The organism is Methylovirgula ligni (assembly GCF_004135935.1).
Taxonomy (GTDB): Bacteria; Pseudomonadota; Alphaproteobacteria; order Rhizobiales; family Beijerinckiaceae; genus Methylovirgula; species Methylovirgula ligni.
This window is the reverse complement of sequence record NZ_CP025086.1, coordinates 1,945,292-2,000,553: the sequence shown is the minus strand read 5'-3', so window position 1 is coordinate 2,000,553 and position 55,262 is coordinate 1,945,292. Positions and strand designations below refer to the sequence as shown.

Below are 55,262 nucleotides of genomic sequence, written 5' to 3'. Positions count from 1 at the left end.
CGCCATGAGCGTGCCGCATGCCGCCGGCGCAATTTATTCGACGCTCGACGATCTGCTCGCCTGGCAGCGCGCGCTTGTCGCCGCAAAGCCGTTCAGCCCGGCCTCGGCCGCGCTGATGTTCAAGGATCACGGCCACGGCTACGGCCTCGGCTGGGGAATCCAGACGCAATTCGGACGCCGGCAATTCGTCCACGCCGGCGGCATCAACGGTTTCAGCATCGTCGTCAGTCTTTATCCGGACGATGATCTTTTCATCGCCGTGCTCGCCAATATCCAGGCGGCGCCGGTGCAAAAGATCGCCAGCGATCTCGCGGCGCTCTATTTCGACGTTGGGGTAGAGAAGCCCGCGCTCGTGCTCGACGCGGCATTGCTCGCCGATTACGTCGGCAGCTACCGGCTTGCGTCCGGCCGCGTGCTGCGCATCACCCAAGACGGGCCGCGGCTTTTCGCCGAGACCGGCGACCACGCCCGGCAGGAATTGCGCGCGGTGGATGACCAGACCTTCGTCGGATGTCTGATCGATTGGGAATTGCGCTTTGCGGCCGACGGCGTCGAGCAGGCCGCGAGCGTGGTCTTCATCCGCGATGGCGCAGAGTCGCGCGGGATGCGCGAGGATTGAACGTGTCAGGCAAGGCCCGCGGTCATTGCGAGGAGCCTTAGCGACGAAGCAATCCAGAAGTGAAGACTGGATTGCTTCGCTCCGCCGCAATGACGCGCGGAGACTAATGTTCGCGCAGTTCTTCTTCGACCTCGACGGTGTCGGTCTGCTCTTCGCTCTGGCGGCCGCGGCGGCTGGCACCGTTCAAAGGCCGCAGCTCGCGCGGCAGCGGGAAGAAGACGCTCTCGTCCGCCGTCGAGACGATCTCGATATCAAGCTCGAAACGCGCCGCGAAGGCATCCATGATTTCCTCGACCAGCACTTCCGGCGCCGAGGCGCCGGCGGTGATGCCGACCGATTTCACGTTCTTGAACGAATCCCAATCGACATCGTCGGCGCGCAGCACGAGCCGCGCGAGCTTGCAGCCGGAGCGCTCCGCCACTTCCCGCAGACGCTGCGAATTCGACGAATTGGACGAGCCCACGACGATCATCGCATCGACGGTCGGCGCAATGCGCTTCACCGCCTCCTGGCGATTGGTCGTCGCGTAGCAAATGTCTTCCTTGTAGGGACCGATGATCTTCGGGAAACGCCGCGTCAGCGCATCGACCATCTGACGCGTATCGTCGATCGAAAGCGTCGTCTGCGTAACATAGGCGAGATTGCTCTCATCGACGCCAGTCAGATTTTCGACATCTTCCGGCGTCTGCACCAGGATGATGGAGCCCTTGGGCAATTGGCCGAGCGTGCCGACGACTTCGGGATGACCGGCATGGCCGACGAGGATCACCTGATGGCCCCGCCGGAAATGCGCTTCCGCCTCGCGATGCACCTTGGTCACCAGCGGGCAGGTCGCGTCCAGTGCGAAAATCTTGCGGGTATCGGCGTCGGCATGGACCGACTTCGGCACGCCATGCGCGGAAAAGATGACCGGCTGTTTCGTGTCCGGGATTTCGTCGAGCTCCTCGACGAAAATGGCGCCCTTCGCCTTCAGCCCCTCGACGACATATTTGTTGTGCACGATCTCGTGGCGGACATAGACCGGCGCGCCATAGATGCGCAGCGCCTGCTCAACCGCGTCGATGGCGCGGACGACGCCGGCGCAGAAGCCGCGCGGCGCGCAGAGGAAAATCTGCAGCTTGGGCTTGCTCGTCACCTCAAGATCGGCGGACAAGGTCTCGGGCATCGGTGATTTCCATCAAGTGATTGGGATTGCTAATCAATCCTCGCCGCACAAGGCAGGCAGGCCGCATCACGGGCTTCCACCCCAGCTTGTGGGCTGGGCGAGGCGCCCTGTCAAGAGATAGGCCGCGCGGCGCATTATCCCAAGCCCGTCAGCGCCGTTCGGCGAAAAAACCGCGCAGCAGGGCCGCGGCCTCGCCCTCGCGGATGTTCCCGTAACATTCCGGCGCGTGATGGCAGGTCGGCTGGGCGAAGAAGCGCGGCCCGTGCTCGACCGCGCCGCCCTTCGGGTCCGGCGCCCCCCAATACAGCCGGCGCAGGCGGGCGAAGGAGATCGCCGCCGCGCACATGGCGCAGGGCTCCAGCGTCACATAGAGGTCACAGCCGATAAGCCGCTCCGAGCCGAGGGCCTGGCTGGCGGCGCGAATCGCCAGAATCTCGGCATGGGCCGTCGGGTCCTTCAGCTCCAGAGTGCGGTTGCCCGCCCGGGCGAGAATCTGGCCGTCGCGCACGATCACCGCACCGACCGGCACTTCGCCGCGCGCGGCCGCCGCGCGGGCTTCGTCCAAAGCCGCGGCCATAGCATCGGGGCGGGTAACGATCTCTACCATCGCGAACCTTACTGACGAACCTTTCCCTTCCTTCTGGTTCTGCTATCAAGCGCCATGCGTCAAGAACACGGCCGGCCCGACAAACCCAAGCTTCATAAACCCAGGCGCGCCGTTCCGCGCGCGGCGGCGCCGTCCGAAAAGACCGGCGATCGTATCGCCAAGGTCATCGCCCGCGTCGGCCTTTGCTCACGCCGCGATGCCGAAGCCTGGATCGCGGAGGGCCGCGTCGCCGTCAATGGCGCGGTGCTGACCTCGCCCGCGCTCAATGTCGGCCCGGACGACAAGGTCGAGGTCGACGGCAAGCCGCTGGCGCAGCGCCAGCGCACCCGCCTGTTTCTGTTCCACAAGCCGCGTGGCCTCGTCACCACCAACAAGGACCCGGAAGGCCGGTCGACGATCTTCGATTATCTTGCCGAGCATCACGCGCAGGCACCCCGGCTCGTCAGCATCGGCCGGCTCGACATCAATACCGAGGGGCTGCTGCTGTTGACCAACGACGGTGGCCTCGCGCGCTTGCTCGAACTGCCTTCGACCGGCTGGCTGCGCCGCTATCGCGTCCGCGCCAATGGCACGACCGATCAGGCGCAGCTCGATACATTGAGACAGGGTTTGACGCTCGACGGCATCCATTATGCCGGGATCGAAGCCACGCTCGATCGCGAGCAAGGCGCCAACGTCTGGCTCACGATGAGCCTGCGCGAGGGCAAGAACCGCGAAATCAAGCGCGTGCTCGAACATCTCGGCCTGTTCGTCAATCGCCTTATCCGGCTCTCCTATGGGCCTTTCCAGCTTGGCGATCTTGCAGACGGCGCGCTCGAGGAAGTCCGCGGCCGCGTGCTGCGCGACCAATTGGGCGAGGCGCTGCTGAAGGAATCCGGCGCCGATCTCGACGCGCCGATCGATGCCGAACCCGTGCGGGAGGAGAAGCGGCCGCCGCCGCGAGGCGTGCCAGCACCTGCGGCGCGAGGCGCGTCTGCGGCACGCGGTCCGGCACCCCGCGGAAAAATCCGCGCCCACCGGCCCCCGGTCGAAGCTGAACCGGACAAGCCGCGCCATCGTCCCCTGCCCGGCCCGCGCAAACATGTCTCCGCTCTGCGCGCGCAGCAGGACGAAGGCCGGCGCGGCAAGCGCCAGCGCATCGAACGCGCGACGACGGAGGACCGCAAGGGCCGCGCCGTCGCGGTCGAGCGCCACGTCGCCGCCGTCCCCGCAAAGAAGCCGCGCAACAAGACGCCGCGCCCCGATTCACGGCCAAATGCACGGCCTGAAGTGGCCTCAAACGCACGTCCCAATACGCGCGCAGATGCACGTCCGGACAAACGCCGAGATGCACGCCCGGATACGCGCGCAGGTACGCGCCCGGATACACGTCCGAATAAACGCCAAGACGCACGCCCGGATAAACGTGCAGATGGACGCCCGGAAAAACGTCCGAGCGCGCGACCCGACGGCCGCCCCAGCTTTCGACCAGGTGGCGCGAAACGGCCCCAGAAACCCGGGCGTCCCAGCGGCGGCCCGCGGCGGCCGGGCGCACGCTAAGCCGTGCGGATCGTCGCTGGCAGACTCGGCGGCCGCGCTATCCTTGGCCCCTCGGATAGTGCCATCCGGCCGACATCGGACCGGCTGCGCGAGACCGTGTTCAATATCCTCATCCACGCCTATGACGATCCGGTCACGGATGCTGCCGTCATCGATCTTTTCGCCGGCACCGGCGCGATGGGGCTAGAGGCTCTCTCGCGCGGCGCGCGCAAGGTGCTGTTCGTCGAAGAAGCGGCCAAGGCCCGTGCTCTCATCCGCGCCAATGTCGATGCGCTCGGCGTCGGCGGCGAAACGCGGATCTTCCGCCGCGACGCACGCAAGCTCGGCGATGCGCCGCCCGGCGAGACATTTGGCCTTGCCTTTCTCGATCCGCCCTATGATCAGCATCTCGCCGAACAGACTTTGATCGCGCTGCGTGAAGGCCAATGGCTGACGCCGGAGGCGCTTGTCGTGATCGAGGAAAGCCTCGACGCGGATGTGGAGATCCCGGCGGGTTTCCGGCTGCTAGAAACGCGCGGCTACGGTACGACGAAAATCATTTTCGCGCAGGCGCACGGCGCGCACTGAGATATCTATAACCACTGTCATTGCGAGCGAAGCGAAGCAATCCAGGGCAGGTTCTGGATTGCTTCGTCGCTTGCGCTCCTCGCAATGACGTCAGGAGCCGAATATTGGATATCGGTTCCGGTCTAGTTTTCGACGAAAGATTTGAGACGCGACAACGCTTCGTCCCATTGCGCCGAGACGTGCTCGAGATAGGATTGCAAATCCTTGAGCGGCTCGGACCGCAGTTCGAAAAGGTTCTCGCGGCCGATACGCACGCTGCGTGCGACACCGGCGTTTTCCAGCACACGCAGATGTTTTGTGATCGCCTGCCGCGTCAGCGTGGAGCCCTCGGCGAGCCGCGCAATCGACTGCGGCAGGCCGCCGGCAAGCTTGCCCATCAACGTGAGGCGTGTCTCATCGCCCAACGCCGCAAACGCAAGCGCATGCTGTTCAAGCTCGGAGCGCTTCGCTGTGGCTCGTGACATAGGTTTCGATATTGCCCAATTGTGCGGCCCAGCCGACTTCATGCATGCGGAAGGCTTCATCCCGGCGATGGGCTGGTATGGCATCAAAGCCTGATTCTCGCACAGAAAGAAGCGTACCGCCGGCTTTCGGTGCGAGCCGGAACTCGACCAGGGTCGATGGCTCCTTGCTGTAATCGACGTCCGTCCGCACCGCGTAAGGATGCCACGTATAGGAAAAGAAGGATTCCGCTTCGATCTTTCGGACCGAGAATTCCATGATCATCTTCTCGTTGCCGCAGGAGCTGTTGCGGCCACGCGTGGTCTTGCCCTCGATAAAAGGGCCTACCAGTTCGACGCGGAACCACGCACCGAATTGGCGATAATCCGTCAGCGCCTGCCAGACCCGCGATTGCGGCGCTTTCAGCTCGATCTGCTTTTCGATGAAATCGGACATAGGCAACCTCCTGGTTGCTTTTTAATACGACAGGACGCGACAATACGCAACCATTTTATTGCATAATTTTCGAAAGGCAGATTATTTCCCCTTCAACGCCCGCCAGCCGATGTCGCGGCGGCAGAAGCCGCCCGGCCAATCGATCGCATCGACGGCGGCGTAGGCGCGCGCCTGAGCCTCTGCCAGCGTGGCGCCAAGGCCGGTGACGTTGAGCACCCTTCCGCCATCGGCCAACAGCCGCGCCCCGTCCCGCTTCGTCCCCGCATGGGTGACGATGACGCCGGGCAGCGCCGCGGCCTTGTCGAGCCCGCGGATTTCCGTGCCCCTTTTCGGCGTGCCGGGATAGCCCTCGGCCGCGAGCACGATTGTCAGCGCGTGTTGCGCCGAGAAGGCAAAATCCTGTTTGGCGAGCCGCCCTTCGGCGCAAGCCAGCATCAGCGCCAGCAGATCGCCTTCAAGCCGGGGCAGGATCGCCTGTGTCTCCGGGTCGCCGAAGCGCACGTTGAACTCGATCAGTTTCGGCCCATCGCGTGTCAATATAAGCCCGGCGAAGAGGACGCCCTTGAATGGCATCCCCATCGCCGCCATGCCATGCAGCGCCGGGCGGACAATCTCCGCCATGACGCGCTCGCTCAGCGCCGCATCCATAACGGGCGCCGGCGAAAAGGCGCCCATGCCGCCGGTATTCGGCCCCGTGTCGCCCTCGCCGACGCGCTTATGGTCCTGCGCCGAGGCGAAGGCCCGCGCCGTCCTGCCGTCGCAAAGCGCGAAGAAGGAGACTTCCTCCCCCTCCAGAAACTCCTCGATGACGAGCGACTGGCCGGCCGCGCCGAACAGGCCGCCCAGCATCTGATCGACGGCGGCCTCGGCCTCCGCGACGGTTTGCGCGACGACGACGCCCTTGCCGGCGGCGAGTCCATCGGCCTTGACGACGATGGGCGCCCCTTGCGTGCGGATATAATCCTTCGCCGTATCGGCATCGCCGAATTGCGCCGCCGCCGCGGTGGGAATCGCATAGGCGGTACAGAGATCCTTGGTGAAGCCCTTCGAGCCTTCAAGCTGCGCCGCAGCGCGGCTCGGTCCGAAGGCTTTGATGCCGGCCTCGGCCAGAGCATCGACCAGCCCGGCGACAAGCGGCACTTCCGGACCGATGACGACGAAGCCGACGTCCATCACCCGGCAGAAATCGATCACCGCCTGCGCGTCCGCCGGATCGAGCGCGACGCACTGCGCGACCGCGCCGATGCCGGGATTGCCGGGCGCAGCGAAAAGCTGGCCCAGCAGCGGGCTCTTGGCGATCTGATTGGCCAGCGCATGTTCGCGCCCGCCGGAGCCGATGAGAAGGACGTTCACGGCCGTTCCTTAGCCGCGACGCGCGCGAATGGCTAGCGCCTATCGCCGCCCGAAGAGCCGCTCGATATCCGCCAGCTTCAATTCGACATAGGTGGGCCGGCCGTGGTTGCACTGGCCCGAACCCGGCGTGCGCTCCATCTCGCGCAGCAGCGCGTTCATCTCTTCCGGCAGAAGCCGCCGCCCGGCACGGACGGAGTTATGGCAGGCGAGCGTCGCCAGCACGTGATCGAGCTTGCGTTCAAGCGGCGTGGCAACGCCTTCATCCTCCGCGAGAACATCGGCGAGATCGCGTAACAGCGCGTCGGCGTTGAGGTTTTTCAGAAGACTGGGATGCTCCCTCAGCAGCAGAGCACCGGGGCCGAAGGGCTCGACCACCAGGCCGAAATCCGCCAGCAGCGGCGCCGCATCGGCGAGACGGCGCACCGCCGCCGCCTCCATTTCGACCACAGCCGGAATCAGCAGAACCTGCCGCTCGATCCCGCCCTTCTCGCGCGCGGTCTTCATCTTCTCGTAGACGAGCCGCTCATGCGCCGCATGCTGATCGACAACGACAACGCCGTCGCGCGTCTGGGCGATAATATAGGTTTCGTGGATCTGTGCCCGCGCCGCGCCGAGCGGAGCTTCCAGGGCATCGGGCCCTTGGGGGAATGCTTCGACGGATGCACGCGCATCGGCACCCGGCGCAAGGCCCGTAAAGCTCGCCTGCGGCTCGGCGACGCCGGGATAAGCGACGGATGTCTCCGGCGCCCAATGGGCCGGCTGCGGACGCTGCCAGCCGGCAAAGCCGTTGCCCCTCGGGCGCGACAGCATATCGAGCGCCGCCGCGCCATTGCTCGGCGTTGCGCGGTGCAACGCGCCTTCCAGGGTTTGTTTCACCGCGCCGACGACAAGGCCGCGCACGAGGCCCGGATCGCGGAACCGCACTTCCGCTTTCGCCGGGTGCACATTGACGTCCACCTCGCGCGGATCGCAGGCGAGGAAGAGGACGAGCGCCGGATAGCGGCCGGCCGGTAGATAATCGACATAGGCGCCGCGCGCCGCCCCGGCGAAAAGCTTGTCGCGTACCGGGCGGCCGTTGACGAAGAAATATTGCCCATTGGCATTGGCGCGATGCCAGGTCGGCAGGCCGGCAAAGCCCCAAAGCCTGATGCCTTCGCGCTCCGCCTCAAGCGGCAGGGCATTGGGCTGAAAATCCTTGCCGAGGATTTGCGTCAGCCGCCGCAGCAGGCCATCGCCATCCGGCGCACAGGGCGCGTAATCGAAGCCGGAGATTTCGGGACCGGACAAAGCGAAACGCACCTGCGGATGCGCCATCGCCAGCCGCTGCACGACATCGACGACCGCCTGCGATTCGCTGCGGTCGCTCTTCAGGAATTTGAGCCGCGCCGGCGTGGCGGCAAACAACTCGCGCACCTCGACCCGCGTGCCCTGCGGTTGGGCGGCGGGGACGAGCTTGCGCTTCAGGCCCTGATCGACGCGGATATGGCCACCCTCGCGCGCCGCCTCGGTGCGCGAGAAAATATCGAGGGTCGCGACCGAACCGATCGAGGGCAAGGCCTCGCCGCGAAAGCCGAGCGTGCCGATGTGCGAGAGATCGCCGTCCGGCAATTTCGATGTGGCATGGCGCTCGACGGCGAGATCAAGATCGGCGGCGCTCATGCCGGCACCATTGTCGATGACGCGGATGAGTTGACGCCCGCCGGATTCGATCGCCACTTCGATCCGCGTCGCCCCCGCATCGAGGGCGTTCTCGACCAGCTCCTTCACGGCGGCGGCCGGGCGCTCGATCACCTCGCCAGCGGCGATGCGATCGACAAGCACGGGATCGAGACGGCGGACGGGCATGGCGCAAACTTCTGTTCTTGACAGATGATACTATACCGTCTCCGCGTCATTGCGAGCGAAGCGAAGCAATCCATGAGCATATGCTGGATTGCTTCGTCGCCTCCGGCTCCTCGCAATGACGACTTTCAATAGCTTATTATAGCCCCACTGGCCTCCCCGCGACGGCGACGAGCAGCGAGCCATCGCCGAAGAGGCGTTTGGCGGCGCGCTTGGCGTCCTCCAGCGTCACCGCCTCGATCAGGCCGTTACGCGCGTCGAGATAATCGACCCCGTGACCCTCGGCCTGCAGGCGCACGAGATGCGCGGCGATCTTGGTCGAGGAATCGAAGCGCAGCGCGTAGGAGCCGACGAGATATTTCTTCGCCTTGTCGAGTTCCTCGGCGCTCGGGCCGGCCTCGGCGAGACTGCGGATTTCGCCTTGAATCACCTGCAGCGATTCCGCCGCGCGCTCGTTCTTGGTCGAGGTGCCGCCGAAAAGCATCGCCGCATGGTCCTGCGCCGAGAGCTGCGAATAGACCGAATAGGCAAGCCCGCGTTTTTCGCGCACCTCGCGGAAGAGCCGCGCCGAGAAGACGCCGCCGCCGAGCACATGATTGACCACGGTCGCGGGGATGAAATCCTTGTCATCGCGCGCGATGCCCTGACGGCCGAAGCGGATGGTCGATTGCGGCAGATCGATATCGACGATCTCCTGTGTCCCGGCCCCGGCGAAGGCGACGTCGGGCACCGGAAGCAGCGCGGCATTTTCCGGCAATCTGCCGAAAACATCGTCGAGATAGGTACCAAGCGCCTGCGCGTCGATCGCGCCGACGACCGCGATCTTCAGATTGTCGCGGGCGAGATTGGCGGCACGCAAATCAACGACATGCGTGCGCGACAGCGAGCCGATGGTCGCAAGATCGCCGCGCACCGGCGCGCTATAGGGATGGCCAGCATAGGCGATGCGGCGGAAGGCGCGGCTGGCGACCGAATCGGGATCGTTGATCTCGCGCTTGAGGCCGGCGGCGATCTGGCTCTTCACCCGCTCCAGCGGCTCGAGATCGAGCCGCGCCTCGGCGACCGCGAGGGCGAGTAGCTCGAACGCCTTGGCCTTGTTGCGCGCCAGCGTCTGCATGCGTCCGACGAGGAGATCGCGCTCGGCCGAGAAGCCGATCTCGATGGCATGTTCTTCAAGCACGCGGTGGAAGGCTTCGGAATCGTAAGGCCCCGCGCCTTCGTCCAGCAGGCCGGCAAGCAGCGTCGCGACGCCGGGCGCTGCCGACGGGTCTTGCGCCGCGCCGCCGTGGAAGGCGAATTCGACCGCCACCAGCGGCACGGTATAGTCCTCGACCAGCCACGCCGCGATGCCGCCGGGCGAGACGATCTGCTGCACGCGCGCGGCGCGGGCGCCCGCGGGTTTCGGCTCGGTCTTCAAAGTGTCGGTCATCGGTAATCCTGGTTATTAGGCGGCGCGGCCAGAGGGCAGCAGAAAGCCGGTGACGCCGCGCTGCCGGTCGAGCCAGCGTGCCGCCTTGACGACATCGGCCGCGCTGACAGCCTCGATCCGCTCCGGCCAGTTCTGAATCTCGTCGAGCGACAGGCCGGTGGCGAGCGAGGCGCCATACCATTGCGCCATCGTGGCCTGATTGTCCTGGGCATAGATCGTGTCGGCGACTAGGCGCGAGCGGGCGCGCGCGACATCGGCCTCGTCGGCGCCCTTTTCAGCAAGGCTGGCGAGGATGGACGCGATCTCTTCGTCGAGCGTCTCAAGCGAAACGCCGGGCGCCGGCATGCCGTAGATATAGAAGCGGGTCTCGTCGAGCGCCGTGCCGCCGTAATAGGCGCCGACCGAGACAGCGAGCTTCTTTTCGACAACCAGCCGCTTGAACAGCAGGCTCGCCTGACCACCGCCGAGATAATGCGCAAGCACTTCCAGAGCCTCCGCCTCCCGCGGCGCGGTCTTGTAGGACGGCACCAGGAAGCAGGTTTGATAAGAGGGCTGTTCCACTTTCTCGTCGGCAAGGGTCACGAGCCGATGCGCATGTGGCTGCGGCTCGCGCACGCGCCAGCGCTTCGGCGCCTCGCCGCGCGCGGGGATCGTGCCGTAGACCTCGCCCGCGAGCGCGATGACCTCCTGCGGCTCCACATCGCCGGCGACGATCAGGATGGCATTTTCCGGCGTGTAGAAGCGCTGGTAATAGGCGAGCGCGTCGGTGCGGCCGAGACCAGCGATATCATCCGCCCAGCCGATGACCGGCAGGCCATAAGGATGGCGCGTGAACAGCGCCGACTGGACCGCCTCGCTCAGAAGATCCGACGGGTCGGAATCGGTATGCATCCGGCGCTCTTCCAGCACCACGTCCCGCTCCGGCGCCACCACCTCGTCGGTCAGGACGAGGTTCTGCATCCGGTCCGCCTCATAATCCATGCAGGTGCGCAGATGCTCTTTCGGCACGCGCTGAAAATAGGCGGTGTAATCGTTCGATGTGAACGCATTCTCCTGGCCGCCGACGTCGGCGATGAGTTCGGAGAATTCGCCCACCGGGTGATCTTTGGTACCCTTGAACATCAGATGTTCGAGAAAATGGGCGATGCCGGATTTGCCCGCCGGATCGTCGGCCGAGCCGTTGCGGTACCAGACCATATGCGTGACGACCGGCGCGCGATGGTCGGGAATCACCACGATTTCGAGGCCATTGGCGAGTTTCGCGCTGGTCACCCTGGGACCTGCGGGCTGGGCGGGCGCGGTCGGACTTGGCGTAAGCGGGGCAATAGCGGATTCGGGCATGTCTCGTTCCGGAAGGTCTGGAGATGCGGGACGGCGGCGCGGCCGAGGCCATCCCGCCGGCTAGGCTAGACCGGGTGATATATAGGATGCAATTGCGCCAAACGGCAGGGGCGCGCCATTCGGCCTGACCACGTGTCGTCGGAAACCGGGCCCCAAGGCGGCGTGACGAATCAGCCGTCGCGATAGACCTTTTCGCGGCGCTCGTGGCGTTCCTGCGCCTCGATCGAGAAGGTCGCGATAGGCCGCGCATCGAGGCGCTTGAGCGAGATCGGCTCGCCTGTCTCCTCGCAATAACCGTAGCTTCCATCCTCGATACGCCCGAGCGCCGCATCGATCTTGGAGATCAGCTTGCGCTGCCGGTCGCGGGCGCGAAGTTCGATGGAACGGTCCGTCTCGGAAGAGGCGCGATCGGCGAGATCGGGAAGATTCTCGTTATCATTCTGCAGGACGACGAGAGTCTCGCGGCTTTCCCGCAATATGTCTTCCTTCCAGGCGAGCAATTTGCGGCGAAAATATTCGCGCTGCCTCTCATTCATGAAAGGCTCGTCTTCCGAGGGCCGGTAATCGATATCGATTGCATCACTCGGCACGTCCAGAATCTCCGCACCTCAAACGAAATCGATGGCCTTATAACGAGATACGCCGTGCGAGACAATAAGCTCGTTATATTCATTCCCCGTTTTCAACGGCGAAGCTGCGGGGCTGGCGAGACGGCTATCACGCCGCCGCCGGCGTTTCGAGCGCTTTGTGCAGATTCTCGCTGATCTTATCGAGGAAACCCGTGGTCGAGAGCCATTTCTGGTCGGCGCCGACGAGCAGCGCCAGATCCTTGGTCATGAACCCGGATTCGACCGTATCAACGCAGACCCTTTCTAAAGTGGCGGCGAAACGGGCGAGGTCCGCGTCGTCGTCGAGCTTGGCCCGATGGCTCAGCGCGCGCGTCCAAGCGAAAATCGAGGCGATCGAATTGGTCGAGGTCTCGCGGCCCCTCTGATGTTCGCGATAGTGCCGCGTCACGGTGCCGTGCGCCGCTTCGGCCTCGACCGTCTGCCCGTCCGGCGTCAACAGCACCGACGTCATCAGGCCGAGCGAGCCGAAGCCCTGCGCCACCGTGTCCGACTGCACGTCACCATCGTAGTTTTTGCAGGCCCAGACATAGCCGCCCGACCATTTGAGCGCCGAGGCGACCATGTCGTCGATGAGCCGATGCTCGTAGGTGAGCCGGGCCGCCTGATATTGCGGCCTGAACTCGTTCTCGTAGACTTCCTGAAAAATGTCCTTGAAGCGGCCGTCGTACGCCTTGAGAATCGTGTTCTTGGTCGAAAGATAGACCGGGAACTTGCGCAACAGACCATAGTTCAGCGAGGCGCGCGCGAAATCGCGGATCGAATCGTCAAGATTGTACATCGCCATCGCGACGCCGGAGCTGGGGAAGTTGAACACTTCCTTCTCGATGACGGTACCGTCGTCGCCCTCGAATTTGACGGTGAGCCGGCCCTTGCCGGGCACTTTGAAATCGGTGGCGCGGTACTGATCGCCGAAGGCGTGGCGGCCGACGACGATCGGCGCCGTCCAGCCGGGCACGAGGCGCGGGACGTTCTTGCAAATGATCGGCTCGCGGAAAATGACGCCGCCCAGGATGTTGCGGATCGTGCCGTTTGGCGACTTCCACATTTCCTTCAAATTGAATTCTTTGACGCGCGCCTCGTCCGGCGTGATCGTCGCGCATTTGACGCCGACGCCATATTTCTTGATCGCATTGGCGGCATCGACCGTGACCTGATCGTTGGTCGCGTCGCGGTTCTCCATCGAGAGATCGAAATAATCGAGCCGGATGTCGAGATAGGGATGGATCAGCTTGTCGCGGATGAGATGCCAGATGATCCGGGTCATCTCGTCTCCATCGAGCTCAACGACGGGATTTGCGACCTTGATCTTGTTCATGGCAAAACCTTCAGTATTGCGTAGGGGCTGACGCCCCTATAGCACCGGCATCTGGGGTCGAAAAGCGGTGCAGACATGGACTTTGCGCCGATTTCGGCCTGCGGAAATTTCGGCTCTCGAGATGAAACTTCGCCTGTAGAGCGATGACTGGCGCTGGCACAAATCATACCATTCCGAGCCTCACTGGCGGCCCTGCCGTGATTCTGGTGCGGCCGCAGCTCGCCGTGAATATTGGCATGTGCGCGCGGGCCATGGCGAATTTCGGCTTGAGCGACCTGCGTCTCGTCAATCCGCGCGAGGGCTGGCCGCGCACCGGCGCGCTGCGCAAGGGCGCCTATGCCGCCGCCGCGGGCGCTGTGCATCTGCTCGAAGCAGCGAAGCTTTTTTCGAGCCTCGAAGAGGCGGTCGCCGATCTCAACGCCGTTTATGCGACGACGGCGCGGGAGCGTGGCCAGTTGAAGCCCGTGCTGGCGCCCGATGCCGCGATGAGCGAGGCGGCGGCGCGCGTCTTGGCGGGCGAAAAGCTCGGGATTCTCTTCGGCCCGGAGCGCACCGGCCTCGACAATGAGGAAATCGCGCTGGCCGACAAGATCATCAGCTTTCCGGTCAATCCGGCCTATGCCTCGCTCAATCTCGCTCAGGCCGTGCTTCTCGTCGGCTACGAATGGATGAAGGCGGCGCACGGCAGCGCACCGCCGTTTCAGCCGCCGGAGCGTTCGCCCGGGGCGCCGCGCGAGATGATTCTCTCCTTTTTCGCCTATCTTGAAGGCGAACTGGAGCGCGTCGGCTTCTTCCGTCCGCTGGCGAAGCGGCCGGTGATGCAGAACAATCTGCGCAACATATTTCACCGCATGAACTTGTCCGAGCAGGATGTCAGCAGCTTGCGCGGCATGGTCGTGCGGCTCGTTGAAGGACCGCGCGCGGGGAAGACCCGGAGAAAACCTCAACCGCCGTCCGACGATAAGGGCTGAGCCACGGATTCGAGCGACTTGCCTTCGGCGGCGACGCCGAAGAAGGCTTGTACCACCCCTGCCCCGATCATCAGCGCGGCACCGATAAGATAGCCGATCAGCACGAGGCCCCGCTTTTCCGTTTCGATCAGCGCGCCGAAAAGGACCGGCGCGGCGATACCGCCGACGCCCGTGCCCACGGCATAAAAAGTGGCAATGGCCAGAGCCCGGATCTCGACGGGGAAAATCTCGCTCACCGTCAGATAGGCGGCGCTCGCCGCGGCGGAGGCGAAGAAGAAAACGATCATCCAGGCAATCGTCTGCGTTCGCGCATCCAGTACCCCGGCGGCAAACAGAGCCGCCGACAGGGCGAGCAGCGCGCCGGCGATGACATAGGTCGCGGCGACCATCGGCTTGCGCCCGATCTTGTCGAAAAGCGGCCCGAGCAGCAAAGGCCCCAGGAAATTGCCGGCTGCGAAGGGGAAGATGTAAAGCCCGACACTCTGCTGCGACACATGATAAAAAGTCATCAGCACCAGAGCATACGTGAAGAAGATAGCGTTATAGAAAAAGCTCTGCGCCGCCATCAGCGTAAGGCCGACGAGGGTGCGCTGGCGGAATGTCACGAACAATGCACGGAAGACTTCGCTCAGATGCGTGGCGTGGCGCGGCTTGATGCGCAGCGGCTTCAGCGTTTCCGGCGCGCTGAGCGCGATGCCGCGCGTTGCGAACTCCGCTTCAATCGCGTCGACGATCGCCTCGGCTTTTTTCTCCTGCCCGTGGATGACAAGCCAGCGCGGGCTTTCGGGGATGAACCTCCGCAAAGCGAGGATGCCGAGCGCCAGCACCGCGCCGATGAAAAAGGCCAACCGCCAGCCGAAATCCGGGGCGAAATACAACGGGTTCAATAGCAAAATGGAAGCACCTGCGCCCATCGCGCCGCCGATCCAGAACGAACCGTTGATCGCCATATCGATGCGCCCGCGCAGCCGCGCCGGAGTGAATTCCTGGATGGTCGAATTGATCGCGCTGTATTCGCCGCCGATTCCCGCGCCAGTCAGAAAATGAAACAGGCAGAAGCTCACGAGGCCGAAGCTGAAGGCCGTCGCCGCCGTCGCCGCGGCATAGAGCCCAAGCGTGATGAAAAAGAGCTTTTTGCGGCCGAACCGATCCGTCAGCCAGCCGAAGACGAGCGCGCCAACCACCGCACCGGCGAGGTAGAAACCCGAAACAAGACCGATATCCCGGTCGGAGAAGTGCAGCACCGGACTCGCTCTGAGCGCGCCGGCGAGCGAGCCCGTGAGCGTCACCTCGAGCCCATCCAAAATCCAGGTGATACCGAGTGCGATAATGACGCGCATGTGGAAACGGCCGAACGGCAGCCGATCGAGTCGCGCGGGAACGCGCGTCGCGATGATCGGCTCGTCATGCGTAGCTGCTTCTTGCGAGGCTTTTTCCTGCATGGATTCTCCCCGTGCTAAACGCGCACCGCAGGAAAAAGCCTCAATTGGGCCGCGAGCCTTTGCGAACTGTGACTTTCCTGCTTCGGCCGAGAGGTGAAATGGGTCGATCTTGGCGCCGGAACGCGCTAAGGATCGCCGCAGCCCGAGTGGGCAATTCAACGCAGTTCAATCCAAGGCCCCGTCCAAGCCCTTATGCCGAAACCGCCGCATGTTGTCGTCTTTGATTCCGGGCTGGGTGGCCTCACCGTCCTTACGGAAGTGATGCGCCAGCGGCCGGATGCGCAATGCCTCTATGTTGCCGACGACGCGGGCTTTCCCTATGGCCGGCTCAGCGAACCGGACCTAATAAAGCGCGTCGGCACGGTCGTGGCGCGGCTCGTCGGCGATTATGCGCCCGATGCCATCGTCATCGCCTGCAACACTGCCTCGACCCTGGTGCTGCCGCATCTGCGCGCCGCCTATCCCGGCCTGCCCTTCATCGGCACCGTGCCTGCGATCAAGCCGGCGGCGACGCGATCGGCCTCGAAGCTGATTTCCATTCTGGCAACGCCGGGCACCGTCGCGCGCGACTATACGCACGATCTCGTGCGCACCTATGCCGCCCATTGCGATGTGACGCTCGTCGGCTCGACCAAGCTCGCCAGCCTCGCCGAAGCCTTCATGAAAGGCGAACCGGTTTCCGACGTTTCGCTCACAGATGAAATCGCGCCGAGTTTTGTCGAAAAAGACGGATTGCGAACCGATTGCATCGTGCTGGCCTGCACGCATTATCCGCTGCTGCTGGCGCAATTCGAGCGGCTCGCGCCCTGGCCCGTCGTCTGGATCGATCCGGCCGAGGCCATCGCCCGGCGGCTCGACCATGTCTTGCGCGAGGACCTCGGCCGGGCACCCGCGGCGCAGGCCGCCGCCGGCCATACCGCGCTCTTCACCAGCGGCGCAGCACCGAGCCCCGCGCTCGCCGCTGCCCTGGCCGAGCGCGGCATCGTCGAGATTGCGGAAAATCCAATCCCGATGCAAAGCGTGTGACGGCTTAATCTGCCAGCAACGCGCGGGCTTTCGCCGCATCGTCGTTGATCTGCGCGACGAGCGCCTCGACAGACTCGAATTTCAATTCGTCGCGCAGGAAATGCACGAAGGCGACTTCGATCATCTTGCCGTAAAGATCGCCGGAGAAATCGAAGATATAGACTTCGAGCAGCGGCGCGCCATTGTCGAATGTCGGGCGCGTGCCGAAGCTGGCAACACCGCCGTACCAGGTCTCGCCGATCCGCACGCGCACGGCGTAGATGCCGTGCCGCAGCCGCACCGAGTGATGCAGCCGCAGATTGGCGGTGGGAAACCCGAGATCACGGCCGCGCTTCTCGCCGTGAATGACTTCGGCGATGACGAAATAGGGATGGCCGAGCAAGGTCTGCGCGCGCTCGACATCGCCAGCTTCAAGCGCCTTGCGCGTCTCGGTCGAGGACGCCGGCACGATCGAGCCGCTGGAATCGGCGGCGATCCGCTCGACAATCTCGACCGCGAAACCATAGCGCTGCCCGGCTTCGGCCAGAAAGGCAGGCGTTCCCAGCCGGCCCTTGCCAAAGTGAAAATCATAACCGGCGACGACACCGCCGATCTTCAGCCGCCGGACAAGAATCTCGCGGACGAAATCCTCCGCCGGCATCGCGGCGAGCGCGGCGTCGAACGTCAGCACGATCATCCCCTCAACGCCCGCCCGCGCCAGCGCGACCGCCTTGGTCTCCTGCGGGGTGAGCCGAAAGATCGTATCCGTTCTAAAGAAGAAATCCGCCGGATGCGGCTCGAAAGTGAGCACGATGCAGGGTCGGCCGAGCTGGCGGGCGACGGCCTCGGCGCGCTTGAGCACCGCGACATGGCCGCGGTGGACGCCGTCAAAATTGCCGATGGCGGCGACCGCGCCCTCGAAGCCTGGCGGCGGCACCTCGGGATCGACGGCAACGACGAAACGAGGCGAGGAAGGCGCAGCGAGGGATTGAACCATAGGAACCGCAAGAGGCGGCGCCTGCCGCCGAACGGGCGCGACCCTGCCGCGCGCCGCCGCGCGCGTCAAGCGCGGGGAACAAGCCGCCGCAATGAGGCAAAAATTTGTTTTGCTTTTTGTCGTGAGGCGTTGCGCGCCCTGATCGCGTTTCCGGCGTTTTAAATTAACGGAATTGCAAGTGCCGCTACGTTTAATTGCGTGGGGCCAACGGAGGCTTTTCTCCGGGCACTGCGCGATAGCTTATTTTTAACCGACCGTCGCGTCCGGCCGGAGGACTTAATGATTATTGAACCCTCACTCCCGATCCTCGTCGTGGACGATTACATGACGATGGTCAGAATTATTCGCAATCTGCTGACGCAGATTGGCTTCACCAACATCGACGAGGCGTCGAGCGGCGCCGAAGCGTTGGAAAAGATTCAGCAAAAGTCCTACGGGCTGATCATCTCGGACTGGAATATGGAGCCAATGACCGGCTTCCAGCTCCTCCAGAAGGTCCGCGAACACAAGGATCTCACTGAGGTCCCCTTCATCATGGTCACGGCGGAATCCAAAACCGAGAACGTGATTGCCGCCCGCAAGGCAGGCGTCAACCATTATATCGTCAAGCCTTTCAACGCCACGACGCTGAAAGCCAAAATCGATTCGATCTTTACCACCGCTGCGGTCGCCTAGCGCCTTACCAGGCCAATTCGGTGGCCACCGCGGTCGGCTTGAAGCCGAGATTCTCGACAAACTGGTGAAATGCCGCGGCGTTGAGCGGGCCGTTACCGGCCTCCTCATGCAGCTCCGCCCGGTGGATGCCACTGGTCACGAACAGCGTCGCCAGGCCCTGCGCCTGCGCGCCCTTGATGTCGGTATGCGCCGAATCGCCGATGGCCAAAACCCGGCTGGAGTCGGTCGCCGCGCCCCGGGCGCTCGCGGCAAGCGCCAGCGCCCGGCGATAAATCTCCGCATGCGGCTTGCCCGCCTGGACAACGCGCCCGCCCAGCGCCTCGTAGGCTTCGGCCAAAGCCCCGGCGCAATAGACGAGCCGGTCGCCATGCTCGACGACGATGTCCGGGTTGGCGCAGATGAATTCGGCGTCATGGCGACGCAGCAGCCGCAGCCGCGTCTCATAATCGGCCGGGGTTTCGCGCTCCGCCGCTTCGAGGCCGACGCAGACGACATAGGCAGCCTGTTCGATGCCGACGAATTTGAGCTTGTGGCCGAGCTGCGTCTCCGCCTCGCTGAATATCTCCATATCGCCTTGAGGGCCGATATAGGCGAGCGGCAGGTCGCCGCGCTCGCGAATCAATGAAACCGTCACGTCACCGGAACTGACGGCGCCGTCGTAGGTGTCATGTGACACTTTCAATCTATCGAGCATCGCGACGACGCGCCAGCGCGGACGCGGTGCGTTGGTGATGAGGACGACGCTGCCGCCCTTTTCGCGGAATCGCCGCAAGGCGTCGGTAGCTTTTTCATATTGGATAACGCCATTGTGAACGACGCCCCAGACATCGCAGAGGATCACGTCGTAATCGTCGGCAAGCTCGCGCAGGCCGCCGATGAAGCGCGGCGGACGGATCGTTTCAAGCGAAGGATGGGGGGGCATCGAAAGAATTCTCACTTGCAAATGACGGACATATAATCATCGACGATGGCGCGGCGCGCGAAATTCGCGTCTCGCTTTGCCGTCGGCGAGCTGCAGCGCCTTGCGATATTCGTCACGCTTGGCGTGGATCGAGGCGATGACGAGGCCCATCGGGATGCCCAGATCCACAAGCGCAGCCTCCGACAATTGCAGACTGGCCTCGACCGTCTCGGGAACCGCGTCGGTCACACCAAGTTCGTAAAGCGTGCGCGCATGCTCCGCATCCCGAGCGCGCGCGACGATCGTCAAATCCGCATTGAGCGGCCGCGCCGCCGCGACGATCTCCTCGGAGGCCTGCGAGCCGCCGACCGTTACGATCAGGGCGCGTGCGTTGGCAATGCCGCAGCGCGCGAGAAACTCGGGCCGGCTCGCATCGCCCCAATAGATTTCCAGCCCCTGCTGACGCAATTGCTTGACGAGGGTGGCGCCGGTCTCGATCGCGATGAAATCGATCGCGTGCGCTTTCAACATTTCGCCGACCAATTGGCCGACGCGGCCGTAGCCGACGATAATCGCCTTGCTCGCGGCGCCCTCTTCCTGCGGGGACGGAAGCTGAGCCAGTTCGGCGTCCGTCTCTGCTTTTGGCCGCGGCAGCCGGCTGACGAGAATTCCCATCAAGGGCACAACGAACATTGAGAGCGTCACCGCGACGAGGGCGTCGCCGCCGATCTGCGCGCCCAGGGCACGGCTGGCGATCGCGCTCGCAATCACGACCAGCGCGAATTCGCCGCCCGGCGCAAGCATCAATGCCGTTTCGAGCGTCACGGCCGGGCTGAAACGGAACAGGCGCCCTGCGGCATAGGTCGCAATTGCCTTGATCGCGATGAATCCGGCAGCGAGGCCGAGGGTGCGCAGCGGCGAGGAGAAGATGAGCGAAAGATCGAGGCCGGCGCCGACAGAGAGAAAGAACAGGCCGAGCAACAGCCCCTGGAACGGCTCGATCGTTACCTCGATCTGGCGGCGATATTCGGTCTCGGCGAGGAGCAGACCGGCGATCAGCGCGCCGAGCCCCATCGACAGCCCGCTGACGGCGGAAACGACGCTGGTGCCGATGACGACAAAAAGACAGGCGGCCATGAAGGATTCGGGCAAGCCGGCCGCGGCAACGAGGTGAAACAAGGGCCGCAGGACCAGACGGCCGATGAGCGCCACCGCGCCGATGCCGAGGCACGCTGGCAAGACGGTGTAGAGCAGCACCGCGTCGAACCGATCGTGGTGGGCGCCGAGGATGGTCACCAGGAACAACAGCGGCGCGACCATCAGGTCCTGAAACAGCAGCACCGAAAAGATCGTCCGGCCCGTCGTCGTGCCAAGGCGCTTGCGGTCGGCGAGCACGGGAATGACGATCGCTGTCGACGACATCGCCAGGGCGAGGCCGAGAATGAGTGCCGAAGCCGGCGAATGATGCAGCGCCAGCGCAAGGCCGCCGAGCACCAGCGCCGAGCTGAACACCTGCGCCGCACCGAAGCCGAAGACGAGGCGGCGCAGGTGCAGGAGACGCTCGAAGCTCAATTCGAGCCCGATCATGAACAGAAGAAAGGCGACGCCGAAATCGGCAAGCGGCGTGATCTCGTCGAGATTATCGAGCGTGATGCGCGAGAGCCATGCGGGGGCGGCGCCGCTGGTGACGAGCGCGCCGAGGCCGTAAGGCCCGAAGCAGAAGCCGGCGACGAGAAAGCCGAAGATCGGGCTGACCTTCAGCCGCCGGAACAGCGGCGCAACGACGGCGGCCGTGCCAAGAAACAGCAGAATACTTTTGTAATGATCGGGCGAAGACGTCATGCAAAATCCTCGTCCGTTTGCCTATTGCCTGCGCGCCGCCGCGACTAGCCCCACCAATGCCGCAGGCAGAAGAACCGAGGCCAGGCCGAAACGATGCGTGGCGAACGCCGAAACCGCGCAGCCGCCCGCGAAAAAGATGATCCGCGCGCCGATTCCGTCGGCCTTGACCATCGGCACGTCCTCGGGCGCCGCCAGCACCTTGCGCCACAAAGCGACAAAAAGTTTGGCCGAATTGGTCGTCATCACGGCGCTTGTCGGGCCGAGCGTGGCATCCAGTTGGTGGGCGGCATTCTGGAAGGCCATCGCGAGCACCAGCGCCATCGCCAGCCACGCGATATGCGGCTGCACCTGCGGGAAAAGCGCGAGCAGGCCGACGCCGCCGAGCAAAACCAGCTCGCAGATGAGAACCGTGCCGATGCGCGCCGCGGTGCGGTCGTAGAGAAAAGTCGCCAGCGGCACGCCGATGAAAAATACCGGCAATGCGATCAATTTGAGCCAATCGACCCCACGCACGCCATGCACGAGCGCGATGGCGAAAACGACGAAGTTGCCGGTGATATGGGCCGAGAAGAGTTCCGAAACGCCCAGAAAGGTCGCTGTATCGATATAGCCGGCGACAAAGGCGAGCAGAACGCCGCTGCAAAGACGGATCGAGTTTTGCATGGCCGCGGCCCTCGTTTTACCTGCCGGGCATGAAGCAGCGGGCGCGGAACGTCAAGGTTACCAGCGCCTTGCTGCGGAGACGCGGGGCGAACACCCTTTTCTTTCGCGCCCGGAGCCGCCATCTTTGCGCAATGGCCAAGCCGACCACAAACAAGCCGATCACCAACGCGCCCGAATTCACCGTCGGCGAACTTGCCGGGGCGTTGAAACGCACGATCGAGGAAAGCTTCGGCTTCGTGCGCCTGCGCGGCGAGATTTCGAATTATCGCGGGCCGCATTCGTCCGGCCATGCCTATTTCAGCCTGAAGGACGAGACGGCACGGATCGATGCCGTGATCTGGAAGGGCACGCTGGCGCGGCTGAAGGTGAAGCCGGAGGAAGGGCTCGAAGTCATCGCCTCGGGCAAGGTGACGACTTATCCCGGCAAATCGTCCTATCAGATCGTCGTCGAAAGTCTCGAGCCCGCAGGACTCGGCGCGCTCATGGCGCTGCTCGAAGAGCGCCGCCGCAAGCTCGCGGCCGAGGGCCTCTTCGACGAAGCGCGCAAGCAGATCATTCCATTTTTGCCGGCGATGATCGGCGTCGTCACGTCGCCGACCGGCGCGGTGATTCGCGACATTCTCCACCGCATCGCCGACCGCTTTCCGCGCAATGTCCTCGTCTGGCCGGTGCGCGTGCAGGGCGAGACCAGCGCCGCCGAAGTCGCCGCCGCGATTACCGGTTTTAACGCTATGCCCGAGCCGCGCCCGGATGTCCTCATCGTCGCGCGCGGCGGCGGCTCGCTCGAAGACCTCTGGAGCTTCAACGAAGAGATCGTCGTGCGGGCGGCCGCGGCCAGCCTCATCCCGCTGATCTCCGCCATCGGCCACGAAACCGACTGGACGCTGCTCGATCACGCCGCCGACCTGCGCGCCCCGACGCCGACGGGCGCCGCCGAAAAGGCCGTGCCGGTGCGCAGCGAATTGCTGACCGCACTCGCCGATCTCTCGCGCCGGCAGGGTAACGCGGCCTTGCGCTTTCTCGCCCAACGCCGCGCCGACTGGCGCGCCCTCGCCCGCGCCCTGCCGCGCGGCGACGCCCTCCTCGCGATTCCGCGTCAGGACTTTGACCAGACGAGCACGCGGCTCGCCAATGTCATGGCCGGCGTAATCGACCGGCGGCATATCGCTCTGGCGCGCCTCGCGCACAGGCTCACCAGCCAATCGCCGCAAGCGAAAATGGGCCGCGCTGCGCAAAAGCTCGATGCTCTCGAGCATCGTCTGCGTCGCGCGGCCGCCCAAACGGCCGAGCGCGGTCGCCAGCGGCTTACTCAGGCGCATTTGCGCCTCGGTACGGCGCTGGCGGGACGGGCGCGGCTTGAAGCCCAGAAGGTCACGACGGCACGCCAGCGCCTCACGGGATTGGATGCGCGTTTGCGCCGCGCCGCCGCCGCCGGGCTGGAGCGGCAGGGTCAGGTGATCGAGTCGCAAGCGGATCGACTTCATCAGGCACTTGTCGCGTTTGTTGGAGAGCGCCGGCAGCATTTTGTCCAGGCGCATTTGCGCCTCGGCACGGCGCTGGCGGGACGGGCGCGGCTTGAAGCCCAGAAGGTTACGACGGCACGCCAGCGGCTCACGGGATTGGATGCGCGTTTGCGCCGCGCCGCCGCCTCCGGGCTGGAGCGGCGCGGCCAAAGGCTGGCGGCCCAGACCCAACTTCTCGGCACGCTCGGTTACCGGCAAGTGCTCGCGCGCGGCTTCGCTCTGGTCCGCGACGCCGACGGAATGCCCTTGCACCGCGCCGCCGATGTCGCGGACGGCGCCCGGCTCGACATCGAATTCGCCGACGGTCATCGCAGCGCGACCGCGGGCGAGGCGACGAAAGCCGCCCCGGCCAAGGCCGTGCGCGCCCGTGCCAAGCCGACGCAAGGCTCGCTGTTTTGAGCCTGCTGGCGCTCCTGGCGGACGTCCACGGGAATCGCGAGGCGCTCGACGCCTGTCTGGCGGATGCGAAGGCTCGAGGGGCGACACAATTCGTCTTTCTCGGCGACCTTGTCGGCTATGGCGCCGACCCGGCCTATGTCGTCGATCTCGCCATGCGAAGGCAAAGCGACGGCGCGATCCTCGTCCGTGGCAACCATGATGCTGCGATCATGGATGGCGGATACGAAATGAATGACGACGCACGCGCCGCGATCGACTGGACACGCGAAAATCTCGACAAAGAGCAGCGGACTTTTCTCGCGAATCTACCGCTGACTGCCGAACTGAATGATATTCTCTTCGTCCATGCCGATGCGTCAGCTCCGGCGCGCTGGATCTATGTTACCGGCGCCTTTGGCGCGCAGTCTTCGATGCGCGCCACGCCGAAGCGCCTCACGTTCTGCGGCCATGTCCATCGCCAGCAACTCTACCGTTCGAGCGTGTTTGGACCGCCGGGCGCCAAAACCCCCGAAGCAGACATTCCGATCAAGATCGATGGGTCGCGCAAATGGCTCGCCGTTCTGGGCGCGGTCGGCCAGCCGCGCGACAACAACCCGGCCGCCGCCTACGCGCTCTATGACACAGCCGCCTCTCGGCTGATTTTCCGGCGCATCCCCTACGACATCCCTGCGGCCGCACGGAAAATCCGCGCCGCCGGTCTGCCGGAAACCCTCGCGAAGCGGCTTTTCACCGGCCGGTAGCGCGTTTTTACGCGCCAGGTCTCGGTTCGGGTGGAAATTCCGGTACGGCTAGCCTATTATCGCTTGAGTGTCCTTGCGAAACCGCATCCGAGAATGAACCGCTACGAACGCCAACCCCTTTCCGCCGGCGAAGCCGAAATCGAATATCTCGACGGCGATATTCGCGTCTTAAGGCCCGGAGCTTTTGTGCGCTGCGCCGCGACCGGTGTCCCGATCCCGCTGGAAGACCTGCGCTATTGGAATGTCGATCTGCAGGAGCCTTACGCCAGCTATCAAGCCAAATTGCAGCGCATGGGCATCAAGCTCGGCAAATAGCTTCGGCGAGAAGCGTCTGCCGCGTGCTCTGCGTTAATGCTGCCATTGCCGGCTTTCGAAAGAAAGCTGAGCAAGATGCGGCTCGATCGCGCTCATGATCCGCTCGCAGGCGCCTCCGAGTTCCTTGACCGTCTCGCTGGCCGCACGTGCCATCAAGCGCGATTTGCCGGCATCAGCGAGCAGAATGGCGACGACGCGGGCCATCGTGTCCGCATCGGCAACGGTGACGGCGCCCCGCGCCTCGTCGAGCACCTGATAGACTTCGCCAAAATTCGCAACATGCGGCCCATGCAGGATCGCGCAGCCGAGCTTGGCCGGCTCGACCGGGTTTTGGCCGCCGTTCGTCGCCGGCAGCAGCGATTTGCCCAGGAAGGCGATGCCCGCGACGCGATAAAACAAGCCGAGCTCGCCGGTCGTGTCGGCGACGTAGATTTCCGGCAAGGCCCCGTTTTCAGAAACCTCCGTCGAGCGCTGCGCGACCGCCAGGCCGCGCGCATGGGCGAGGCCGGCGATTTCGCCGCCACGCTTGGCGTGACGCGGCACGATGATGGTCAGCAGACCGGGTACGGATTGCGCCGCGATCTGATGCGCGGCGAGAATAATTTCCTCCTCGCCGCGATGGGTCGAGGCGGCAACCCAAACCGGCCGCGCCCCGATCCGCACCGCGAGCGCGGCCAACGCCTGACGATCCGCCGGCGGCGCGCTGACGTCGTATTTGAGATTGCCGGCGATTTTGACATGGCGCGCCCCAAGCAAGGCGAAGCGCTCCGCATCCACCTCGCTCTGCGCCAGGCACAGATCGACCGCGCCAAGCAGCGTCCCGATGAAGCCGGGAAGCCAGCGCCAGCGCTGAAACGAGGCTTCCGATATCCGCGCATTGACGAGAAGGAGCGGAATGTTGTGGCGCCTGACGGCGAGAAACAGATTGGGCCAGATCTCGGATTCGGCGATGAGCGCCAGATTTGGCCGCCAATAGGCGAGAAAGCGGGTCAGGAATTGCGGCACGTCCAGCGGCAGGAACTGATGCAGCGCGCCGGCCGGCAACCGCGGCGCGATCACCGCCGCGGCCGAGCTTGTTCCGGTCGAAACCAGGATCGTGAAGCCACGCGCGGAGAGCCGCTCGACCAACGGCAGAAGCGCCAGACTCTCGCCGACGCTAGCGCCATGCAGCCAGGCCAGAGGTCCCTCGGGCCGCGGCTGGGTCGGGCGGCCGAGCCTCTCGCCATCGCGGTCCGGTTCGTCGCGCCGCCATTTGCGCCGCACGTAGAGTACGACCGGGCTGAGCGGCGCGAGGGCCGCGCTGGCAGCCTGATAAATGGGCAGAATGGGAAGGGCTTTGAGCAAGTTATGAGACGCTGTGGGAGGGGCACAAGCGACGAGGCCAGCCGAAAATAGTCAATAACCAGACGGCGGCGCAATCAAGCGCCTGAAGGTTGTACGGAACGCATTTGAAGGAAGTTTGGCCAAAGCCGGTCGCGACGGGCTTTGGCGTACAATTTGTTCAAAAAAACAAATATCTGATGCCAATTCGGCGCCGCCTCAACTCTTTGGCGGCTCCGCCGGATCGAGCAGGCGGTGCAGATGCGCTACGAAATAGCGCATATGGGCATTATCGACCGTCGCTTGCGCCCGCGTCCGCCAGGCTTTGTAGGCCGATTGATAATCCGGGAATATCCCGACGATGTCGATAGCATCGAGATCGCGGAATTCGGTACCGTCGAGGTCGACGAGTTCGCCGCCGAAGACGAGATGAAGACGCTGTTTGTGTTCGTCCGCCGCCATAAAATACCTGTTGGATTGGGAACGTGGATGGCGAAGGACGTTTAGCAAAAAACGGGCAAGAACTAAAGCTCGGGCGCCGTGGCGTGGCCGTCCGCGGCGGCAAGTTGCGCCAGCAACACCTCGGGCCCCGCCACCAATTCGCCGTGCATCGTGTGGACGCGGTTATAGAGCGGCTGGCGGCCGCGCAGGCTCCGCAACGTGCCCCCGGCCTCGGTAACGATCAGATCGCAGGCGGCAATATCCCAATCATGCGCATTGGCGGAAATGAGCGCGGCATCGAGCGCCCCCGCCGCCACTTTCGAGACGCGGACCGCGAGCGAGGGAATTTTCGGCAGCAGCTCGAATTCAAGTCCGGCACTGCGTAGCCGCTGCGCGAAGCCGAAGGGGCCGCCAACCATCGCCTCGGCATCGAAACTCCGACGGCGCGAGACCTCGATCGCCCGGCCGTTGAGCCGTGCGCCGGCGTCCTTGACCCCGACATAGGTTTCCGCGAGGGCCGGCGCGTGAACGATGCCGATGACCGGGCGATGACGATCGACGAGCGCGACCGAAACCGCCCAGACCGGATTGCCCGTCGCAAAGGCGCGCGTTCCGTCGATCGGATCGACGACCAATACAAGCTCGCCGTCCCGCCGCTCCGGCGCGTCGGCGGATTCCTCGGACAGCCAACCGGCCGCCGGCAAAAGCCCGCGCAGGCGCTGCTCGAGAAAGCGATTGACGGCAAGATCAGCCTCGGTGACCGGCGAGCCGTCCTCCTTGCGGTGGATCGGTGCCGAAGTCTTTTCCCCCGGACGGAAATATTCCTGCGCGAGCGCTCCCGCGGCCCTGGTGACATCGGTCAACGCGGCGACAAGCGCATGATCATGCGACAATGGCTCCACGTCCGAATTCCGCCTTTCAGGCGCGAGGCCCGCCGCGCTACGCGGCTCACCCTCGACAGGCCGGTTTGGAAGCGGCGCATTCATGCTTGCCGGGCCTTGGTTTGGAGCGGAGCGCGCCGAAGCGCCAAAGACGCGCCCGTCGAATTGCGATGATTGCGCGCCTTTGATCAATGTCCGCCAATTTCCATCTGAAACGGAGCAAAATTCAGGCCGCATCGCCATGTTGGCGGACCGATCTCCCATGATCCGTAAATAGGACGCGGAGATGAGTTTTTCATTAAAATTGCGCCGTTTCCGCCAACCTCCGAGCAAGCATCAAGTCAAAAATCTGTATTTAAATCAATTGCTTAATAGTCATTTCGCGGATCTTGCAGCAGGCTATCCTCCTTCATCAAGCCCAGCGGAGAACGCCATGCCGAAACTCGACCGCAACCCCGAAGGCCTTGCCTATTGCGAGCGCGACCAGCGCGCCGACGGCGGCACGCGGACCGTCCGGTTGAACCCGCGGGACGTGCGCATCGAGCGCGCGCTCGCCGGGGTCAAGATGCGGCTCGCCATCCCGATCCAGGCTTATCGCGGCGTTGTCCTCAGCCGCGAGGACAAGCTCGAACGGCAATTCTATCGCCTCAGCCTGGCCCACAGCGATACCGATCTTTCGGTGACGCTGGCGCGCGCCAACGACATCGCTGCCCTCGTCGACCAATGGAGCACCTGGGCGCGGTTCTTCGCCATGCCGGCGCTGCTCGACGAGACTATCGGCACACCACCTGCGCGGCGCGCGACCCGCCGCCCGAGCCGGCGCCGGGTACTCATCCGCGCCAGGCGCCCACGCGCCCGCACGCGCAATCGCCCCGCGGGCCTCGCCGGTGCGCCGAAAATCATCTCGCCGGAGGGCGAATTGTTCTCGCGCGAATAAACTCAGATCTGCCGATAGCTGCGGTGCAGGTAGAGCAGAGCTTCGCTCCTCGGAGCGACCTGCACCGCCTCCACCTGTCCGATCAGGATCAGATGCGTCGAGATTTCCCGGCTCTCGATCAGCCGGCAATCGAACACGGCCAGCGCCGAGGTCAGCACGGGCGCCCCGGTCGTCAGCGTCCGCCATGTCGCGGCGGCAAAGCGCTCTTCGAGGCTATGCTCCGTCCGGCCGGCGAAAATATCGGACAGTTCCTGATCCGCGCTCGCCAGCGTATTGACGCAGAAGACGCCGTTTTCCAGCAGCAGCGGCGCGGCGCGCGATGACTTGTTGAGACAAAACAGCATTGTCGGCGGCTCGGCGGTTACCGACGTGACGGCATTGGCGGTCACGCCAGCCGCGCCCGCAGGTCCGCCCGTCGTCACGATATGAACCGCAGAGCCCACCCGGCTCATCGCCTCGCGGAAATGTTCCGGCTCAACCGAAAACCTGTCATGAATAACCGCGTCCATAAGCTTGCTTCCGCGCCTCCGAGGCCAGACCGCCCCGTCCGGGCGGCGTTTCAGTCAGATAGATAACTACACCAAATCAATAAACAAAGGCCAAGGCCGCATGAGGGGAAACATTCAGGGAAAGCTGGCGAAAGCCCTTGTCTATGGCCTTTTGACGGGCCTTTTCACCCTGCTTCTGCTCTCACCGCCCTCTTTCGCGGAGGTCCGCATCGGGCTTGCGGCGCCCTTGAGCGGACCGGATGCCGTCTTCGGCATCGAATTGCGCAACGGCGCGGAGCAGGCGGCGGCCGACATCAACGCAACGGGCGGCGTGCGCGGGCAGAAGCTCGTCATTGTCGCCGCCGACGATCGCGGCGAGTTGAAACAGGCGCTCAATGTCGCCAACCGCTTCGTCGCCGAGAAAATCTCCCTTGTGATCGGCCATTTCCAATCGAGCCTGACATTGGCCGCCTCGGAAATCTACGCCAACCATTCGATCCTCGACATCACGGCCTCGGCAACCAATCCGCAGATCACCGAGCGGGGCCTCGATCTGATGTTCCGCACCTGCGGACGCGACGATCAGCAGAGCGCCGTCGCCGCCACATTCCTGGAAGCGCGGACAGAAAAACGGATCGCGATCGTCTACGACAACACCGCCTCCGGGAAAAAGCGCGCCGACGATCTGCGCGCCCGTCTGGCAAAAGCCGGGATCGCGGATGTGCTCTATGCCGGCATCGACAAGGACGGCGACGACGGCGGGCTCGTCGGCCGGATCAAGGCCGCGGCAGCCGACGTTGTCTATTGGAGCGGCGATGGCAACGATGCGGGCCAACTCGTCAAGGAGATGCGCGCGGAAGGGGTGCGGGCGCTGTTCGTGGGCAGCGATTCTCTCGCCTCGGACGAATTTGCCCTTGCCGGCGGGAGCGCGGTCGAGGGCGCACTGATGACCTTCCCGACCGATCCGCGCCACAGCCCACAGGCGGCGGCTGTGATGAGAGAATTCAAGGCGCGCAAAATCGATCTGGAGGTTTTCACGCTCTATGCCTATGCCGCCGTCGAAGTGTTGGCGCAGGCCGCAGAGGCCGCGGGAACATTCGAGCCAGCCGCGATAGCCAAGGCGATCCATTCCGGCCGGCCATTCAAGACCGTGCTGGGAACGCTCACTTACGATGCGAAGGGCGATGTCACGACGCCGGATTATCAGATTTACGTCTGGAAGCGCGGCTACGAGGATCAACTCGAATATGACGAGACGAGCCGGTAGCTCACCCCAGATGGGCGAGACCTGGAAAGGCCTGCAGCAGCCAGAACGACAGGTTCTGCATCGTACCGGTGAGAAAGGCGATGCCCGTTGCCACCAGCAATACGCCGACGACGCGCTCGACCGCGCCGAAATGCGCGCGGAATCTTTTCAGGAAGCCGAGGAAAGGCTCCAGCGCCGCCGCGGCCAGCAGGAAGGGAATGCCGAGGCCGAAGGAATAGACCGCGAGCAGGCCAGCGCCCCGCGCTGCCGTCTCCTCCGAGGCGGCGATCGCCAGAATGGCAGCGAGGATCGGCCCGATGCAGGGCGTCCAGCCGAAAGCGAAGGCGAGCCCCATAATATAGGCGCCCCAGAGTCCGAACGGCTTCTGCACGTCGAGCCGCTTTTCGCGGTAAAGCATGCCGATCCGGAAAAGCCCGAGAAAATGCAGGCCCATGGCGATGATCGCCAGGCCCGCGAGAAGCGACAGCGTGGCGATATGGGCGCGCAATATCTGGCCGAAGAACGAGGCCGTCGCGCCCAGCGCCACGAAAACTGTCGAAAAACCCAGAACGAAAAGGATGGCGGCAAGAAAAATGTCGCGCCGCGCGCGCGCGATCTTCTGCGTCGCGACATCTTCGATCGTCGTGCCCGCGATGAAGGTGAGATAGGGCGGAACCAGCGGCAGAACGCAGGGGCTAAGGAACGAGAGAAGCCCCGCCGCTGCGGCGGCCGAAAGCGTGACGTTATTGACCATCGGCTGGTTTCTTAGACTGAATAAAGGGGTGAAGAAAGCCGGAAGCGTCACACTTACGTGACGCTCAGGCCACGGGGAGCCGTTTAACCCCGGTTCAGCGACGGCGCGGCAGCTTTACGGCAAGACATTCCCCACAGGAATCGCTATGGAAAGCAAGCCAAAGAGAACCATGCCAAGCTACAGCCTCCTCCGGCGCTCCCCCGCGCTTAGCGTTTGCCCCAGCCCCTGAGCCGAAGGCATGAGGGTTCTCGCCGCCTTTGTCTTCAACGTGCTCTGCAATTTCGCGATCGGGCTGCTGGTCGCGAAGTTTCTGGGGCCGGCTGAATACGGCCGTTTCGCGCTCGCTTTCGCTGTGGCGGTCGCGGTGCAGACCGGCTTTTTCGATTGCCTGCGCCTCGGCGCGACGCGGTTTTATTCCGAGCGCGTGCGCAAGGAAGATCCCACCCTGCGGGCGACGCTCGACGTCACCTTCATCGTCATCGCCCTGTCGATGAGCGTCGCGGCCAGCCTGCTGTTTCTTTCCGGCGCGCATTTCACCCTGTCGAACAGCCTGATTGCGCTTGCCCTCATTTGCGCCGTCTCGAACGGTGTCTTCGACTATAATACCGCCCTCGTCCGCGCCCGCTTCCACGACCGGCTCTATACAAGGCTGATCCTCGTCAAGAACGCCTTGGCACTAGTGCTGACGGGCGGCGGCGCCTTTCTGTTCGGTTCGGCCAAAATGGCGCTGATCGGCACGATCATCAGCATGTCGGGCGCCGTCATCACCGCCCGTGCGGCGCTGCGCGATCACGATGCCAAGCGCGCACATGCGAGCCGTGCGATCGCCAAATCGATTCTCGCCTATTCGATGCCGATCGTCCTCGCCAATGTGCTCTATCTTGCCATTCCGCTCGCCAACCGCTCGATCATCGCGACGCTCTACGGCTTCTCGGAGACGGGCCAGTTCTCGCTTGCCTATGATCTCGGCAGCAAGGCGATCCAGGCGATCGGCTCGGCTCTCGATGTCGTGCTGTTCCAGATCGCCGTCGCGCTGCACGACGAGCATGGACCAAGCCCTGCCAAGGATCAGGTGGCGCGCAATATGGCGATCGTCATCGCCATCGTGCTGCCCGCCTGCACGGGAATCTGGCTGACCCTGCCGTCTATCCAGCATGTGATCGTGCCGCTCGCCTATCGCGGCCCCTTCGCCAAACTCCTCACCCTGATGATGGCGGGCCTGTTCAGCTCGGCGCTAATCCTCTTCGCGATCAGCCCGATCTTCCAGATCGCCAAGCGCACCGCGCCGCTCATCGCCGCCGCGGTCATCGCCTGTATCGTCGACGCCCTGCTCATCCTCGTCCTGCCGAGGAACCCGGACGCTTCGAGCTTCGCCATCGCGCAGACCGGCGCTTATATGTCCGCACTCGTGGCGCTGATCGTGATGGCGAAATTTACCAAGCCGCAATGGCCGCGCCTGCGCGATCTCGCTCTTGCCGTGCTCGGCACCGCAGCCATGGCGGCAGCGCTGCTGCCGCTCCGCGAGCACAATCCCGGCTTCCTCACTCTTGCAGTACAGGTGCTCGCCGGCACGCTGATCTACACGCTCTTCATCTGCTATTTCGACATCGCCGGGCTGCGTGAAATCATCATCGCGCGGCTGCGCCCGATTCTCGCGCGGCTCCAGGCTTCTTCGTAAGGCACGGGCCGATGCTCTAGCGCCGCCCGGCCCGGCGTCGCGTAACCTTGCGTGGCGACTTCTTCGCGACTGTTTTCCGCACCGGCTTTTTCACCGTGCGTTTCGCCGCGACCTTGCGTTTCGCCACAACCTTGCGAGCGGATTTCTTCGGCGTCGCCTTGCGCGCCACTTTCTTCACCGGGCGCTTCTTTATGGCGGCTTTGCGGACGGAGCTCTTCTTGACCGCGGCTTTGCGGGCGACACGTTTCTTGGCGGCGAGCTTGCGCACCGTTTTCTTGGCGGTTGCCTTCTTGGCCACGGCCTTCTTCTTGGGTACGGCTTTTTTCGCCACCCGCTTTTTCACTGCAGCTTTACGCGCCGGAGATTTCTTTGTCGGCGATTTCTTCGCCAAGGGCTTGGGCGCGGAAACAATCGGCGGCTTTTCAGGCACCGACGCCACGGGCTCCGCTGCCTTCGGCTTGGGCTGACGCGGCACGCGAGGCTTTTTCGGTGCGGCCGGCGCAGGCTTTTCCTCCGCGGTGGATTTCTCCTCGGCAGCGCCGAGAAGGAACTCCAGCACCGCATCGTTGAACGCCTCGGCGGCTTCGACCGCCGACAGATGCGCCGCTTCCAGCGTCACCAGTTTGGCATTCGGGATCGAACTCGCGACCAAAGCGCCGACACCCGGCGGCGTCACCGGATCATGACGACCGACGATGACGAGGACGGGATGAGTTATCTCACGCAGGTCTTCGCGCAGGTCCGCGTCGCGAAGCGCGGCAGAGGCACCGGCATAGCCTTCCACGCTCGTCGCCGCGGCCGTCTCCTCGAAGTGGCTGACTTCCGCGGGATGCTGCTCGCGATAAGACCGGGTGAACCAGTTTTCGATCAGGGCCGGCGCCAGAGTACCGACGCCATTTTCCGTCACGATGCGGATTCGCTCGTTCCAGTTTTCCGCCGTGCCGATCCGGGCCGCGGTATTGGCGAGCACGGCGCGGCCGATCCGCTCCGGCGCATGGCGCAGCAGCCAAAGGCTGACGAGCCCGCCCGCCGACGCGCCGATGAGATCCACCTTGTCGATCTTGAGCGCGTCGAGAACCGCCAGCGCATCTCGCCCGAGCTTCGCAAGCGAATAAGGCGCGGGGGTTATCTGGCTGCCCCCATGGCCGCGCAAATCATAGCGCACGAGACGGAAATGCGGCTTCAGGGCCGCGACCTGATGATCGAAAAGATGAAGATTGGTGCCCAGCGAATGCGCCAGCAGAATCGCCGGGGCATCCGGCTGGCCTTCGACGATAATGTTGAAGGTCTCGCCGTCGATGATGGTCTCGGTCATGACCGCTCTCCCGAAGGTCGCCGCGTTCAGCCCGAATGATCGGCGGCGCGCTTCTAGACTAGCCCGCTTGCGAAACGCCGCAAGAGAAAGACATGATCGGCGCCAGGCGCTTGCGTGAAATTTTTGCGCGCAGGCCGAGGGCCTCCCGCGCGCACCGCACATCGCGTCCGCCGCCGTAGAGACGCATTATCATCATGAGAATCATTAGCTTACAGACGAAGCACGCCTAAGCCTTCGGGACATGGCGAGCGAGATCGTCGAGCCAGGCTTGCGCATTGCCATCGGACGGCGCGCGCCAGTCGCTGCGCGGCGACAGCGATCCGCCGGCGACGACCTTCGGCCCGTTCGGCAGCGCCGAGCGCTTGAATTGGCTGAAGCCGAAGAAGCGGCGGATGAAAACTTCAAGCCAGCGCCGGATTTGCGCCAGATCGTAGGCATGACGGCGATCTTCCGGAAAATCCTGCGGCCATGCGCCCTTGCCGACATGGGCCCAAGCGGCCTCGGCGAGAAAAGCGATCTTGGCCGGCCGGAAGCCATAGCGCAGGACATAGAAGAGGTTGAAGTCCTGCAATTCGTAGGGGCCGATGAACGCCTCGGTGCTTTGCACTTCTCCGCCCGCCCCCGCCGGGACCAGCTCCGGCGTAATCTCCGTATGCAGGATCGAATCGAGTGTCGCGAGCACCGGCGGCGCATATTGCCCGGTCGCGATGCACCAGCGGATCAAATACTGGATCAAGGTCTTCGGCACGCCGGCATTGACCGCATAATGCGACATCTGATCGCCGACGCCATAAGTACACCAGCCGAGCGCAAGCTCCGACAGATCGCCGGTGCCGAGCACTAGACCGCCATGAAGATTCGCCAGCCGGAACAGATAATCCGTGCGCAGCCCCGCCTGGACGTTCTCGAAAGTCACGTCATAGACCTTCTTGCCGGCGCTGTAAGGATGGCCGATCTCTTTGAGCATCAGCCGCGCGGTTTCGGTGATGTCGAGCTCTTTGGCCGTTACGCCGAGCGCCTCCATCAGCGCGATCGCGTTGCTCTTCGTCGTCTCGCTCGTGGCGAAGCCGGGCATCGTATAGGCGAGGATGTTGCTGCGCGGCTTGCCGAGGCGATCCATCGCTTTGGCGGCGACGATGAGCGCGTGCGTGGAATCGAGGCCGCCGGAAACGCCGATGACAAGCTTGTCGATTTTCGACGCAGCGAGCCGCTGCTCCAGCGCCGTCACCTGGATATTGTAAGCCTCATAGCAATCCTGCTCCAGCCGCGCGGGATCGGCCGGAACGAAGGGAAAGCGCGCGACGTCGCGCAGGAGCCCGATGTCGCCCTTGGGCGGCCCCAGCCGGAAAGAGATGCGCCGGAAGTCGTCAGCGGTAACCCCGATATGGCGGCGGTTGTCATCGAATGTACCTTGCCGCAACCGCTCCTGCGCCAGAAGTTCGAGGTCGATGTCCGCGGCGACGAATTGTGCCGACTCGGCGAAGCGCGGCGATTCGGCGAGGATCACCCCGTTCTCGGCGATCGTCGTCTGGCCGTCCCAGGCGAGATCGGTCGTCGACTCGCCCTTTCCGGCAGCGGAATAAAGATAGGCCGAAAGACAGCGCTGCGATTGCGATTGTATCAGGAGCCGGCGCGTATCGGCCTTGCCGATAGTGATATTGCTCGCTGAAAGATTGGCGAGCACCGTCGCGCCGGCGAGTGCCGCAAGCGAAGACTGCGGCACGGGCACCCAGAAATCCTCGCAGATTTCGGCGTGAACCACGAAGCCCTCGATGTCCTCGGCGGCAAAAAGAAGGTCCGGACCGAACGGCGCGGTATGCGCGCCGACAATGATCTCGCCGCCCTCCGTCGCATCGCCGGACGCGAAATGCCGCCGCTCGTAGAACTCGCGATAATTCGGCAGATGGATTTTCGGGACGACGCCCAGCAAGCGGCCGCGATGGATGGCAAGGGCGCAATTATACAGCCGGCCCTGATGGCGCAGCGGTGCGCCGACGAGGATCAGCGGCATGAGGTCGGCGGAAGCAGCGACGAGGCGATCCACCGCGCGGGCGACCGCAGCGTGCAGCGTGTCCTGCAACAAAAGATCGTCGATCGCATAGCCGGTCAGCGAAAGCTCGGGAAACACCGCGAGCGCGGCAGCATCGGCGTCCAATTCCGCCAGAACCGCGAGGATCGCCTCACCGTTTGCGACGGGGTCGGCGAGCCGGCACGTCGTCGCGCAAGCTGCGACGCGCGCGAAGCCCTGGCCGTATATCGAACGAAAATCCATCAGCGTCATTCATCTTTCACAAAGGCTGGGCGATCCGCGCAGCCCGCTATGGCAAATCAAATCATCCTTACGCCGCAACCATTACTACTTAAGCAGGACCGCGACTATTTAAACGCGCCGCGACGCGCTTGGGCAAACGAAGTTAATCATCACGCGCTCGTGCACGCTGGAAAGGACAAATTCATCCAGTGTTCAGTCGGCGAGTCGCAGCCTCAAGACTATGCGGTCGCTTTCGCAATGCAACTCATTACCGATTCGACCGTTACTCCAAGCAACACGACAGCCTGCGTGCGGCTTGCACTTTTTGGCTTGTACATAATCTAGTCTAAGGGAGACCGAAGTGCGTTTACTTCTTTCAAGCCTTACGGCGGCGGCGTTAACAGCAAGCGCGATGATTCCAGTCGCACAGGCCGCGCCCTTCGCCGATCAGTCGGCCGTGCAGCAATCTGCCAACGGCCTCGCCGCCATCGAGAAGACCCAGTTCTTGTGGGGCGGCCAGAATTATTGCTGGTATGACGCCGGCTGGCGCGGCCCGGGCTGGTACTGGTGCGGTTATGCCTGGCGCAACGGCTTCGGCTGGGGCGGCGGCTATGGCTGGCACGGCTGGCATGGCGGCCACGGCGGCGGCTGGCATGGCGGTCACGGTGGCTGGGGTGGTCATGGCGGCCACGGCGGCTGGGGTGGTCACGGCGGCGGAGGCCACGGTGGTGGCGGCTGGCATGGCGGTGGCGGCCACGGCGGTGGTGGTCACGGCGGTGGAGGCCACGGCGGTGGTGGCCACGGAGGCGGCGGTCATCGTTGATTGCTGCTCAGGCACGGATGAAATCGGCGGCCTTGAGCCGCCGATTTTTTTTGCGCGGTGTTGCCGTTAGAGCGCAACCGCCGGCTCAAATCTTCATTAATCTTTTCGGAGCGAAATTTACCCTCGCGGCGATAGAGCAACAGCCGATTCGCCGCATCAGCCTTCAACAGGGGGCAGCACATGGCGAAATGGGGCGCGGTCGAACGGACGGACGTTTCGAGCGGGTTCGTCAAGCGATTGTCGGGCTACAGCCTGACAACGGCCGAGATTCTTTATCGGATGCCGGACCACCCGCTGGTTCTGCAGAGCTTCCTTTGGCAGGACTACGACATCGCCCCGGAATTTCCCACGCTGATCAAATTTCTCACCTTCTGGCGAGAAAAGCTCGACGGTCCGATCTATAGCGTTCGCATCGGCCATTCGGGCCTTCTCAAACCGGCCGAGGTGCGGACGTTAAGCGCGGAATTCCCGCTGCACTAAATATTCAGGCCATATATTCAGGCGATGAAGCGTAGCGCTTCCGGAGGCATTTGTTCCGCGCGCTGCTCTGCGAGCCGCTGCTCGATTTCCGTCGCGGTCACGGGGCGGCCGAAAAGATAGCCCTGCAGCTCGTCGCAGCCGAGCGTCCGTAGGAAGCGCGCCTGTTCCTCGGTCTCGACGCCCTCCGCCGTCACCGTCAGGCCAAGCGAGCGGCCAAGATCGACGATCGAGCGAATAATGATCGCGCTCTCACCAGAAAATTCCATCGACTCCATGAAAGAGCGGTCGATCTTGATCTTGTCGAAGGCGAAACGGCGTAGATAGATCAGGCTCGAGTAACCGGTACCGAAATCGTCAAGCACCATGCGCACGCCGAGCGCGCGGAGATCGACCATCGCATGTTCGGCGAGATCGGCATCGGCGATGACGACACCTTCGGTCAGCTCAAGCTCGACGCGCTGCGCGTCCGTGCCGGATTCGGTCAAGATGCGATTGACGGTGGCGACGAAATCCTTCTGCCGGAACTGGATCGGCGAAACATTGATGGCGACCTTGACATCGGGCCAAAGCTTGGCCTCGGCGCAGGCGCGGCGCAGGGCCCATTCGCCGAGCGCGACGATGAGGCCGCGCTCCTCGGCGAGCGGGATGAAGCTATCCGCCGAAAGCAGGCCATAGGCTCTGTGCTGCCAGCGCGCCAAAGCCTCGACGCAGACGATCTTGCCGTCCTGGGCGGAGAGGATCGGCTGATAAAGAAGTTGCAATTCGTCGTTCTCGATCGCGGCGCGCAATTCGTCCTCGGCGCTCTGGCGCATTCGCAATTCCTCGCCCATCTTCGCTTCAAAGAAGGCGAAGCGATTGCGTCCCGCCTGCTTCGAGCGATAAAGCGCGAGATCGGCAAGGCGCATCATCTCCTGCCGGTCGGTCGCGTTCTGCGGGCAGAGTGCGATGCCGATGGAAACGCCGATGAAAATCTGCTGATTATTGATCTCGAACGGCACGCTCATCGCATCGAGAATGCGTTGCGCCAGGCGCGCGCAATCGCGCGGCTCGGCGACATCAGCCTGGATCAGAGCGAATTCGTCGCCGCCTAGCCTGGCGAAATGATCGCAGGCGCGCAGCACCTGCGCCAACCGCCGCGTGAACGCCACGATCAGCCGGTCGCCGACATCATGGCCGAACGTATCGTTGGCTTGCTTGAAATGATCGAGATCGAGATAGAACAGGGCGAATTGATGCCGGCCGCGGCGACAGCGGGCGATCTCGGCATCGACGAGTTCATTGAACAAAAACCGGTTGGGCAGGCCGGAGAGAACGTCGCGGCCGGCAACCTGCCGCGCCCGTGCCTCGCTGCTGCGGAGCGCGTCGAGAACACGATAGGCCATCCAGGCCGTCAAGAACCTGACCAGAATGGCCGTGGCCACCAGCCAGGCGTTCGCCAAGAGCGCCGCACTCAAGAATTTCCAGGAAAGGAAATTGGCAGGGCTGCCGAAGAGCAAGAGGCCGATGCGGATCCCGAGGATCAGGATCAACGCCATCGACACGAAATTGGCGAATATCCAAATCTGCAGCGCCGGCAGGTCCACGTGGCCGACCGTGAGCCTCAGCTTGGACAGAAAGCCGGAATGCTTCTTGGCCACACCCTGCATGATCGACTTCCGCTCGGTCATTGTCCGATCAACGCGGCCGGGGTATTGCCCTCGGCCGGCCAATGCCAATCCTAGTAGTTTACCGAGCTTGAGTTAAATTAGTATTGGAGACTATTTGGGGGACGGCCGCAAAGACTTGCTTTTTCGCAGGTTTCCACACCTCCGCGCGCCGGCCTTAAGTTTTGACTCAAATGAGTTGCAACGCGCGGAAGCTGGCGAAGCCCTCCCGGCCGATGATCAGATGGTCATGCACGGCGACATTCAGCGATTTACCCAGGGACACAATCTGCTTGGTCAATTGGATGTCCGCCTGGGAGGGCGACGGGTCCCCGGACGGGTGATTGTGGACCAGGATGATCGCCGTCGCGTTCAACTCGAAAGCCCGGCGCAGGATCTCGCGGGGGTAGACGGGCGCATGGTCGATAGTGCCGACACTTTGCACCTCGTCAGCAATCAAAATATTTTTCTTGTCGAGAAACAGAATCCGGAATTCCTCGCGGTCCAGATAGGCCATGGCGGTGCGGCAATATTCGAGCACGGCGGAAAAACTGCCCATCGCCGGCCGGTTTTGCATATTCACTTTGGTGAAGCGCTTGGCGGCCTCGGCGACGATTTTCAGCTCGACGATCGCCGCCTCGCCGAGCCCGTCGATCTCGCGCAGCCGCTCCGGCCGGGCCGCGACGACGCCGGCGAACGAGCCGAACCGCGCGATGAGCGCCTTGGCGAGCGGTTTGACGTCGCGGCGCGGGATGGCGCGAAACAGGACGAGTTCGAGAAGCTCGTAATCCGCCAGCGCCTCGCCGCCGGCCTTCAGAAACCGTCCGCGCAATCGCGACCTGTGGCCGAGGTAATGCTGCGGTTCCTCCGCCGCTTCAGCCAGGGATGGCGCTTTCGTCACGCCCCGGCCGCCGCCGCATCGTAGGGCGGATGATGCAGCCCCTTCGGCGACAGCGTAAAATTCTCGTAGCCGGTCTCGGTGACGCCGATCGTATGCTCGAACTGCGCCGACATCGAGCGGTCGCGCGTGACCGCCGTCCAGCCATCCGAAAGGATTTTCACGTGCGGCCGGCCGAGGTTGATCATCGGCTCGATAGTAAAGAACATACCCGGCTTCAGCACGACACCCTCGCCGCGCCGACCGTAATGCAGGACATTCGGCTCGTCGTGAAAAAGACGCCCGAGCCCGTGGCCGCAGAAATCCCGCACCACGGAGCAGCGCTCCGCCTCGGCGAAATCCTGGATCGCCGCGCCGATGTCGCCCGTCGTCGCCCCCGGCCTGACGACGGCGATGCCGCGCATCATCGCCTCATAAGTGACCTCGACCAGCCGCTGCGCCCGCCGCGAGACTTCGCCGACGAGATACATGCGGCTCGAATCGCCGTGCCAGCCATCGACAATCAAAGTCACGTCGATATTGACGATATCCCCCTCGCGCAGGGGCTTGCGGTCCGGGATGCCGTGGCAGACGACATGATTGATCGAGGTGCAGATCGACTTGCGGTAGCCGCGATAGTCGAGCGGCGCCGGATAGGCATTGTGCGCGACGGCAAAATCAAAGACGAGGTTGTCGAGAAATTCGGTCGTCACACCCGGCTTCACATAAGGCGCGAGCATATCGAGCGCCTCGGCGGTCAGCCGTCCGGCCTTTCGCATGCCTTCGAACGCCTCGGGGCCATGCAGCTTGATCTGCCCCGTCTTGCGGCCAGGCACTTCCAAAGCATCGACAAAAGTCATCGAAAATCCGCTGGGAAAATACTCACAGGATAATTTAAGCCTTCCAGCCCCTGACGCAAGAGCGAGCGCCGCCCTTCCAACTGGAAGTTGCTTGCCCTTTACCTGTCGGCGGCCGCCTTATGGCTCACGCGCTATCCGTACCGCCTCTGTATTCTTGCAAAAGCTTGGCACTCTTTACAAGTCCGGTCGCAGACTCCACACCTACGCCACAATCGCGTCCGTCTTTGCCCCTCTGGCCAGTGGCAGGCGGCGCCTCTACGATCCCCCTTGCCTGATGACGGAGAGAGATCCTGTCAGACGAAGATTTGGACGCGCTTCTGAAGGAGCCGCCGGCGACCGGCGCGGGGCGCAAGCTGCATCCGCTAGCTTACGGGATCGAGCGCATCGGCCTCGTCTCGCTGCGTTTCCCCTATCTCGTCGCCGCCGTTCTGACGGTCGCCGCCATTCTCGCCGCCTTCGGAATCGGGCGCATCCAGGTCGATGATTCGCTCAGCCAGCTCTTCCGTTCGAACACGCCGGAGTTCCATCAGTATGAGGATGTGACGAAGCGGTTTCCTTCGAGCGAATATGACGTGCTGGTCGTCATCGAAGGCGACACGCTGCTCTCGCGGGACAACCTTGGCAAGCTTCGCGACCTCGTCACCGACCTGCAATTGATCGACGGCACGCGCGGCATCATCTCACTTTATTCCGCGCGTCAGCCGCCGGAAGGCAATCATATCCCGGCGCCGCTGTTCCCCGACCCGCTTCCCGAGGGCGCAGCCTATGACCAGCTCATCCAGAAGGTGATGGGCAACGAGATTTTGCGCGGCAAGCTGCTTTCGCTCGACGGCAAGCTGACGCTGGCGGTGCTTGCGCTCGACCCCGCCGTCGTCCAGAGCAACAAGCTGCGCGATGTCGTCGGCGAAATCCGCAAGACGATGACCGAGGATCTCGCCGGCTCCGGCCTTTCGGCCGAGCTTTCCGGCGTGCCGGTCATGCAGCTTGAAATCCGCAACGCCGTCGAGCGCGACCGCATCGTCTACAACGCGCTCGGCTTTCTCGGCGGTTGCCTTATCGCCATCCTGTTCTTCCGCCGCATCTCCTTCATGATTATCGCCGCAGCGCCGCCGTTGCTCGCCATTCTGCTGTCGCTCGGCATGCTCGGCTGGCTCGATTTCCGGCTCAACATGTTCCTCAACGTGATGACGCCGCTCATCATGGTGATCAGCTTCTCCGATTCGATGCAGCTCACCTTCGCGACGCGCGACCGCATCATCGCCGGGCAGAGCAAGGCCGAAGCGCTGCGCACGGCGATTCATATCGTCGGCCCCGCCTGCGTGCTCACCCACGCGACAGCCGGCCTCTCCTTCGTCGCGCTGACATTTTCGAACTCGGACCTCATCCGCAGCTTCGGCGAGGCGGGGCTGATCGCGACGCTAATCGCCCTCGTCTCTGTCTTGACCATCATCCCGCTGCTCGGCATGTTCCTCCTGCGGCGCGAGGCGGCTTTCGTCGCGCGGATCAAGGGCGCGGACCTGGCAGTCGATGCGCTGCGCCGCTTCTGCGGCTGGATCGCCGCGCGGATGGTCAGCCGGCCGGGTCTCTACAGCCTGATCGGCCTGATCGTCGTCATCGGGCTCGGCTCGATCTATGCCAATCTGCAGCCGCGCTATCACCTGGCCGATCAGGTGCCCGATAAGCAGAGGGCGGTGCAGGCCAACCGCGAGCTCGACGCCAAATTGACCGGCGCCCAGCCGGTCGACGTGCTGATCGAATTCCCCAAGGGCCAGTCGCTCTACGCGCCGCAGACCCTGGCGACGATCGCCGAAGTCCATTCGATCGTCGAGAAGCAGGCCGGCATCGGCAATGTCTGGTCGCTCGAGACGCTGCGCCGCTGGCTCGCCCAGAAAATCGGTAAGTCGGACGTCGCGACGCTGAAGCAATATGTCGGTTATCTGCCGAAATATCTCGTCGAACGGTTCATCTCGGATAAGCAGGACGCCGTTATCGTCGAGGGCCGCCTGCCCGATGTCGATTCGAGCCAGTTGCTGCCCGTGGTCGATTCGCTCGATAAAAAGCTCGCCGCCGTGCGCGCCGAACATCCGGGCTATGAAATCGCCGTCACCGGCCTTGCTGTCATCGCGGCGCATAACAGCGCCAGCATGATCGAGAAGTTGAACCGCGGCCTGACGATCGAGATCGTCTTCGTCGCCGCCTTCATTGGCCTTGCCTTCCGCTCATTCTCGGTGATGCTCGCCTCGATCATGCCCGCCGTTTTCCCGGTCTTTTCCGCCGGCGCGGCGCTATGGCTGTTCGGCCAGGGCCTACAATTCGCGAGCGTCGTGGCGCTGACCGTGTCATTCGGCCTCGGCCTCAGCGCGACAATCCATTTCCTCAACCGGCTGCGGCTTGAGGACAAACCCGGCGAAGATCCGTCCATCGGCGTCGAACGCGCGACCATTCTTGTCGGGCCGGCGCTGATCCTGACCTCGATCGTGCTGGCGTGCGGCCTCGCTATGACGATCTTCTCGCAGCTCCCATCGCTGCGGCTGTTCGGCTGGCTGAGTTCGTTCGCGATGCTGACAGCGCTGATCGCCGACCTGTTCATCCTGCGGCCGACGATCATGCTGCTCTTGCGCTGGACGCGGAACCGCAACTGGAATTGAAAGCCGTCAAGCCCGCGCGCTGCCGGCGCGGGCCCGCGACATCTTTATTCCTTGCGCATTGAAACGGCGACGCGGACGACATCCGTGCCGCCGGTGGGGGAAATCGTAACCGATTGCTGACGGCCGCGCGTCGTGATCGAAATCGCTGCGGTGAAGCCGACGCCGGCGACATCGGCCAATATATGGGGGCCCGCCACGCGGCCGGAGAGCTGGCCAGTTGCGTTACGAGTCGTCTCCCCCCAGGAGCCGGTGAGCACCCCGGGCGAATTCTCGAATACGTTGCTCTTCACGTCGAACTTGTAGCTGTCGCTGGCGCAAAGAAGGCTCTGATTCAGCGCATTTCCGGCCGGCGAGATGGCATAGGAGCCTTTACAGCGGATGCGCTCACTCGTGCCGTTCTTCATGGAAATCGTACCGGCGCCGAGCCAATAGCCGGCCAATGGCCGTAGCGCGCTTTCCGCATTGGCAGCCTGGAAGGACGCTGCCGCGAAAAACACCGCGGCCAGCGAAACGCATTTGCTCAACTTCACCGGCATGAAAATCCCTCCATTGTCATCGCCACGCGGCCTCCAGCCGACGCGCAAAACACACATATTGTCGTGATCCGCTTTTGCAATCTGACGACATGCGGAAGACCGACCGCCTATAAAATAAAGCGCGCGAGTGTAGCCTAGCCGTCACTAACCGCAAGATTTACAAATAAACTAGCCGACGACCCGCGCCGAAAGGTCTATCGCCTTGAATTCCGGGAGGCATTCTCAAGGAACGGCGCAATCAAACGCGATGCCGAACCGAACCCCGGCCGGTGAGGCCAGGTTCGGATGGCCCCGGCCGCAGCTACGGCGCGCCGCTCGTCATGAACAGTTCACGAATCCGCCGCGCCAGGCCGTCGCGCGCGGCGCGGTAAGCATTGAGTACGGTTTCGCGCGTGCCCTCGACCTGCGTTGGATCGGGCGTCGGCCAATAAGCGAGCTCTGTCGGCACGCCGCGGGCGAGTTCAGCGATCCGGTCGCGGGCTTCCGGCGTCAGGCTGACAACGAGATCGAAAGCTTCGTCCTCGAAATCCTCAAATGCGCGCGGGGCGCGCAAACCGCCTTCGATGCCGATCTCGCGCAAAACTTCGGCGGCAAAGCTATCGATCTTGCCGCGCCGCAGGCCGACGGAGGCGACATAGACCGTGTTGCCGATGATTTTTCGCGTCAGCGCCTCGGCCATCGGCGAGCGGACGCTGTTCTCCGAGCAGACGAAGAGAATCGACTGCGGCGGTCGCTTGAGCGCCGAAGGAATAGAGAGGTCAGGCACTTTCGCCGCTCAACCCTTCCAATGCAAAGCCGTGACAAGGGTGAAGATGCGCCGCGCCGTATCGAGATCGCAGACGATCTTGCCCTTGAGTCGCTCCTGCAAAAGCGCTGCCGCCTCGTCATGCAAGGCGCGGCGGCCCATATCGATCGCCTCGATCTGCGCCCGCGTCGCCGAGCGGATGGCATCGTAATAGCTCTCGCAGATCAGGAAATAATCCTTGAGCAGGCGGCGGAACGGCGTCAGCGACAGAATATGCGCCGCGACCACTTCCTGCGCCTCATTCGAGATTTCGAAGGCGAGCTTGGCGTCGTGCAGCGATATTTTGAGCGCATACGGACCATCATCGCGATCCGGCAGGCCGAAATCGTTCTCCTCGATGAGATCGTAGATCGCGATCTGGCGCTCGTGTTCCTGATCCGACGTGCCACGGCCGATCGAAGCCTCGTCGAGCGTCACCGATATGAGACGATTGCGGCGAGGCTCGTTGGCGTTCATGAGTTCGTCAAGCCGAGTCGAAAGGCGACCGAGCGCGCATGGGCGTCAAGACCCTCGGCGTTGCCGAGCGTCACCGCCGCCGGGCCGAGCGCCTTGAGGCTTTCGGCGCTGCACTTCAGGATCGAGGTGCGCTTCATGAAATCGAGCACGTTGAGCCCGGACGAGAACCGCGCCGAACGGGCGGTCGGCAGAACATGGTTCGAGCCGCCGACATAATCGCCGATTGCCTCGGGCGTATGGGCGCCGATGAAAATCGCGCCGGCATTCCTCACGCGGGCCGCGAGCGCGTCGGCATCGCGGGTGATGATTTCGAGGTGCTCGGGCGCGATACGCTCTGCCAGCGGCAGCGCCGCCGTGATGTCCGCGACCTCGATGATGGCGCCGTGATCGCGCCAGCTTGGCCCGGCGATCGCCACGCGCGACAGGCTCGCGAGCTGACGCTCCACCGCAGCCTCGACCGCCGCCGCGAGCGTGGCGCTGTCGGTGATGAGGATCGATTGCGCGGCCGTGTCATGCTCCGCCTGAGCCAGCAGATCGGCGGCGATCCAGTCGGGATTGCCGCTATCGTCGGCGATGATCAGCACTTCGGACGGCCCGGCGATCATATCGATGCCGACGGTGCCGAAGACGCGCCGCTTCGCTGCCGCGACATAGGCGTTACCCGGGCCGACGATCTTTGCCACCGGCGCGATCGTCTCGGTGCCATAGGCCAATGCCGCGATCGCCTGGGCGCCGCCGACGCGATAAATCTCGTCGATGCCCGCGAGCTTCGCCGCCGCCAGCACGAGCGGCGCGATCAAGCCATCCGGCGCCGGGACGACCATGACGAGACGCGGGACACCCGCAACCTTCGCCGGGATGGCGTTCATCAACACCGAGGATGGATAGCTTGCGGTGCCTCCGGGTACATAGAGCCCGGCTGCGTCGACCGCCGACCAGCGCCAACCGAGCTCGACGCCAAGGGCGTCGGTGAAGATCAGATCCTGCGGCCGCTGGCGCTCGTGAAAAGCGGTGATCCGCTCATGCGCGAAGCGCAGCGCGGCAAGTGCTTCCGGCGCGGCGGCGCGCTCGGCAGCGGCAATCTCCTGCGCCGACACGGCAAGGCCGAGGGCGCCGAGATCGACACGGTCGAATTTCTGCGAATAGGCAACGAGCGCCGCATCGCCCTCCGCGACGACATCGGCGATGATCTTCTGCACGGCCTCATCGACGTCTGCCGCGGCCTCGCGCTTGGAGGCCAGCAAGGCGGCAAAGGCCGTCCCGAAATCGGGGCTGCGCATGTCGAGCCGTTGCGGCATGATCTCTTCCTTTCGATGGAAATTCTCTGTTAGCCACGCGCGCGCCGCGTGGCAATCGCGCTTTGCGCGGGCTGCGCCGCCTCAGAGGAGGCGCGCGACCTCCGGATCGATCTCCGCCGGCTTGGTGGTCGGAGCGAAGCGCGCGACGACATTGCCCTGCCGATCAATCAGAAATTTGGTGAAATTCCATTTGATCGCCTCGGTCCCGGCGAGGCCCTTCTGCGCGCTCTTGAGGAATTTGTAGAGGGGATGGGTTGCCTCACCGTTGACCTCGATCTTGTCGAACATCGGAAAGCTCACGCCGTAATTCAGCGAGCAGAAGGCGCCAATCGCCGCCGCGTCGCCCGGCTCCTGGGCGCCGAACTGATTGCAAGGGAAGCCCAGAACCTCGAAGCCCTCGGCGTGATATTTCTTATAAAGCGCCTCGAGCCCCTCATATTGGGGCGTAAACCCGCATTTGCTCGCCGTATTGACCACGAGCAGCACCTGGCCACGGAAATCGGCGAGCGATTCCTCTTTTCCATCCAACGTCTTGGCCGAAAAATCGTAGATCGAGGCCATGCTGTTCAACCTTCCTGCCACGGCGGATGCCGGTGGCCTTGCTGTAATTCGAAAATCATCGTCTCCGCAAGCCGGTCGCCGGCAGGGCCGGAATCAAAAAAAGCCCCTGCCCCGGTGAACCGGGACAGGGGCGAGGTGGCAGGTCGGGGGCAGATCGGGAGGAAACTTGGCTATTCGACTGCAGCGTTTGCTCCAGTGGCGGGGCCCGGCGCGTTGAAGCGGACCTTCAGAATATCGATCTTGGCTTCGAGCTGCGCGATGTGGTCGCGCAGGTCCATGATGGTCCTTTCATAGATGTCGATTTTCTCCTGCAGCCGGCAGATTTCCGTCCGCAGTTCACCGATCGTCCGCTCGTAGATCTGCATCACGGTCGCGATGCGCGAATCGAGAACCGAGGCGAGCGTCGGCTGTCGGTTGATGAGCGCCGACAGGATCGTGGCGATGGAGCCGACCAGCGTGCCGAACAGACCGGCGATGAGGGGCAGCCAGAGTCCGTCAGGCATCGGGAATGGTCACCCTCCCCCTTGCCAAGGCGAAAGCCGCGCTCACGGGACGACCGCCTGCGGACCCAGGGTTCCGCCGACTGCCGCGCAGGCCGTTGCCGATGCGACATAGACCTTGCCGTCGGTGCCGATCAGCGACTGTCCGGCGCCGACACTCGACTCGATCGCTTTCGCAACGGCGCTGGCATCGGCGACGGCGCAAGTGAAGGCGACCACGCCGGATTTCAGCGAGCCAATCGCCTGCTGCGTCGCCGGCGCGTCGACCCAAGCGACGGCGTTGTTGACCGTCTGATCGAATCCGGCGCAGGCCGCAAGGCAAAGGGCGAGCGCGAGCGCGCCCGCGTGATGAGGCTTCATCATGATCAATCCTTTCGTGAAAGCCGGGTTCAGCGGCCGAAGCGCTCGGCGATGATTTCGCCCTGCCGTTCGCCGGCGTTATCGGCCAGTGTGCCCAGGGAGAGCGGCGGCAGGACAATCTTGCCGCCGCCGAATTGCACCGCGAGGACGAGCGCCGTTGCGATCAGCGATGTCGGCAATTCGGCGAAGGCGACCGCGGGCTCGAAGATCGCCGCGATCTTCTCCGCAGCGACGAGGAAATTGGCCGAAGATTGAATCTCGGATGTGAGATCGTGGCTTTGAAACGCCGCAATGAGACTCGAGACGGATGCGGCCTTCACATCATCCAGAATCTCGGTGAGGATCGTCGAAAGGGAATTGGCGGCGGCGGTCATTTCGCGTCAGCCACGCTCTGCGCAGGAATCGGCGTTGCGCCGAGCGCTTTGAGCAAATCCTTCTGAAGATCGCCGATCCGCGCGACGACGAACTGAGCTGCGCCGTCCGGCTTCAGGCCAAGATCGTTGGCGATGGGGCCGATGTCGTCGAGGACCGCCTGCGACAGATGCGCGACGACCTCGCTCTTGAGATCGTATTTCGCTGCGGCGATGGCCGGCTCGACGCTGCTCCACCAGCCGGCGACGATCTTCTCGGCAGAACGGGCGACGGCGGCATATTGATCCGTCGTGAAGGCGAAGCCGAGTTTCTTCAGGTAGATGTTCAGGATCGCGAAGATGATCCTCAACAGGGCGGCGACAAGCGCGGCGAGGGCCGCGCCGATGACCGGGCCGAGATACGTCAGAAGCGGCGAGAGCGAGACCGTCGTGCCGCCAGCGTCCGCGAATGCGGACGAGGCGGCAAACGTCATCGCCGCCGCATGAAAAATGCGGGCGCGCATGGAACTGCCTTTTTGGGGATATGCCGCGAGCCGCGCGGCGCGGTTAAATCAAGGGATGGCGGCCTGCGCCATGTTCAATTGCGCCATGTTCAATGACGCCGCGATGCGACATCGCCTTTGTGACGCACGCTGCAAAGCGGTTCGATGGGGAATGCGCCGCAGCCGCGCTCAGGTCGCGCCAGCGACCGAGCAAGCAGGCTTCATCATTTGCAAGTCAAGCGGAGCGCCGCACCGGCGCCCCGCGTTGCTTGTCGTTCGGATCAGCGGCCGGGTGTCTCACCGTTGTAAGAGCCCATGCCCTCTTCCTTGCGCACCGTATAATAAGCGACGTCCATCGTGCTCATATTGATGCAGGTGACGTTGACGCTGACGCTTTCCTGATCGGCGGTCGCGTTATAGCCGATCACGGATTTCGGATTGAGAACCTCAGTGCAGACGCATTGGCCGGCGCCGTGGCAACCAAAACTCGCGGCCTGTGCGGCGAGCGGCACACTGCTCATCAGCAGTCCAGCGATCATTAGCATTCTTTTCATTTTTAGCTCCGTCGGTGGAATGATCCTGCGCCCTCCGAAAGTGCTTCGCCTTTCAGCGCAGCCATTTGCGAAAGCACGCGTGCGACGACGTCGGCCTTGACCACATTCCTCCCCGGACAATCATGATGATCGCGAGCGCATTCCTTATGGAAGTGCAGCCCGTGTACGCCAAGCTTGAAGCCATCCGGCCGCAATCCAAGCTTGCTATGCAATACTGCCAGAGCTGCCACCGCATTATCGCGGACCTGGGCTCCGGGGCCCGTATCGAAACTTTCCGACGCGTAATCGCCGACCATTTCCATCCCGAGCGTCAGATGATTCCAGCACGAGACGGAGACACCAACTTGCGTCAGGTCGCAGAGATTCCAAATCAAGTCCTGTGCCACAAACAGGTGGACGCCGGAGTGCCAGTGCAAAATGTCGTGCTCATAGTGCTTCTGAGCCACAATACGCTGTTTGGCGGGATGGTCCGGGCTGAGCCAGGTCGCGAGGCTGGGTATGCCTGTATTGTGCAGCGTGATGAAGCGCGGCCGCCAGGCATCCCACGTTAATCCTGCGACGAAGCTGGCAAATTCCGCCAGCGTATAGGCTTTCGGCTCAGTGAGGAACGTCATGGCCGCACCGCCATTGCGACGACCGTCCGGCCGTAGCGGGTGCAGCGCGGGCCGCGCCAGACGCCGGAATTGTAGGCGCTTGCGACGGCGCACCAGCCTGCCCGCCGATGCAAAGCCAGGGCGAGCCTGAGGTAACGCACGCCGGCCTCGATCCCCGCCGGCCCGTAGAGATTGCCCGTGACGCCAACCTGACGAGCGGTTTGCGGAAGAACCTGCATGGCGCCGCGCTCACCCGCCGCGCCATGCATGGACATGCGTAAGCCCGACTCGAAACGGGCGATCGCCAGCGCCAGCTTGACCGGAACGCCCAGCGCTTCGGCTTTTGCGCGCACGAGAGCCGCGACGGCCCCGCGCCCAAAAGCGCCAGTGGCCAATTGCAGATTCAGATCGGATGCTTCGCGCCGAACCGGCGACGGCGACGAAAAGACATCGATCCTGACGCGATAGGCATCGCCCGGAACCAAAGTCCAGGTTTGGGCGCGTGCCGCTGCCTGCACATGCGGCGCAACGGCAAAAGCCTGAACGAGAAACAGGCACAAAGCGACGAGCACAGCGCGCGCGAACGCGCCGCGGGAAAGCGGTCGTATCATTGTTCACCTGGGGTTGAGAGCCGCGCTGGGCGGCCGGTTACAAAGCGACGCGATCAATTTTGTGCGCGCGCAACATCATCGCTTGACGTCAAAAGGGGAGATTGAGACGGTGCATCCCGCCCGCGCAGAGGACCGCCTTTATGCACGCCCCGACAAAAATTAACGCGCCAGCCCATCAGCCAAACTCGTTTGAGACCTATTGGTCAGACGCTTTTCCGAAAGTCGAAGGCTGGGTCGACGCGCGACTTGCGCCCTGGGTTCAGTTGATCGGCTCCATTCAGCGCGATCAGAACATCCGCGGCAATATCGGCGAGATCGGCGTCTATCACGGCAAATTCCTCATCGCCCTTGCACATCTGTCGCGGCCCGGCGAAAAGGTGACCGCGATCGACGTGTTCGACGATCAGGAAAAGAATCTCGACGGCGCCGGCGTTGGAAGCCTCGAGCGCTTGCGGAAAAACATAAGCGCCTACGCTCCGACCGCGCTCGATTACGAGTTCATAAAGGCCGACAGCATCGCGCTGACGCCGGTGGAAAAGGCAAAGATCATGGAGAGCCGGGGTCCGTTCCGGCTATTCTCCGTCGATGGCTGCCACACGGCGGAACATACGTTCAACGATCTTCTCACCGCGCAGGATTTCCTGTCACCGGGCGGCGTCCTCATCCTGGACGACTTCATGCAGCCCCATTGGCCGGGCGTCACCGAGGCGGTCCATAATTTCTACGGCAGAACCGTGCCGCGCATTAAGCCGTTCCTTTACGCCTGCCATAAGCTGTTTTTCGTCGGCTATGGCTGGCATTCCACATATTTCAAAGCCTTCGCGGAACAGGCGCAGGGACGCTCCGACATGCGCATCTCGTCCAATTTCGGCAGTTCCGTTGTCACTCTCTATCCATAACAACGCAGCTTATCCCGCCCGCCACGCGCTTCCGTCGCAAAACACGGGACACTTCGTTGCGCCGCCACCAGTCAGCGTCGCGAGGAAGACCGGGGACGCCGCATCGGTCACAAGGGCCCGTGCGCCGGCGAGCGAGGCTGACGCCGCGGGCAAAGTCGCAACCGTATAAGCCGCGGTTCTGACAAGGCCGTTGACGTCTACCGAACATTGCGGCGTCGTCGTTCCAACCCCGAGATACCCCGATTGATCGAAGCGCGCAGCCTCGGCAAGTATCGTCGTGCCGTTGGCCGTGACCTGAAAATTGATATACGAACCTTGCGCGGCATCCGTCCAATTCTGCGACGCGATGAAATTGATCTTCATGCGATTTGAGGCACTGAAGCCCGTCGCGCCGTAGCCCCGGCCGCCGAACGCAAGCAACGTGTCCCCGGCTTGAGTGGACGAAGGTGAGGCTGCGGTTCCGCGCGCACCGCGCCCGACATACGCCGGGGTCGGCGCGCTGGCGCCGCCGTAACTTTCGACAATGCAGAGGTTGGGACCGGAGGCGGCCGTATAGAGCAGACAACCGCTTGGCATGGCCAGGGGCGTGCCGGTCGCGTTGAATATGGCGGAGGCCGCGACGAGCCCGAAGCTGGCCGTCACGACACCGGACGAACTCGCAATGTCGAGCGCGTCATACCAGGTGCTTCCGTCCGGCGAGACCTTGAAGTGAAAATTGTCGTCGCCGCAGAGTCCGATTTCGGCGCGGCCGGAGAAGGCGTCCTGATAAAGAAAGGACGCGGTGTTCGTTGCCGCTGCCTTGTTTATTTTTACGCGCACGTCGCCCGTGCCGCCCGAAGCGGTCGGGACGTCGTTGAAGAGGATATTGTCGGCGGCGACGCTCAACGGATTGCCCGGGTCGACGGCGGTGCCGATGCCCAGCGCGGCGAGCTGCCCATTGCCTCCGGCCGGCACAATCTCCGCAAGTTTCGCCGCCGCAAAGCCGCCCGCTGTCGTGCCATCCTGAACGACGGGGCGATTGTTCGTCGTATCGACGACGACCTCGCCCTGCGCACCGGTGAAGGCCGCAACCTGTGCGGCCGTTCCGCGCCGAAGTTGCAATTGCTCGCTCATCCCACGGCTCCCAGATCGATTGCGTCAATGACGGCGCCCGCACCGACCGTGCCGAAATCATCGGCAATGGCCACCGCATCGCTCGCCTGCCCGAGATCGGTCTGCAGGCCGGAGGCGAGCTGCGCGGCGACCGGATCGGCCGATCCGCCGCCGGCGGGCGAAAACGTATAGGCGGTGCAATCGGAGAGATCCTGCAAGCCGCCGCCGAAAATGTTGAAGCTCTGAAACTTCAGATAAAGCGGCTGGCCGATGTAGGAATTGGGCAAAGCATATTTGAAGATTGCTCCGTCCAGCCGAGCGACCGACGCGCCGATGGCATGGGCGACTGCGCCAGAGCCGTAAAGCCCGCGATAGAGGCCCGTCAGTTGATACGCATTCGCTCCCGTCAGTGTCGCCGTTTCATAGGTCATGAATTCACCGCCGACGATCATGAGTGTCACGGCCTGTGCCGCGGCGGCCGCCGTCGTGCTGGCGAGCGCGCCGCCGCTTTCCGCCAGATTGACGGACAAAGTGTCGGTGAGATCCGGATTGACACGGGAATAGGCCGGCAGGGCTGCGGCAAGAACGCCTTGGCGCGCCGGAGCGCTGACCTGGCCGATGGCGACATAGCTCGCGCCATCCAGCGACGCCCAGACATTCGCGCCGCCCCAGTTCGGATCGACGAGGCCGCCGCTGCCACCTGATAGCGCGATCCAGATCTGCGGCGTCGCCCCTGCGAGACTCGCGGGGGGCTCGAAGATGACGGGCGCGTTTACACTCGCCGGCATCGCCGTGCGGTTGAATGGCAGAACATTATTATTCGTCTGCACCGGATACGCCACCGCGGTCGCCGTGCCGCCCGGAAACTCCTCGGCCGTGATGCTCAGTAGGCCGTCACCATCCTCCTGCACTTCAATGATACGGACGGCGACGTTATCGAGTCCGAGATTGGCGTCCGTCAACGTGACGAGATCCATCGGCTCCAGCAGGCAATATTCCCAGGAGAGCTTGAACTCATAGAGATTGCGGATATAGAGCCCGCGCTGAAGAATGAGCTGCGCCGAAGTCTGCGCGACATTCGGATCGCAAATCTCATGCGCGGTGACCGTCGAGGCGATACGCAGACCGTAAAGCTCGATGGCATTCTGATCGAAGGCCGTGATCGGCGTCGCGTCATAATAATTGGAACGCTGGCTAATCTCCACGCTCTGCATGTTGTAGGCGGCATAGGGATCGCTGCCTGCTCGATGAGCACATGAAGTTGCGCAATGGCCTCGGCCGGCGCGCCGTCTTCATTGGCGCGCAGGATCAGCGTGCCTTTCAGCTCTTCGAGCTGACCGAGGATTTGCGCGAGCTGGGCGATGTCGCCGGCGTCCTTGGCGAAACGCCGCCACTCGCGCGAGCCGTCCGCCTTCACCATCTCGAAGACAGCTTGCGGCAGGCACGGCAGATCGACGAGCGAGATTTCGCTCGGCGCGGCGGTGTAGCGCGTCACGCCGTCATCGTCCGTCCAGCGCCGGGCATAAGTGCCACCCTGCGAAAAGCCGGTGTAGACGCCTTCCTGCACCTTGTTCCATTCGGAATCATCAACGACCTTGGCGCAGATCTCGATCTGCTTTTGCCTGTCGTTGAAGTTCAGCGCCGTCACCTTTCCGGCGGCCACGTTGCCGTGCATGGCGCGCAGATTGCCGCGCGATTTACCGCCGGAGGATTGCGCGATTTCCTGCGACCATTTCTCGTAAAGCGGCTTGGTCGAGGCGTAATCGCAAATCTCGCCGGCGCGATCCTCGGCTTCCGCCGTCGCGACGCCATAGACGAGGCGCTGCTGCGCATCGACCTTGATGATCAGAATGAACATGTTGAGGTCTGACATGAAGACTCCTTGAAGGTGTTTTCGAGCGAAGTGAAAAGGATCGCGTTACGAAAGCGCGCTAGATAACGAGAGAAATGCGCAAAGAAAAACCGCCGACGCGAAAACGTGGCGGTAAAAAATTTGTTGCTCGACGCGTTAGGAATCGATGGCGGGTTTCGTCGAACGATCAGCTTTCTTCGTCGGGTCGTATTCCTACCTCTGAGCGCCGCCGTTCAATCTCGGCGTCGTAGCGGGCTTGCTGCATTTCCATGAGCGCGCTTGGCAGGGCGAAGGTAAAAAGAAACGAGGTTATTCCGACAAACAGATAAGCACGCTCAATCCAAAGCCTCCAGAATTGATGCTCACACAGCGCTTTCTCAAGGATCACCGATACAAACAGAAGAGCTATCGTCAAGAGATAAAGTGTAAAAAGAACCACGTGCCATGATAATCGTTGGTACATTTGGTTCCGGCGACCTTCGGCGATTCGCCAAGACCCCGATGGGATTAAACCGGGGTCTCCAATTATTGTTATAATGGCGATGAGGAAGCCCGCGAATACGGTAAAAACCGTTATGATGATTAAAATGACATCTGAATTCTGATCGACAAAAGGTTGCGCATAATAGGATGAGACTGCGCCAACGATCGCGCAGAGAAATATGAAACCGAGTCTCTTCATTGCTCCAGCACGCCGGCATCGTTTAGGGCGCTATAGAAGTGATTTAACTCTCGCCAAGTCTTATCTCGATTTACGGTTTTTCCATCCGCATCAAGTAAGATCGTTTCTTTGATGAAGATCTCATCGGGGCTTATTTTCTGGCCTTTCTTCGTTACGATAACATAGTCATCTTCTTTATTTGCTTTTCCGACG

The 55,262-nt window shown here is 63.3% G+C and carries 57 protein-coding genes (2 of these 57 running past the window's edge); 16 read left to right on the top strand and 41 right to left on the bottom strand.

The genetic code is table 11. The features are described 5' to 3' along the window. On the top strand, positions 1–619 hold the final stretch of the coding sequence (locus CWB41_RS09610; RefSeq protein WP_115836926.1) for a serine hydrolase domain-containing protein. It extends 683 nt beyond the left edge of the window; 619 of the gene's 1,302 nt are visible here — the last part of the coding sequence; the start codon falls outside the window, past its left edge; it ends in the stop codon at positions 617–619. Positions 620–722: 103 nt separating this feature from the next. On the opposite strand, the gene ispH is transcribed toward CWB41_RS09610, so the two are convergent. Together ispH and CWB41_RS09600 are read right to left on the bottom strand one after the other, a co-directional pair. Continuing rightward, positions 723–1,784: a 4-hydroxy-3-methylbut-2-enyl diphosphate reductase gene (ispH, locus tag CWB41_RS09605; protein ID WP_245411296.1), complete on the bottom strand. Its 1,062-nt coding sequence runs from the start codon at positions 1,782–1,784 to the stop codon at positions 723–725. A gap of 148 nt (positions 1,785–1,932) precedes the next feature. Beyond that, positions 1,933–2,391 (bottom strand): nucleoside deaminase, encoded by a 459-nt coding sequence (locus CWB41_RS09600; protein ID WP_115836927.1) that lies wholly within the window; start codon positions 2,389–2,391, stop codon positions 1,933–1,935. Positions 2,392–2,445: 54 nt separating this feature from the next. Here CWB41_RS09600 and CWB41_RS09595 point away from each other — a divergent pair, with 54 nt between their 5' ends. Both CWB41_RS09595 and rsmD read left to right on the top strand, forming a co-directional pair. After that, complete coding sequence (locus CWB41_RS09595) at positions 2,446–3,930, top strand: pseudouridine synthase (RefSeq protein WP_115836928.1); 1,485 nt, start codon at positions 2,446–2,448, stop codon at positions 3,928–3,930. 3 nt (positions 3,931–3,933) lie between these two features. Beyond that, complete coding sequence (gene rsmD / locus CWB41_RS09590) at positions 3,934–4,497, top strand: 16S rRNA (guanine(966)-N(2))-methyltransferase RsmD (RefSeq protein ID WP_115836929.1); 564 nt, start codon at positions 3,934–3,936, stop codon at positions 4,495–4,497. 122 nt (positions 4,498–4,619) lie between these two features. On the opposite strand, the gene CWB41_RS09585 is transcribed toward rsmD, so the two are convergent. The 8 genes from CWB41_RS09585 to CWB41_RS09550 form a co-directional block, all read right to left on the bottom strand. Then, a complete protein-coding gene (locus CWB41_RS09585) occupies positions 4,620–4,961 on the bottom strand; it encodes an ArsR/SmtB family transcription factor (protein ID WP_115836930.1) in 342 nt (113 codons plus the stop codon). Beyond that, positions 4,927–5,394 (bottom strand): SRPBCC family protein, encoded by a 468-nt coding sequence (locus tag CWB41_RS09580; protein WP_115836931.1) that lies wholly within the window; start codon positions 5,392–5,394, stop codon positions 4,927–4,929. Before CWB41_RS09580 ends, CWB41_RS09585 begins: the two co-directional genes overlap by 35 nt. 81 nt (positions 5,395–5,475) lie before the next feature. After that, positions 5,476–6,747, bottom strand: a complete 1,272-nt coding sequence (gene purD, locus CWB41_RS09575; protein ID WP_115836932.1) for a phosphoribosylamine--glycine ligase — start codon at positions 6,745–6,747, stop codon at positions 5,476–5,478. 39 nt (positions 6,748–6,786) lie between these two features. After that, on the bottom strand, positions 6,787–8,592 hold the full coding sequence (gene mutL, locus CWB41_RS09570; protein ID WP_115836933.1) for a DNA mismatch repair endonuclease MutL: 1,806 nt from the start codon (positions 8,590–8,592) through the stop codon (positions 6,787–6,789). 136 nt (positions 8,593–8,728) lie between these two features. After that, positions 8,729–10,018, bottom strand: coding sequence for a M16 family metallopeptidase (locus CWB41_RS09565; RefSeq protein ID WP_115836934.1), 1,290 nt, complete (start codon positions 10,016–10,018; stop codon positions 8,729–8,731). A 15-nt stretch (positions 10,019–10,033) separates the two neighbouring features. Continuing rightward, a complete protein-coding gene (locus tag CWB41_RS09560) occupies positions 10,034–11,359 on the bottom strand; it encodes a M16 family metallopeptidase (protein WP_115836935.1) in 1,326 nt (441 codons plus the stop codon). A gap of 170 nt (positions 11,360–11,529) precedes the next feature. Then, positions 11,530–11,895, bottom strand: coding sequence for an RNA polymerase-binding protein DksA (gene dksA, locus CWB41_RS09555; RefSeq protein WP_115837122.1), 366 nt, complete (start codon positions 11,893–11,895; stop codon positions 11,530–11,532). A 181-nt stretch (positions 11,896–12,076) separates the two neighbouring features. After that, positions 12,077–13,303 (bottom strand): NADP-dependent isocitrate dehydrogenase, encoded by a 1,227-nt coding sequence (locus CWB41_RS09550; RefSeq protein ID WP_115836936.1) that lies wholly within the window; start codon positions 13,301–13,303, stop codon positions 12,077–12,079. Positions 13,304–13,446: 143 nt separating this feature from the next. Between CWB41_RS09550 and CWB41_RS09545 the strand changes: the two genes are divergently transcribed. Continuing rightward, positions 13,447–14,274, top strand: a complete 828-nt coding sequence (locus tag CWB41_RS09545) for an RNA methyltransferase (protein WP_115836937.1) — start codon at positions 13,447–13,449, stop codon at positions 14,272–14,274. Here the strand turns inward: CWB41_RS09545 and CWB41_RS09540 are convergent. After that, entirely contained in the window at positions 14,247–15,716 is a 1,470-nt protein-coding gene (locus tag CWB41_RS09540) for an MFS transporter (protein ID WP_115836938.1), read from the bottom strand. The two genes, CWB41_RS09545 and CWB41_RS09540, sit on opposite strands and share 28 nt — an antisense overlap. Positions 15,717–15,908: 192 nt before the next feature. Between CWB41_RS09540 and murI the strand changes: the two genes are divergently transcribed. Beyond that, the gene (murI, locus tag CWB41_RS09535; protein WP_115836939.1) at positions 15,909–16,742 is read left to right on the top strand and encodes a glutamate racemase; all 834 of its coding nucleotides are present in this window, start codon (positions 15,909–15,911) and stop codon (positions 16,740–16,742) included. 4 nt (positions 16,743–16,746) lie between these two features. Here murI and CWB41_RS09530 read toward each other — a convergent pair whose 3' ends face one another. Next, positions 16,747–17,718, bottom strand: coding sequence for a bifunctional riboflavin kinase/FAD synthetase (locus CWB41_RS09530; RefSeq protein ID WP_115837123.1), 972 nt, complete (start codon positions 17,716–17,718; stop codon positions 16,747–16,749). Positions 17,719–17,997: 279 nt separating this feature from the next. Between CWB41_RS09530 and CWB41_RS09525 the strand changes: the two genes are divergently transcribed. Beyond that, the gene (locus tag CWB41_RS09525; protein WP_115836940.1) at positions 17,998–18,393 is read left to right on the top strand and encodes a response regulator; all 396 of its coding nucleotides are present in this window, start codon (positions 17,998–18,000) and stop codon (positions 18,391–18,393) included. A gap of 4 nt (positions 18,394–18,397) precedes the next feature. On the opposite strand, the gene CWB41_RS09520 is transcribed toward CWB41_RS09525, so the two are convergent. From CWB41_RS09520 to CWB41_RS09510, 3 genes are read right to left on the bottom strand one after another with little or no spacing between them, the layout of a single operon-like run. After that, positions 18,398–19,315 carry a TIGR01459 family HAD-type hydrolase gene (locus tag CWB41_RS09520; protein ID WP_115836941.1) on the bottom strand — a complete coding sequence of 306 codons (918 nt, stop codon included), beginning with the start codon at positions 19,313–19,315 and terminating at the stop codon, positions 18,398–18,400. Positions 19,316–19,351: 36 nt separating this feature from the next. Further along, positions 19,352–21,136 carry a cation:proton antiporter domain-containing protein gene (locus tag CWB41_RS09515; RefSeq protein ID WP_115836942.1) on the bottom strand — a complete coding sequence of 595 codons (1,785 nt, stop codon included), beginning with the start codon at positions 21,134–21,136 and terminating at the stop codon, positions 19,352–19,354. Between the two features lie 21 nt (positions 21,137–21,157). Beyond that, positions 21,158–21,799, bottom strand: coding sequence for a YoaK family protein (locus tag CWB41_RS09510; protein ID WP_115836943.1), 642 nt, complete (start codon positions 21,797–21,799; stop codon positions 21,158–21,160). A 131-nt stretch (positions 21,800–21,930) separates the two neighbouring features. On the opposite strand from CWB41_RS09510, the gene xseA reads away from it, so the two are divergent. The 3 genes from xseA (at position 21,931) to CWB41_RS09495 (ending at position 24,776) form a co-directional block, all read left to right on the top strand. Then, on the top strand, positions 21,931–23,721 hold the full coding sequence (gene xseA, locus CWB41_RS09505; protein ID WP_115837124.1) for an exodeoxyribonuclease VII large subunit: 1,791 nt from the start codon (positions 21,931–21,933) through the stop codon (positions 23,719–23,721). Next, positions 23,718–24,461, top strand: coding sequence for a metallophosphoesterase family protein (locus tag CWB41_RS09500; protein ID WP_245411297.1), 744 nt, complete (start codon positions 23,718–23,720; stop codon positions 24,459–24,461). The genes xseA and CWB41_RS09500 overlap by 4 nt, the downstream gene beginning before the upstream one ends. A 93-nt stretch (positions 24,462–24,554) precedes the next feature. Continuing rightward, entirely contained in the window at positions 24,555–24,776 is a 222-nt protein-coding gene (locus tag CWB41_RS09495) for a DUF2093 domain-containing protein (protein WP_115836944.1), read from the top strand. A gap of 33 nt (positions 24,777–24,809) precedes the next feature. Here the strand turns inward: CWB41_RS09495 and CWB41_RS09490 are convergent, their stop codons facing one another. The 3 genes from CWB41_RS09490 to CWB41_RS09480 form a co-directional block, all read right to left on the bottom strand. Then, positions 24,810–26,120 carry a 3-deoxy-D-manno-octulosonic acid transferase gene (locus tag CWB41_RS09490; protein WP_115836945.1) on the bottom strand — a complete coding sequence of 437 codons (1,311 nt, stop codon included), beginning with the start codon at positions 26,118–26,120 and terminating at the stop codon, positions 24,810–24,812. A gap of 195 nt (positions 26,121–26,315) precedes the next feature. Next, a complete protein-coding gene (locus tag CWB41_RS09485) occupies positions 26,316–26,558 on the bottom strand; it encodes a DUF4170 domain-containing protein (protein WP_115836946.1) in 243 nt (80 codons plus the stop codon). A gap of 62 nt (positions 26,559–26,620) precedes the next feature. Next, positions 26,621–27,439 carry a 3'(2'),5'-bisphosphate nucleotidase CysQ gene (locus tag CWB41_RS09480; RefSeq protein ID WP_245441020.1) on the bottom strand — a complete coding sequence of 273 codons (819 nt, stop codon included), beginning with the start codon at positions 27,437–27,439 and terminating at the stop codon, positions 26,621–26,623. A 412-nt stretch (positions 27,440–27,851) separates the two neighbouring features. Between CWB41_RS09480 and CWB41_RS09475 the strand changes: the two genes are divergently transcribed. Further along, positions 27,852–28,355: a DUF6101 family protein gene (locus CWB41_RS09475; protein WP_115836947.1), complete on the top strand. Its 504-nt coding sequence runs from the start codon at positions 27,852–27,854 to the stop codon at positions 28,353–28,355. A gap of 2 nt (positions 28,356–28,357) precedes the next feature. Here CWB41_RS09475 and CWB41_RS09470 read toward each other — a convergent pair whose 3' ends face one another. Beyond that, entirely contained in the window at positions 28,358–28,864 is a 507-nt protein-coding gene (locus tag CWB41_RS09470; RefSeq protein WP_115836948.1) for a flavin reductase, read from the bottom strand. A gap of 100 nt (positions 28,865–28,964) precedes the next feature. Between CWB41_RS09470 and CWB41_RS09465 the strand changes: the two genes are divergently transcribed. Then, a complete protein-coding gene (locus tag CWB41_RS09465) occupies positions 28,965–30,110 on the top strand; it encodes a branched-chain amino acid ABC transporter substrate-binding protein (RefSeq protein ID WP_115836949.1) in 1,146 nt (381 codons plus the stop codon). A 1-nt stretch (position 30,111) separates the two neighbouring features. On the opposite strand, the gene CWB41_RS09460 is transcribed toward CWB41_RS09465, so the two are convergent. Beyond that, positions 30,112–30,843 (bottom strand): cytochrome c biogenesis CcdA family protein, encoded by a 732-nt coding sequence (locus tag CWB41_RS09460; RefSeq protein WP_115836950.1) that lies wholly within the window; start codon positions 30,841–30,843, stop codon positions 30,112–30,114. Between the two features lie 238 nt (positions 30,844–31,081). Between CWB41_RS09460 and CWB41_RS09455 the strand changes: the two genes are divergently transcribed. Beyond that, entirely contained in the window at positions 31,082–32,521 is a 1,440-nt protein-coding gene (locus CWB41_RS09455) for a lipopolysaccharide biosynthesis protein (protein WP_115836951.1), read from the top strand. A 16-nt stretch (positions 32,522–32,537) separates the two neighbouring features. Here CWB41_RS09455 and pcaD read toward each other — a convergent pair whose 3' ends face one another. Together pcaD and CWB41_RS09445 are read right to left on the bottom strand one after the other, a co-directional pair. Next, positions 32,538–33,836: a 3-oxoadipate enol-lactonase gene (gene pcaD / locus CWB41_RS09450; RefSeq protein ID WP_165204208.1), complete on the bottom strand. Its 1,299-nt coding sequence runs from the start codon at positions 33,834–33,836 to the stop codon at positions 32,538–32,540. A gap of 226 nt (positions 33,837–34,062) precedes the next feature. After that, complete coding sequence (locus tag CWB41_RS09445) at positions 34,063–36,108, bottom strand: NAD(+) synthase (protein WP_115837127.1); 2,046 nt, start codon at positions 36,106–36,108, stop codon at positions 34,063–34,065. A 391-nt stretch (positions 36,109–36,499) separates the two neighbouring features. Between CWB41_RS09445 and CWB41_RS16180 the strand changes: the two genes are divergently transcribed. Together CWB41_RS16180 and CWB41_RS09435 are read left to right on the top strand one after the other, a co-directional pair. Beyond that, a complete protein-coding gene (locus tag CWB41_RS16180) occupies positions 36,500–36,910 on the top strand; it encodes a hypothetical protein (protein ID WP_165204204.1) in 411 nt (136 codons plus the stop codon). A gap of 180 nt (positions 36,911–37,090) precedes the next feature. Beyond that, positions 37,091–37,390 (top strand): usg protein, encoded by a 300-nt coding sequence (locus CWB41_RS09435; protein WP_115836954.1) that lies wholly within the window; start codon positions 37,091–37,093, stop codon positions 37,388–37,390. A 17-nt stretch (positions 37,391–37,407) separates the two neighbouring features. Here the strand turns inward: CWB41_RS09435 and CWB41_RS09430 are convergent, their stop codons facing one another. The 3 genes from CWB41_RS09430 to map form a co-directional block, all read right to left on the bottom strand. Further along, positions 37,408–39,057 (bottom strand): putative bifunctional diguanylate cyclase/phosphodiesterase, encoded by a 1,650-nt coding sequence (locus CWB41_RS09430; protein ID WP_115836955.1) that lies wholly within the window; start codon positions 39,055–39,057, stop codon positions 37,408–37,410. Between the two features lie 166 nt (positions 39,058–39,223). Then, positions 39,224–39,934: a RadC family protein gene (gene radC / locus CWB41_RS09425; protein WP_115836956.1), complete on the bottom strand. Its 711-nt coding sequence runs from the start codon at positions 39,932–39,934 to the stop codon at positions 39,224–39,226. Beyond that, a complete protein-coding gene (gene map, locus CWB41_RS09420) occupies positions 39,931–40,770 on the bottom strand; it encodes a type I methionyl aminopeptidase (RefSeq protein WP_115836957.1) in 840 nt (279 codons plus the stop codon). Before map ends, radC begins: the two co-directional genes overlap by 4 nt. 305 nt (positions 40,771–41,075) lie before the next feature. Here map and CWB41_RS09415 point away from each other — a divergent pair, with 305 nt between their 5' ends. Next, positions 41,076–43,418 (top strand): efflux RND transporter permease subunit, encoded by a 2,343-nt coding sequence (locus tag CWB41_RS09415; protein ID WP_115836958.1) that lies wholly within the window; start codon positions 41,076–41,078, stop codon positions 43,416–43,418. Between the two features lie 44 nt (positions 43,419–43,462). Here CWB41_RS09415 and CWB41_RS09410 read toward each other — a convergent pair whose 3' ends face one another. The 12 genes from CWB41_RS09410 to CWB41_RS09355 form a co-directional block, all read right to left on the bottom strand. Beyond that, positions 43,463–43,954, bottom strand: coding sequence for a hypothetical protein (locus CWB41_RS09410; RefSeq protein WP_129396455.1), 492 nt, complete (start codon positions 43,952–43,954; stop codon positions 43,463–43,465). 301 nt (positions 43,955–44,255) lie between these two features. Continuing rightward, positions 44,256–44,720, bottom strand: a complete 465-nt coding sequence (locus CWB41_RS09405; protein ID WP_245411298.1) for an arsenate-mycothiol transferase ArsC — start codon at positions 44,718–44,720, stop codon at positions 44,256–44,258. Positions 44,721–44,729: 9 nt separating this feature from the next. Beyond that, entirely contained in the window at positions 44,730–45,215 is a 486-nt protein-coding gene (locus CWB41_RS09400) for a UPF0262 family protein (RefSeq protein ID WP_115836960.1), read from the bottom strand. Further along, positions 45,212–46,513, bottom strand: a complete 1,302-nt coding sequence (gene hisD, locus CWB41_RS09395; protein ID WP_115836961.1) for a histidinol dehydrogenase — start codon at positions 46,511–46,513, stop codon at positions 45,212–45,214. The genes CWB41_RS09400 and hisD overlap by 4 nt, the downstream gene beginning before the upstream one ends. 81 nt (positions 46,514–46,594) lie before the next feature. Continuing rightward, the gene (locus CWB41_RS09390; protein ID WP_115836962.1) at positions 46,595–47,074 is read right to left on the bottom strand and encodes a glutathione peroxidase; all 480 of its coding nucleotides are present in this window, start codon (positions 47,072–47,074) and stop codon (positions 46,595–46,597) included. Between the two features lie 170 nt (positions 47,075–47,244). Continuing rightward, entirely contained in the window at positions 47,245–47,577 is a 333-nt protein-coding gene (locus tag CWB41_RS09385) for a hypothetical protein (RefSeq protein ID WP_115836963.1), read from the bottom strand. 42 nt (positions 47,578–47,619) lie between these two features. Continuing rightward, positions 47,620–47,937 (bottom strand): hypothetical protein, encoded by a 318-nt coding sequence (locus CWB41_RS09380; RefSeq protein ID WP_115836964.1) that lies wholly within the window; start codon positions 47,935–47,937, stop codon positions 47,620–47,622. A 26-nt stretch (positions 47,938–47,963) separates the two neighbouring features. Beyond that, the gene (locus CWB41_RS09375) at positions 47,964–48,308 is read right to left on the bottom strand and encodes a hypothetical protein (protein WP_115836965.1); all 345 of its coding nucleotides are present in this window, start codon (positions 48,306–48,308) and stop codon (positions 47,964–47,966) included. Beyond that, complete coding sequence (locus tag CWB41_RS09370; protein WP_115836966.1) at positions 48,305–48,808, bottom strand: hypothetical protein; 504 nt, start codon at positions 48,806–48,808, stop codon at positions 48,305–48,307. The genes CWB41_RS09375 and CWB41_RS09370 overlap by 4 nt, the downstream gene beginning before the upstream one ends. Before the next feature lie 260 nt (positions 48,809–49,068). Then, positions 49,069–49,341 carry a hypothetical protein gene (locus CWB41_RS09365; protein ID WP_129396454.1) on the bottom strand — a complete coding sequence of 91 codons (273 nt, stop codon included), beginning with the start codon at positions 49,339–49,341 and terminating at the stop codon, positions 49,069–49,071. Positions 49,342–49,343: 2 nt separating this feature from the next. After that, a complete protein-coding gene (locus tag CWB41_RS09360; protein WP_115836968.1) occupies positions 49,344–49,955 on the bottom strand; it encodes a peptidoglycan recognition protein family protein in 612 nt (203 codons plus the stop codon). Then, a complete protein-coding gene (locus CWB41_RS09355; RefSeq protein WP_115836969.1) occupies positions 49,952–50,545 on the bottom strand; it encodes a transglycosylase SLT domain-containing protein in 594 nt (197 codons plus the stop codon). The genes CWB41_RS09360 and CWB41_RS09355 overlap by 4 nt, the downstream gene beginning before the upstream one ends. Positions 50,546–50,685: 140 nt before the next feature. On the opposite strand from CWB41_RS09355, the gene CWB41_RS09350 reads away from it, so the two are divergent. Further along, positions 50,686–51,444: a class I SAM-dependent methyltransferase gene (locus CWB41_RS09350; protein WP_115836970.1), complete on the top strand. Its 759-nt coding sequence runs from the start codon at positions 50,686–50,688 to the stop codon at positions 51,442–51,444. A 9-nt stretch (positions 51,445–51,453) separates the two neighbouring features. Here CWB41_RS09350 and CWB41_RS09345 read toward each other — a convergent pair whose 3' ends face one another. The 4 genes from CWB41_RS09345 to CWB41_RS09325 form a co-directional block, all read right to left on the bottom strand. Next, entirely contained in the window at positions 51,454–52,557 is a 1,104-nt protein-coding gene (locus CWB41_RS09345; RefSeq protein WP_115836971.1) for a hyaluronate lyase N-terminal domain-containing protein, read from the bottom strand. Continuing rightward, complete coding sequence (locus CWB41_RS09340) at positions 52,554–53,741, bottom strand: phage tail protein (RefSeq protein WP_245441019.1); 1,188 nt, start codon at positions 53,739–53,741, stop codon at positions 52,554–52,556. Before CWB41_RS09340 ends, CWB41_RS09345 begins: the two co-directional genes overlap by 4 nt. A gap of 834 nt (positions 53,742–54,575) precedes the next feature. After that, positions 54,576–55,070: a hypothetical protein gene (locus CWB41_RS09330; RefSeq protein WP_115836973.1), complete on the bottom strand. Its 495-nt coding sequence runs from the start codon at positions 55,068–55,070 to the stop codon at positions 54,576–54,578. After that, positions 55,067–55,262, bottom strand: partial view of a hypothetical protein gene (locus tag CWB41_RS09325; RefSeq protein ID WP_115836974.1) — the end only. The gene runs 737 nt beyond the window's last position; the window shows 196 of its 933 coding nt (coding positions 738–933); the start codon falls outside the window, past its right edge — the gene reads right to left on this strand; its stop codon occupies positions 55,067–55,069. Before CWB41_RS09325 ends, CWB41_RS09330 begins: the two co-directional genes overlap by 4 nt.

Excerpts from the sequence above, each read along its gene's own strand:
- ispH (WP_245411296.1), bottom strand. The coding sequence starts at position 1,784 with ATGCCCGAGACCTTGTCCGCCGATCTTGAGGTGACGAGCAAGCCCAAG.
- CWB41_RS09600 (WP_115836927.1), bottom strand. The coding sequence starts at position 2,391 with ATGGTAGAGATCGTTACCCGCCCCGATGCTATGGCCGCGGCTTTGGAC.
- CWB41_RS09595 (WP_115836928.1), top strand. The coding sequence starts at position 2,446 with ATGCGTCAAGAACACGGCCGGCCCGACAAACCCAAGCTTCATAAACCC.
- CWB41_RS09585 (WP_115836930.1), bottom strand. The coding sequence starts at position 4,961 with ATGTCACGAGCCACAGCGAAGCGCTCCGAGCTTGAACAGCATGCGCTT.
- CWB41_RS09580 (WP_115836931.1), bottom strand. The coding sequence starts at position 5,394 with ATGTCCGATTTCATCGAAAAGCAGATCGAGCTGAAAGCGCCGCAATCG.
- mutL (WP_115836933.1), bottom strand. The coding sequence starts at position 8,592 with ATGCCCGTCCGCCGTCTCGATCCCGTGCTTGTCGATCGCATCGCCGCT.
- CWB41_RS09565 (WP_115836934.1), bottom strand. The coding sequence starts at position 10,018 with ATGACCGACACTTTGAAGACCGAGCCGAAACCCGCGGGCGCCCGCGCC.
- CWB41_RS09560 (WP_115836935.1), bottom strand. The coding sequence starts at position 11,359 with ATGCCCGAATCCGCTATTGCCCCGCTTACGCCAAGTCCGACCGCGCCC.
- dksA (WP_115837122.1), bottom strand. The coding sequence starts at position 11,895 with ATGAATGAGAGGCAGCGCGAATATTTTCGCCGCAAATTGCTCGCCTGG.
- CWB41_RS09550 (WP_115836936.1), bottom strand. The coding sequence starts at position 13,303 with ATGAACAAGATCAAGGTCGCAAATCCCGTCGTTGAGCTCGATGGAGAC.
- CWB41_RS09545 (WP_115836937.1), top strand. The coding sequence starts at position 13,447 with ATGACTGGCGCTGGCACAAATCATACCATTCCGAGCCTCACTGGCGGC.
- CWB41_RS09540 (WP_115836938.1), bottom strand. The coding sequence starts at position 15,716 with ATGCAGGAAAAAGCCTCGCAAGAAGCAGCTACGCATGACGAGCCGATC.
- murI (WP_115836939.1), top strand. The coding sequence starts at position 15,909 with ATGCCGAAACCGCCGCATGTTGTCGTCTTTGATTCCGGGCTGGGTGGC.
- CWB41_RS09530 (WP_115837123.1), bottom strand. The coding sequence starts at position 17,718 with ATGGTTCAATCCCTCGCTGCGCCTTCCTCGCCTCGTTTCGTCGTTGCC.
- CWB41_RS09525 (WP_115836940.1), top strand. The coding sequence starts at position 17,998 with ATGATTATTGAACCCTCACTCCCGATCCTCGTCGTGGACGATTACATG.
- CWB41_RS09520 (WP_115836941.1), bottom strand. The coding sequence starts at position 19,315 with ATGCCCCCCCATCCTTCGCTTGAAACGATCCGTCCGCCGCGCTTCATC.
- CWB41_RS09515 (WP_115836942.1), bottom strand. The coding sequence starts at position 21,136 with ATGACGTCTTCGCCCGATCATTACAAAAGTATTCTGCTGTTTCTTGGC.
- CWB41_RS09510 (WP_115836943.1), bottom strand. The coding sequence starts at position 21,799 with ATGCAAAACTCGATCCGTCTTTGCAGCGGCGTTCTGCTCGCCTTTGTC.
- xseA (WP_115837124.1), top strand. The coding sequence starts at position 21,931 with ATGGCCAAGCCGACCACAAACAAGCCGATCACCAACGCGCCCGAATTC.
- CWB41_RS09495 (WP_115836944.1), top strand. The coding sequence starts at position 24,555 with ATGAACCGCTACGAACGCCAACCCCTTTCCGCCGGCGAAGCCGAAATC.
- CWB41_RS09485 (WP_115836946.1), bottom strand. The coding sequence starts at position 26,558 with ATGGCGGCGGACGAACACAAACAGCGTCTTCATCTCGTCTTCGGCGGC.
- CWB41_RS09475 (WP_115836947.1), top strand. The coding sequence starts at position 27,852 with ATGCCGAAACTCGACCGCAACCCCGAAGGCCTTGCCTATTGCGAGCGC.
- CWB41_RS09470 (WP_115836948.1), bottom strand. The coding sequence starts at position 28,864 with ATGGACGCGGTTATTCATGACAGGTTTTCGGTTGAGCCGGAACATTTC.
- CWB41_RS09465 (WP_115836949.1), top strand. The coding sequence starts at position 28,965 with ATGAGGGGAAACATTCAGGGAAAGCTGGCGAAAGCCCTTGTCTATGGC.
- CWB41_RS09460 (WP_115836950.1), bottom strand. The coding sequence starts at position 30,843 with ATGGTCAATAACGTCACGCTTTCGGCCGCCGCAGCGGCGGGGCTTCTC.
- CWB41_RS09455 (WP_115836951.1), top strand. The coding sequence starts at position 31,082 with ATGAGGGTTCTCGCCGCCTTTGTCTTCAACGTGCTCTGCAATTTCGCG.
- pcaD (WP_165204208.1), bottom strand. The coding sequence starts at position 33,836 with ATGACCGAGACCATCATCGACGGCGAGACCTTCAACATTATCGTCGAA.
- CWB41_RS09445 (WP_115837127.1), bottom strand. The coding sequence starts at position 36,108 with ATGGATTTTCGTTCGATATACGGCCAGGGCTTCGCGCGCGTCGCAGCT.
- CWB41_RS16180 (WP_165204204.1), top strand. The coding sequence starts at position 36,500 with ATGATTCCAGTCGCACAGGCCGCGCCCTTCGCCGATCAGTCGGCCGTG.
- CWB41_RS09435 (WP_115836954.1), top strand. The coding sequence starts at position 37,091 with ATGGCGAAATGGGGCGCGGTCGAACGGACGGACGTTTCGAGCGGGTTC.
- CWB41_RS09430 (WP_115836955.1), bottom strand. The coding sequence starts at position 39,057 with ATGACCGAGCGGAAGTCGATCATGCAGGGTGTGGCCAAGAAGCATTCC.
- map (WP_115836957.1), bottom strand. The coding sequence starts at position 40,770 with ATGACTTTTGTCGATGCTTTGGAAGTGCCTGGCCGCAAGACGGGGCAG.
- CWB41_RS09410 (WP_129396455.1), bottom strand. The coding sequence starts at position 43,954 with ATGCCGGTGAAGTTGAGCAAATGCGTTTCGCTGGCCGCGGTGTTTTTC.
- CWB41_RS09400 (WP_115836960.1), bottom strand. The coding sequence starts at position 45,215 with ATGAACGCCAACGAGCCTCGCCGCAATCGTCTCATATCGGTGACGCTC.
- hisD (WP_115836961.1), bottom strand. The coding sequence starts at position 46,513 with ATGCCGCAACGGCTCGACATGCGCAGCCCCGATTTCGGGACGGCCTTT.
- CWB41_RS09390 (WP_115836962.1), bottom strand. The coding sequence starts at position 47,074 with ATGGCCTCGATCTACGATTTTTCGGCCAAGACGTTGGATGGAAAAGAG.
- CWB41_RS09385 (WP_115836963.1), bottom strand. The coding sequence starts at position 47,577 with ATGCCTGACGGACTCTGGCTGCCCCTCATCGCCGGTCTGTTCGGCACG.
- CWB41_RS09380 (WP_115836964.1), bottom strand. The coding sequence starts at position 47,937 with ATGATGAAGCCTCATCACGCGGGCGCGCTCGCGCTCGCCCTTTGCCTT.
- CWB41_RS09375 (WP_115836965.1), bottom strand. The coding sequence starts at position 48,308 with ATGACCGCCGCCGCCAATTCCCTTTCGACGATCCTCACCGAGATTCTG.
- CWB41_RS09370 (WP_115836966.1), bottom strand. The coding sequence starts at position 48,808 with ATGCGCGCCCGCATTTTTCATGCGGCGGCGATGACGTTTGCCGCCTCG.
- CWB41_RS09365 (WP_129396454.1), bottom strand. The coding sequence starts at position 49,341 with ATGAAAAGAATGCTAATGATCGCTGGACTGCTGATGAGCAGTGTGCCG.
- CWB41_RS09360 (WP_115836968.1), bottom strand. The coding sequence starts at position 49,955 with ATGACGTTCCTCACTGAGCCGAAAGCCTATACGCTGGCGGAATTTGCC.
- CWB41_RS09355 (WP_115836969.1), bottom strand. The coding sequence starts at position 50,545 with ATGATACGACCGCTTTCCCGCGGCGCGTTCGCGCGCGCTGTGCTCGTC.
- CWB41_RS09350 (WP_115836970.1), top strand. The coding sequence starts at position 50,686 with ATGCACGCCCCGACAAAAATTAACGCGCCAGCCCATCAGCCAAACTCG.
- CWB41_RS09345 (WP_115836971.1), bottom strand. The coding sequence starts at position 52,557 with ATGAGCGAGCAATTGCAACTTCGGCGCGGAACGGCCGCACAGGTTGCG.
- CWB41_RS09330 (WP_115836973.1), bottom strand. The coding sequence starts at position 55,070 with ATGAAGAGACTCGGTTTCATATTTCTCTGCGCGATCGTTGGCGCAGTC.